The sequence below is a fragment of the Opacimonas viscosa genome (genome assembly GCF_024199005.1).
Taxonomy (GTDB): Bacteria; Pseudomonadota; Gammaproteobacteria; order Enterobacterales; family Alteromonadaceae; genus Opacimonas; species Opacimonas viscosa.
This window is the reverse complement of record NZ_JANATA010000014.1, coordinates 1-57,671: the sequence shown is the minus strand read 5'-3', so window position 1 is coordinate 57,671 and position 57,671 is coordinate 1. Positions and strand designations below refer to the sequence as shown.

Annotated in this window: 52 protein-coding genes and 1 pseudogene (1 of these 53 running past the window's edge); 30 read left to right on the top strand and 23 right to left on the bottom strand. The window is 42.6% G+C overall.

Annotation, left to right across the window (positions count from 1 at the left end; genetic code table 11):
- A protein-coding gene (locus tag NLF92_RS08815; RefSeq protein WP_254100943.1) for a chorismate--pyruvate lyase family protein crosses the window boundary here: on the top strand, positions 1-81 show its 3' portion. It extends 504 nt beyond the left edge of the window; 81 of the gene's 585 nt are visible here — the last part of the coding sequence; its start codon lies beyond the left edge, outside the window; it ends in the stop codon at positions 79-81.
- Positions 82-84: 3 nt separating this feature from the next.
- On the top strand, positions 85-933 hold the full coding sequence (ubiA, locus tag NLF92_RS08810; protein ID WP_254100940.1) for a 4-hydroxybenzoate octaprenyltransferase: 849 nt from the start codon (positions 85-87) through the stop codon (positions 931-933).
- On the opposite strand, the gene ubiK is transcribed toward ubiA, so the two are convergent.
- Positions 904-1,158, bottom strand: a complete 255-nt coding sequence (gene ubiK, locus NLF92_RS08805) for a ubiquinone biosynthesis accessory factor UbiK (protein WP_254100938.1) — start codon at positions 1,156-1,158, stop codon at positions 904-906. The genes ubiA and ubiK overlap by 30 nt on opposite strands.
- Before the next feature lie 95 nt (positions 1,159-1,253).
- Here ubiK and rep point away from each other — a divergent pair, with 95 nt between their 5' ends.
- Entirely contained in the window at positions 1,254-3,266 is a 2,013-nt protein-coding gene (rep, locus tag NLF92_RS08800; RefSeq protein ID WP_254100936.1) for a DNA helicase Rep, read from the top strand.
- A gap of 178 nt (positions 3,267-3,444) precedes the next feature.
- Positions 3,445-5,841, top strand: coding sequence for an ATP-binding protein (locus NLF92_RS08795; RefSeq protein ID WP_254100934.1), 2,397 nt, complete (start codon positions 3,445-3,447; stop codon positions 5,839-5,841).
- 25 nt (positions 5,842-5,866) lie between these two features.
- Here the strand turns inward: NLF92_RS08795 and NLF92_RS08790 are convergent, their stop codons facing one another.
- From NLF92_RS08790 to NLF92_RS08770, 5 genes are all read right to left on the bottom strand, one after another.
- Positions 5,867-6,640: a class I SAM-dependent methyltransferase gene (locus NLF92_RS08790; protein ID WP_432420219.1), complete on the bottom strand. Its 774-nt coding sequence runs from the start codon at positions 6,638-6,640 to the stop codon at positions 5,867-5,869.
- Positions 6,641-6,900: 260 nt separating this feature from the next.
- Positions 6,901-7,482 (bottom strand): YqaA family protein, encoded by a 582-nt coding sequence (locus NLF92_RS08785; RefSeq protein WP_254100932.1) that lies wholly within the window; start codon positions 7,480-7,482, stop codon positions 6,901-6,903.
- Between the two features lie 35 nt (positions 7,483-7,517).
- On the bottom strand, positions 7,518-8,813 hold the full coding sequence (locus NLF92_RS08780) for a metal-dependent hydrolase family protein (protein WP_254100931.1): 1,296 nt from the start codon (positions 8,811-8,813) through the stop codon (positions 7,518-7,520).
- A gap of 74 nt (positions 8,814-8,887) precedes the next feature.
- A complete protein-coding gene (locus NLF92_RS08775; RefSeq protein ID WP_254100929.1) occupies positions 8,888-9,427 on the bottom strand; it encodes a DUF1285 domain-containing protein in 540 nt (179 codons plus the stop codon).
- A complete protein-coding gene (locus NLF92_RS08770) occupies positions 9,417-10,313 on the bottom strand; it encodes a DUF3014 domain-containing protein (RefSeq protein WP_254100927.1) in 897 nt (298 codons plus the stop codon). Before NLF92_RS08770 ends, NLF92_RS08775 begins: the two co-directional genes overlap by 11 nt.
- A 153-nt stretch (positions 10,314-10,466) precedes the next feature.
- Here NLF92_RS08770 and NLF92_RS08765 point away from each other — a divergent pair, with 153 nt between their 5' ends.
- Entirely contained in the window at positions 10,467-10,772 is a 306-nt protein-coding gene (locus NLF92_RS08765; RefSeq protein WP_254100925.1) for a DUF6482 family protein, read from the top strand.
- A gap of 124 nt (positions 10,773-10,896) precedes the next feature.
- Here the strand turns inward: NLF92_RS08765 and NLF92_RS08760 are convergent, their stop codons facing one another.
- The gene (locus tag NLF92_RS08760; protein ID WP_254100923.1) at positions 10,897-11,442 is read right to left on the bottom strand and encodes a DUF6702 family protein; all 546 of its coding nucleotides are present in this window, start codon (positions 11,440-11,442) and stop codon (positions 10,897-10,899) included.
- Positions 11,443-13,893 (bottom strand): M1 family aminopeptidase, encoded by a 2,451-nt coding sequence (locus NLF92_RS08755; RefSeq protein WP_254100921.1) that lies wholly within the window; start codon positions 13,891-13,893, stop codon positions 11,443-11,445. It abuts the gene before it with no gap.
- Between the two features lie 166 nt (positions 13,894-14,059).
- On the opposite strand from NLF92_RS08755, the gene proB reads away from it, so the two are divergent.
- The 4 genes from proB to NLF92_RS08735 all read left to right on the top strand — a co-directional run bounded on the left by proB (position 14,060) and on the right by NLF92_RS08735 (position 18,702).
- Positions 14,060-15,163, top strand: a complete 1,104-nt coding sequence (gene proB, locus NLF92_RS08750; RefSeq protein WP_254100919.1) for a glutamate 5-kinase — start codon at positions 14,060-14,062, stop codon at positions 15,161-15,163.
- Positions 15,164-15,172: 9 nt separating this feature from the next.
- A complete protein-coding gene (locus tag NLF92_RS08745; protein ID WP_254100917.1) occupies positions 15,173-16,435 on the top strand; it encodes a glutamate-5-semialdehyde dehydrogenase in 1,263 nt (420 codons plus the stop codon).
- A gap of 133 nt (positions 16,436-16,568) precedes the next feature.
- A complete protein-coding gene (locus NLF92_RS08740; RefSeq protein WP_254100915.1) occupies positions 16,569-17,477 on the top strand; it encodes a DMT family transporter in 909 nt (302 codons plus the stop codon).
- 4 nt (positions 17,478-17,481) lie between these two features.
- A complete protein-coding gene (locus tag NLF92_RS08735) occupies positions 17,482-18,702 on the top strand; it encodes a multidrug effflux MFS transporter (RefSeq protein ID WP_254100913.1) in 1,221 nt (406 codons plus the stop codon).
- A gap of 174 nt (positions 18,703-18,876) precedes the next feature.
- On the opposite strand, the gene NLF92_RS08730 is transcribed toward NLF92_RS08735, so the two are convergent.
- Positions 18,877-19,215 carry a hypothetical protein gene (locus tag NLF92_RS08730; RefSeq protein ID WP_254100911.1) on the bottom strand — a complete coding sequence of 113 codons (339 nt, stop codon included), beginning with the start codon at positions 19,213-19,215 and terminating at the stop codon, positions 18,877-18,879.
- Positions 19,216-19,692: 477 nt separating this feature from the next.
- On the opposite strand from NLF92_RS08730, the pseudogene NLF92_RS08725 reads away from it, so the two are divergent.
- The 3 genes and pseudogenes from NLF92_RS08725 to NLF92_RS08715 all read left to right on the top strand — a co-directional run.
- Positions 19,693-20,031 (top strand): annotated as a pseudogene (locus NLF92_RS08725) (TonB-dependent siderophore receptor); the annotation flags it as partial.
- A 154-nt stretch (positions 20,032-20,185) separates the two neighbouring features.
- The gene (locus NLF92_RS08720) at positions 20,186-20,590 is read left to right on the top strand and encodes a PepSY-associated TM helix domain-containing protein (protein WP_254100909.1); all 405 of its coding nucleotides are present in this window, start codon (positions 20,186-20,188) and stop codon (positions 20,588-20,590) included.
- Positions 20,591-20,598: 8 nt separating this feature from the next.
- Positions 20,599-20,997 carry a DUF6746 family protein gene (locus NLF92_RS08715; RefSeq protein WP_254100907.1) on the top strand — a complete coding sequence of 133 codons (399 nt, stop codon included), beginning with the start codon at positions 20,599-20,601 and terminating at the stop codon, positions 20,995-20,997.
- 90 nt (positions 20,998-21,087) lie between these two features.
- Here the strand turns inward: NLF92_RS08715 and NLF92_RS08710 are convergent, their stop codons facing one another.
- Positions 21,088-21,459, bottom strand: coding sequence for a hypothetical protein (locus NLF92_RS08710; protein ID WP_254100905.1), 372 nt, complete (start codon positions 21,457-21,459; stop codon positions 21,088-21,090).
- A gap of 311 nt (positions 21,460-21,770) precedes the next feature.
- Entirely contained in the window at positions 21,771-23,246 is a 1,476-nt protein-coding gene (gene ilvC, locus NLF92_RS08705) for a ketol-acid reductoisomerase (protein ID WP_254100903.1), read from the bottom strand.
- A gap of 179 nt (positions 23,247-23,425) precedes the next feature.
- On the opposite strand from ilvC, the gene ilvY reads away from it, so the two are divergent.
- The gene (gene ilvY, locus NLF92_RS08700) at positions 23,426-24,289 is read left to right on the top strand and encodes an HTH-type transcriptional activator IlvY (RefSeq protein WP_254100901.1); all 864 of its coding nucleotides are present in this window, start codon (positions 23,426-23,428) and stop codon (positions 24,287-24,289) included.
- 12 nt (positions 24,290-24,301) lie between these two features.
- On the opposite strand, the gene NLF92_RS08695 is transcribed toward ilvY, so the two are convergent.
- Positions 24,302-25,825, bottom strand: a complete 1,524-nt coding sequence (locus tag NLF92_RS08695) for a YifB family Mg chelatase-like AAA ATPase (RefSeq protein WP_254100899.1) — start codon at positions 25,823-25,825, stop codon at positions 24,302-24,304.
- A gap of 487 nt (positions 25,826-26,312) precedes the next feature.
- Here NLF92_RS08695 and NLF92_RS08690 point away from each other — a divergent pair, with 487 nt between their 5' ends.
- From NLF92_RS08690 to ilvA, 3 genes are read left to right on the top strand one after another with little or no spacing between them, the layout of a single operon-like run.
- Complete coding sequence (locus NLF92_RS08690) at positions 26,313-27,245, top strand: branched-chain amino acid transaminase (protein WP_254100897.1); 933 nt, start codon at positions 26,313-26,315, stop codon at positions 27,243-27,245.
- 29 nt (positions 27,246-27,274) lie between these two features.
- The gene (ilvD, locus tag NLF92_RS08685) at positions 27,275-29,122 is read left to right on the top strand and encodes a dihydroxy-acid dehydratase (RefSeq protein ID WP_254100895.1); all 1,848 of its coding nucleotides are present in this window, start codon (positions 27,275-27,277) and stop codon (positions 29,120-29,122) included.
- A gap of 11 nt (positions 29,123-29,133) precedes the next feature.
- Entirely contained in the window at positions 29,134-30,684 is a 1,551-nt protein-coding gene (ilvA, locus tag NLF92_RS08680; RefSeq protein ID WP_254100893.1) for a threonine ammonia-lyase, biosynthetic, read from the top strand.
- Positions 30,685-30,753: 69 nt separating this feature from the next.
- Here ilvA and plsB read toward each other — a convergent pair whose 3' ends face one another.
- Entirely contained in the window at positions 30,754-33,195 is a 2,442-nt protein-coding gene (plsB, locus tag NLF92_RS08675; protein ID WP_254100891.1) for a glycerol-3-phosphate 1-O-acyltransferase PlsB, read from the bottom strand.
- A 152-nt stretch (positions 33,196-33,347) separates the two neighbouring features.
- Between plsB and lexA the strand changes: the two genes are divergently transcribed.
- The 5 genes from lexA (at position 33,348) to NLF92_RS08650 (ending at position 38,502) form a co-directional block, all read left to right on the top strand.
- Positions 33,348-33,971, top strand: coding sequence for a transcriptional repressor LexA (lexA, locus tag NLF92_RS08670; RefSeq protein ID WP_254100889.1), 624 nt, complete (start codon positions 33,348-33,350; stop codon positions 33,969-33,971).
- 336 nt (positions 33,972-34,307) lie between these two features.
- Positions 34,308-35,426, top strand: coding sequence for a cytochrome c oxidase subunit II (gene coxB, locus NLF92_RS08665; RefSeq protein WP_254100887.1), 1,119 nt, complete (start codon positions 34,308-34,310; stop codon positions 35,424-35,426).
- Positions 35,427-35,437: 11 nt separating this feature from the next.
- Positions 35,438-37,036, top strand: coding sequence for a cytochrome c oxidase subunit I (gene ctaD / locus NLF92_RS08660; RefSeq protein WP_254100885.1), 1,599 nt, complete (start codon positions 35,438-35,440; stop codon positions 37,034-37,036).
- Positions 37,037-37,045: 9 nt separating this feature from the next.
- Positions 37,046-37,612 (top strand): cytochrome c oxidase assembly protein, encoded by a 567-nt coding sequence (locus NLF92_RS08655; protein ID WP_254100883.1) that lies wholly within the window; start codon positions 37,046-37,048, stop codon positions 37,610-37,612.
- Positions 37,613-37,623: 11 nt separating this feature from the next.
- Positions 37,624-38,502 carry a cytochrome c oxidase subunit 3 gene (locus NLF92_RS08650; RefSeq protein ID WP_254100881.1) on the top strand — a complete coding sequence of 293 codons (879 nt, stop codon included), beginning with the start codon at positions 37,624-37,626 and terminating at the stop codon, positions 38,500-38,502.
- Positions 38,503-38,675: 173 nt separating this feature from the next.
- Here the strand turns inward: NLF92_RS08650 and NLF92_RS08645 are convergent, their stop codons facing one another.
- Positions 38,676-38,885 carry a DUF2909 domain-containing protein gene (locus NLF92_RS08645; protein WP_254100879.1) on the bottom strand — a complete coding sequence of 70 codons (210 nt, stop codon included), beginning with the start codon at positions 38,883-38,885 and terminating at the stop codon, positions 38,676-38,678.
- A 35-nt stretch (positions 38,886-38,920) separates the two neighbouring features.
- Between NLF92_RS08645 and NLF92_RS08640 the strand changes: the two genes are divergently transcribed.
- The 5 genes from NLF92_RS08640 to NLF92_RS08620 all read left to right on the top strand — a co-directional run bounded on the left by NLF92_RS08640 (position 38,921) and on the right by NLF92_RS08620 (position 43,079).
- On the top strand, positions 38,921-39,649 hold the full coding sequence (locus NLF92_RS08640) for an SURF1 family protein (protein ID WP_254100877.1): 729 nt from the start codon (positions 38,921-38,923) through the stop codon (positions 39,647-39,649).
- A gap of 134 nt (positions 39,650-39,783) precedes the next feature.
- Entirely contained in the window at positions 39,784-40,368 is a 585-nt protein-coding gene (locus NLF92_RS08635; protein WP_254100875.1) for a hypothetical protein, read from the top strand.
- A gap of 8 nt (positions 40,369-40,376) precedes the next feature.
- The gene (locus tag NLF92_RS08630) at positions 40,377-41,354 is read left to right on the top strand and encodes a COX15/CtaA family protein (protein WP_254100872.1); all 978 of its coding nucleotides are present in this window, start codon (positions 40,377-40,379) and stop codon (positions 41,352-41,354) included.
- A 55-nt stretch (positions 41,355-41,409) separates the two neighbouring features.
- Positions 41,410-42,303, top strand: a complete 894-nt coding sequence (gene cyoE, locus NLF92_RS08625) for a heme o synthase (protein WP_254100984.1) — start codon at positions 41,410-41,412, stop codon at positions 42,301-42,303.
- 74 nt (positions 42,304-42,377) lie between these two features.
- Positions 42,378-43,079 (top strand): SCO family protein, encoded by a 702-nt coding sequence (locus NLF92_RS08620; RefSeq protein ID WP_254100870.1) that lies wholly within the window; start codon positions 42,378-42,380, stop codon positions 43,077-43,079.
- A gap of 55 nt (positions 43,080-43,134) precedes the next feature.
- On the opposite strand, the gene NLF92_RS08615 is transcribed toward NLF92_RS08620, so the two are convergent.
- Positions 43,135-44,352 carry a polysaccharide deacetylase family protein gene (locus tag NLF92_RS08615; protein WP_254100868.1) on the bottom strand — a complete coding sequence of 406 codons (1,218 nt, stop codon included), beginning with the start codon at positions 44,350-44,352 and terminating at the stop codon, positions 43,135-43,137.
- 10 nt (positions 44,353-44,362) lie between these two features.
- On the opposite strand from NLF92_RS08615, the gene NLF92_RS08610 reads away from it, so the two are divergent.
- Positions 44,363-45,784, top strand: a complete 1,422-nt coding sequence (locus tag NLF92_RS08610; RefSeq protein ID WP_254100866.1) for an MATE family efflux transporter — start codon at positions 44,363-44,365, stop codon at positions 45,782-45,784.
- A 218-nt stretch (positions 45,785-46,002) separates the two neighbouring features.
- On the opposite strand, the gene nfuA is transcribed toward NLF92_RS08610, so the two are convergent.
- A complete protein-coding gene (gene nfuA, locus NLF92_RS08605) occupies positions 46,003-46,581 on the bottom strand; it encodes a Fe-S biogenesis protein NfuA (protein WP_254100864.1) in 579 nt (192 codons plus the stop codon).
- Between the two features lie 191 nt (positions 46,582-46,772).
- Here nfuA and NLF92_RS08600 point away from each other — a divergent pair, with 191 nt between their 5' ends.
- Complete coding sequence (locus tag NLF92_RS08600; RefSeq protein ID WP_254100862.1) at positions 46,773-49,373, top strand: M14 family metallopeptidase; 2,601 nt, start codon at positions 46,773-46,775, stop codon at positions 49,371-49,373.
- A 24-nt stretch (positions 49,374-49,397) separates the two neighbouring features.
- Here NLF92_RS08600 and NLF92_RS08595 read toward each other — a convergent pair whose 3' ends face one another.
- Positions 49,398-50,303: a ComF family protein gene (locus tag NLF92_RS08595; protein WP_254100860.1), complete on the bottom strand. Its 906-nt coding sequence runs from the start codon at positions 50,301-50,303 to the stop codon at positions 49,398-49,400.
- Between the two features lie 40 nt (positions 50,304-50,343).
- On the opposite strand from NLF92_RS08595, the gene bioH reads away from it, so the two are divergent.
- Positions 50,344-51,105 (top strand): pimeloyl-ACP methyl ester esterase BioH, encoded by a 762-nt coding sequence (bioH, locus tag NLF92_RS08590; protein WP_254100858.1) that lies wholly within the window; start codon positions 50,344-50,346, stop codon positions 51,103-51,105.
- Positions 51,106-51,245: 140 nt separating this feature from the next.
- Positions 51,246-51,959: a putative metalloprotease CJM1_0395 family protein gene (locus NLF92_RS14220; RefSeq protein ID WP_432420218.1), complete on the top strand. Its 714-nt coding sequence runs from the start codon at positions 51,246-51,248 to the stop codon at positions 51,957-51,959.
- A 15-nt stretch (positions 51,960-51,974) separates the two neighbouring features.
- Here the strand turns inward: NLF92_RS14220 and NLF92_RS08580 are convergent, their stop codons facing one another.
- From NLF92_RS08580 to NLF92_RS08555, 6 genes are all read right to left on the bottom strand, one after another.
- Positions 51,975-54,290, bottom strand: a complete 2,316-nt coding sequence (locus NLF92_RS08580) for a Tex family protein (RefSeq protein WP_254100856.1) — start codon at positions 54,288-54,290, stop codon at positions 51,975-51,977.
- Positions 54,291-54,368: 78 nt separating this feature from the next.
- The gene (greB, locus tag NLF92_RS08575) at positions 54,369-54,851 is read right to left on the bottom strand and encodes a transcription elongation factor GreB (RefSeq protein WP_254100854.1); all 483 of its coding nucleotides are present in this window, start codon (positions 54,849-54,851) and stop codon (positions 54,369-54,371) included.
- A gap of 10 nt (positions 54,852-54,861) precedes the next feature.
- Positions 54,862-55,305 (bottom strand): DoxX family protein, encoded by a 444-nt coding sequence (locus NLF92_RS08570; protein WP_254100852.1) that lies wholly within the window; start codon positions 55,303-55,305, stop codon positions 54,862-54,864.
- Between the two features lie 24 nt (positions 55,306-55,329).
- The gene (locus NLF92_RS08565) at positions 55,330-56,079 is read right to left on the bottom strand and encodes an HvfC/BufC family peptide modification chaperone (RefSeq protein WP_254100849.1); all 750 of its coding nucleotides are present in this window, start codon (positions 56,077-56,079) and stop codon (positions 55,330-55,332) included.
- A complete protein-coding gene (locus NLF92_RS08560; protein WP_254100847.1) occupies positions 56,070-57,020 on the bottom strand; it encodes an MbnB/TglH/ChrH family RiPP precursor modification enzyme in 951 nt (316 codons plus the stop codon). Before NLF92_RS08560 ends, NLF92_RS08565 begins: the two co-directional genes overlap by 10 nt.
- A 41-nt stretch (positions 57,021-57,061) precedes the next feature.
- Entirely contained in the window at positions 57,062-57,397 is a 336-nt protein-coding gene (locus tag NLF92_RS08555) for a BufA1 family periplasmic bufferin-type metallophore (RefSeq protein ID WP_254100845.1), read from the bottom strand.
- Between the last annotated feature and the right edge of the window lie 274 nt (positions 57,398-57,671).

Below are 57,671 nucleotides of genomic sequence, written 5' to 3'. Positions count from 1 at the left end.
TCAGCGTTTCATTTTTTAACGCATGTTTTATGGGTCACTGAAATTTTCTTACCGGGCTGTCCGGCATATCACAAGGTATAAAAAATGCGTTTATTAAAAGGGTTTTGGTACCTCTCAAGAATGGATAAACCCATTGGCATATATCTCTTGTTATGGCCTACTTTATGGGCGTTAGTTTTGGCCTCATTGGGCCTCCCAGAATTAGATGTTGCATTGATCTTCGTTGCGGGGGTTATCGTGATGCGTGCTGCCGGCTGTATCATTAATGATATTGCCGATCGTAAAGTCGATGGCCATGTCAATCGCACCCAAAATCGTCCATTGGTAACGGGCTTGGTTTCTACCAAAGAAGCGGTGGGTATGTTTGTTGGATTATTGGTCATTGCGTTAGTACTGGTTTTACAGTTAAACACGGCGACGCTGTATTTGTCTTTTGTGGCGCTAGGTTTAGCGACGTTGTACCCTTTTATGAAACGTTTCACCCAATTCCCCCAAGTTGTCCTTGGGGCGGCATTTAGTATGGCTATTCCAATGGCATTTATGGCGATAAATCAGCATTTACCGACCTGGATATGGGCGTTATATGCTGCGAACTTGGCATGGACAGTGGCATACGACACCCAATACGCCATGGTAGATAGAGCGGATGATATCAAAGTCGGGATAAAATCTACAGCTGTCGTGTTAGGGCGTTACGATGTATTCGGTGTTGCCGTCTTGCAGATAGCTACAATAGGTTTACTTGCTTGGGTGGGGATGACGTTATATTTAAATATTTGGTTTTATGTCGCATTAGTAGGCGCTAGCCTACAGTTCTGTTGGCACTTATCCTTGATTAAGGAACGCGATGAAGCAAAGTGTTTCAAAGCGTTCAAAGTCAATCATTGGGTCGGGGTAACAGTTTTACTCGGCTTCTTTTTCGGGATTTTCTAAAGCATCGAGTCGTGTTTCCAATGCAATGAGTTTTTCTCGGGTACGCAGTAATACTTGGCTTTGCACATCAAACTCTTCCCTAGTCACAATGTCCATACGCGCAAGTTGCGCTTGAATGACTTGTTTGACTTTGTCTTCGGTTTCTTGCGCCATAGTGCGGATGCCCTCTGGCATTGCGTCGGTAATTTGTTTTGCAAATTGTTCAATTTTTTGTGGGTCTAACATCTTCATCATCCTTATTCGGTACTCTATCTATATAATGTCACTTATGGTTGATATTTGCAAAGACAAGCCTAGCGGACTTAGGTAAAATACTTTTCATGAAAATGAATCCTGCTCAACAAGAGGCTGTCGATTTTATATCCGGCCCTTGTCTCGTCCTTGCTGGTGCCGGAAGTGGCAAAACACGTGTTATTACAACCAAAATAGCGTATTTAGTGCGAGAATGTGGAGTACCTGCACGGAATATTGCAGCCGTTACATTTACCAACAAAGCCGCTCGGGAAATGAAAGAGCGGGTTACACAGAGTCTGGATAAAGTCGAAGCGCGGGGCTTAAAAGTTTCTACTTTTCATACACTTGGGTTGAATATCATTAAAAGTAATGTGAAAGCATTAGGTTTGAAACCGGGCTTTTCTTTATTTGATGATAAAGACACAATGTCTTTGTTGAAGGATTTAACTGAGGTTGAGTTTGATGGTGACAAGGACCAATTAAAGCTGTTGCAATCTTGCATCTCGAATTGGAAGAACGATTTGGTTTTGCCTGAAATGCTGCAAAAAAAAGCGTCAAACCCAGGCGAAAAAGCTTACGCAGAATATTATCAACGCTACCAAGACCATCTAAAAGCTTATAACGCACTCGATTTTGATGATTTGATTTTACTCCCTACATTGTTACTCAAAAGTAACCAAACAGTGCGGGAAAAAATTCAACGTCAGATTAAATACTTATTGGTCGATGAGTATCAGGATACCAACACGTCACAATATGATTTGGTGAAGTTGTTAGTCGGTGAGCGCAGTCGTTTCACTGTGGTAGGCGATGACGATCAATCTATTTATTCTTGGCGTGGCGCTCAGCCCAAAAACTTGCAATTGCTACAGGAAGACTTTCCGCAGTTACGCGTCATCAAGCTGGAGCAAAACTACCGTTCTTCACGACGGATCCTCCACAGTGCTAATATCTTGATTCAAAACAATCCGCATATTTTTGATAAAACACTTTTCTCTGAACTAGCGTATGGCGAACCATTGCGAGTGATCGTGGCTAAAAATGAAGATCACGAGGCAGAACGTGTGGTCGCAGAACTCATTGCCCATAAGTTCATGAATAATACCCAATTCAAAGACTATGCGATTTTATATCGTGGGAATCACCAATCTCGAGTGTTCGAAAAATTGCTTATGTCGAACCGGATCCCCTATAAAATTACGGGCGGAATGTCCTTTTTTGGGCGAACCGAAATAAAAGACATCATGGCGTACTTGCGTCTGCTCGTAAATCAAGATGATGACAACGCACTATTGCGGATCATTAACACGCCATCACGTGGTATTGGGCGTGCAACACTGGAAAAAATCGGAAATTTTGCCAACGAAAAACGCTTCAACATGTTTGCTGCAACCGTCGATGACGATTTGCGCGGAGTGTTAGGTGGTCAAGCCTATCATGCGGTTGCAAACTTTGGCCGGTGGATCGTAGAGTTGTCGGACAATGCCGTGCGTGGTGATACTGTTGCTGTAGTCAGAGACATGATTAAATCTATTGGCTATGAAGAATGGCTTTATGAACAAAGCGCGACCCCCAAAGCGGCAGAAATGGCGATGGCCAATATATCAACGTTGTTTAAGTGGATCACCGACATGCTAAAAGGTACGGATACTGATGCACCGATGACGCTGGTGGAAGTCGTTAACCGCCTTATCTTGCGTGATATGATGGAACGTGGTGAAGATGACAGTGATGGTAATCAGGTGCAACTGATGACGTTGCACGCATCAAAAGGCTTGGAGTTCCCGTATGTCTATATGGTAGGTGTGGAGGAAGGTATTTTACCGCATCAAACCAGTATTGATGAGGACAACGTTGACGAGGAACGACGTTTGGCGTACGTTGGGATCACTCGGGCGCAACGAGAACTCACGTTTAGCGTAGCGCGAGAACGTCGCCAATACGGTGAAGTGATCCAGCCCGAGCCTAGCCGTTTTTTATATGAGTTACCCACTGATGATGTCGTTTGGGAGTTCCAAAAGCCCAAGAAAACCGCCGAAGAGAAAAAAGCGGTAGGTGCCAAAGGCATAGCGAATTTAAGAGATTTATTAAATAAATAAGCACCTAATACTTTAAGCTTGAATCGACACATTTTTAGCCAAATGTAAAAAAGGATCTATAATTAAATAGATTTGTCATTATTAGGTTTGCTTTATCCAAAATTATTCAGATATCCATCTTTTTATAAAAGGGAAATATCACTTTTTTGTCGCGTTATATGCACTATTTTTATGTGTAGTGCTGAGTGCACCCGCAGCAGCACAAACAGTACCGTCTCCTATTATTCAGTCTGAGCACAACCGTCTCTTTAATTTGCATGCTTTACAAAATAGCGATAAGCGAATTGTTTCGGTATTACTGTTCTTCCATTTTGATAAGCAAACTGATTGGCATCGAGATTATTATAGAGCGATCGAAGACACGATTGCCCAATACGGTTTTATTCCCAACGTTTTGATCGAAAACTCAAATGCAGCGGGGATGATGACACCTGGTTTTTCTGACGCCTATGCTAAAGCATTGAGCATCAAATATAAGAATGTTGATTTAGATTTCGTTATTGCCGAAAACTTTATGTCGATTAATTTATTAGAAAATCACCCTGAGGTGTTTCCGGAAGCTAAAAAGTACTTAGTCAAATTTACGGATAATCCGAAGTTAGAAAACACCTTTGTGCAAGGCCCATTTTATAATAAATCCTATCAGTACCACGACATGGGAATGTCGGTCCCTATGTTCATAGATACGACTGATCCAACAAAAATATGGATAATTTCGTCTTCTGAAAAGGTACCAGGCTTAAATAGAAATGCAAAATTAAGAGAAGCATTATCCGCGTTTGATATTCCTACAGAATGGTTGCTCGATAGAACCTACATGGAGTTATTACAAATACTGAAAAACGCACACCCAGATGATATTGTGATTTATAATGGAGCACTAAACAATGGCATGGGGCGTCCCATTCAACCTTTTGAGATGGTCTTTGCGATAGCGCCAGAGCTGCATATTCCCACCTTTAGCATGTGGCGTTTCGTTTCTGATTATACCGCGCCCGTGAGTTATGCATTTGATACGTATAAATTTGGCTCTAATATTACCAAACAAATGTTGTGGGATGCCGAACTCACAAAATCAGCCCCGCTTTTCGAAACGCATTTTACCTATGTACTGAATGAAGCATCGCCATTTTTAGCTGATTTAGATTTAACTCATTTCCCTGCATCAGCCCTCGTAGTGAATCCCCAACCTAGTTTTTGGGATGCGCATATAGAAATTATGATGCTGTTTGTTATTTTACTCGTAGCCGCCATCATGATTATCTTGCTACAGCTATATTACGGCCGTGTACTGCGGAGTAAAAGTGCTGCGGTAGAGGCAGCGAACATCGCTAAGTCCCAATTTTTAGCCAATATGAGTCATGAAATACGCACTCCAATGAATGGGATCATAGGTGTTTTGGATATTATGAAACAAAAGGATCTTGGCGATTCAGAAAAAGAATACCTCACCTTAATTGAGCGTTCTTCGGTGTCACTATTAAATTTATTAAATGACATCTTGGACTTATCATTAGTTGAAAAAGGGGTTTTGCATATTGACCCTAAACATTTTGATGTAGGTGTTTTATTACATGAAATTATTGATGGCTTCGCTATCAATATCAAAGAAAAACAAATCATCTTGAAAGCGGATCAGATTCAATCTGATATATGGATTTATTCAGATCCGTTTCGCACCAAACAGATTTTCATGAATATCATTAGTAATGCGGTGAAATATACTCAGCAAGGAATTGTAGAAATTACGTTATCACAAGAGGAGCAGCGTATTGTTTTCACCGTAGAAGATACTGGAATAGGTATCTCAAAAGCACAAATGGATAAATTATTTATGCCGTTTGAGCGTGACGATATAGTCAATAAGGCCAAGATCCAAGGTGCAGGACTCGGCCTGAGTATCGCCTTCGAAATATCTAAATTATTGGAAGGTGAAATCACCGCAGAAAGTATGCAAGGGGTTGGGTCTACGTTCACCGTCTACTTACCCAAAGTGATTGGAAATATACCGAATACTAATAAGACTAAGGATGCCTCTGAGACTATCAATGCCGCTACAGCAAGTGATATGGTCATAACGCATGACTCTCGTAAACCGATGAATTATTCCTCTGGTGAGCAGGGTGGAGTAGAAGGTGTGCTCAGTACAGTTGAGCACATGACAGTTAGCACTGCTTCTGACACTGATTCGGCTGAGCGTAAACTCAGTATTTTAGTTGCAGAAGACAATGAAATTAATCAAATAGTTATCCAAGAGCAATTAAGTTTAGGTGAGCATAAAATGTTGGTGGTGAATGATGGTTTTGAAGCTCTTGAGGCTTATCAAAACTTTACGTTTGATGCGATTATTATGGATGTAATGATGCCGAATATGGACGGCTTGTCGGCTACTAGGAAGATCCGAGAGTTAGAAAAAATCAAAAACATACATGTGCCTATTATTGGATTAACAGCAAATGCGATAAAAGGAGACAAAGAGGAATGTTTAAAAGCAGGGATGGATTGTTACTTGGCTAAACCAACAAACTCACAGACATTATTGGACAAGCTACAGCAAATAACTCGTCCAATATAATGATGCCTAATTCAGTTTTTCGGCTTTATGGTTTTCTAAACTTCAAAGTAAACCGATCAGTGTTTCCACTCACACTACGCGCACCTACTTCATATTCTAACTCATCGTCTTCGCGATAATGCAGGTCAGAATAATCAACAAATTCAAAGCCAGCAGCTTGGATTTCTTTAATCGCTTTGACAGGATCAAAACGACGGCGATTGCTATTTGTGTAAGGTTCCATATGGCGTGCAGTATGATCAACAACCGCATAGATGCCACCTGATTTCAGAGCGGTAAACGCCGCTTCGTTCATCTTGGTACGACCTGCATCATCAAAGTTGTGATAGTTGCGGAACGTCAACACCATATCAGCATCAGTAACACCTAAGTTATCCATTTCCAGTGCATAAAATTTGGCACCGTCAGGACGTGATAGGCGTGCATCCTTAGCGGTGATTTGGATATTTTCAAAACCTGGTTGGCCGACCAAATTTCTTTCGATGCGTGAAGTACCAATAGCTCCGTAGTATTCTCCTTTCTCAGCTAATACGGGGGCTAGGATCCGCGTATACCAACCACCACCTGGGATCAGCTCTACGACTTTCATGTCAGGTTGTAAACCAAAAAACTCAAGGGTCTGTACAGGTTTGCGATTACGATCACGTTTTACGTCGGCATCCGGTCTGCCTTCAGCTTGCATCGCGGCTTTTATGGAGTCCGCTAGGCTATGTGTACCGTGCTCGTGCGCGAACGTTGGCATACTGAATACACTGCAAGATAAAGCAGCGGCTATTATAAGTGAAGATTTTAATTTCATGTCGTTTCCTTCCATTTATATAAATTATGTTATGTATACGGTGGTTAATTCAATTCAGAACACTTACGCTAAGAACCATGCATCTTAGAGCAATCAATTGTCGAGCCATGAATCTCAGTTCCGTGAATCCAAGTCTCATGAATTTAAGAACTGTGAAGTTCAAAACAGCGAATAGCTAACCTCCAATGCAGCCTCCTAACAAGTAGATAAATTTATAAGCACTCGAGATTGTAATATCCATTTTTTTAAAAAAACTAAGGCTAGTTTAAAAAAACCTGTAATCCCCAAATCAGACAAATGACTAAAGAAACCAAGAGAATAGCTTTCCATTTGTATTTGCGTAAAACGTTTTCGGCTTGGTTACCAAAAAGTAAAACTAACCATGCGATACCGAAGTAACGCAAGATCCTTGATAGGGCAATAGCCAAGATAAACCAACCAATGGGGTAAGCACTTACACCTGCTGCAACCATAGCTAATTGGAGTGGTATAGGGAGTATGCCGGCTAATACAATAAACCAAAAACCTTCTTGTGCCATGCGTTGTTGGATGTCAGTAAAAATTTCCGGATCACCAAAGGCATTGATAATGTCATCCTCAAATATATCAAACACCCAAAAGCCGATCATATAAGCGAGCAGAGCACCAAGAATACAACCTAGCGTCGCTACTGTGGCAATTTGCCAGACTTTATCTCTGCGTAATTGTGATAAAGGGATCAGTAACGTTTCGATAGGAATAGGGACGATGGTCGATTCGAGAAAAGAAGCGAAGGTCACACCGGGTAACAAATATTTAGAATGTACCCAGTGTTGTAGTTTATCGCCTAGAATTTTAAACAAGTGTGTTCCTTACACGGTCAAGGTGACGGCCTATCTTAATTTTTATGTTTGTAGACAACACCATCTTTCATCACAAAAGTTACATCTTGCATGACTTTTATATCATTGAGTGGATCACCGGCAACAGCAATAATATCAGCGTGTTTACCCGGTGTGATAGAACCTAAAATATCACTAATATTGAGCAGGTTAGCGGTATGTTTGGTAGCACTTAAAATCGTTTCAATGGCAGGCATTCCGGCTTCGACCATATGCTTAAATTCTGCCCCGTTGTCACCGTGTGCTGATACGCCAGAGTCGGTCCCAAAAGCAATCTTGACACCGGCTTGATAAGCTTTGCTAAATGTATTTTTAATCAAAGGACCAATAGCCGCTGCCTTTGGCCGAACAATCGCTGGGAAATAGCCATCGATCTTCGCTTTTTCGGCAACAAAATTACCGGCAATGATCGTGGGGACATAGTATGTACCATACTCTTTCATCAGGTCCATGACTTCTTGGTCCATGTAGGTACCATGTTCAATAGAATCCACACCCGCTTTGATCGCACGGATCATACCTTCTTTGCCATGAGCGTGAACAGCAACGGTCATACCATAGTCATTCGCTGTTTGTACAATGGCTTCCAATTCATCGCTCATAAATTGTGGGTTCTGTCCGGATTTAGCCACTGACAGTACACCTCCAGTCGCTGTGATTTTGATCAGATCTGCGCCGTCTTTATAGCGCTGGCGGACTGCTTTGCGAGCTTCAGCAACACCATTCACAACACCTTGTTGTGCACTTGGATCCCCCATTAGACGTTTGCTCATACCGTTCGTTGGATCGGCATGTCCACCCGTCGTAGCAATTGATTTTGCGGTGGTATAAATACGTGGACCAACATGTTTACCAAGATTAATCGCATTTCTCAAAGCAACCGTTTCATTGTAGGCGTCACCAAGATTACGTACTGTTGTAAAACCTGCCATCAGTGTTTTTTCAGCATAATTTGCTGCTGTAAGGGCATAGTCAGCTTCATTCCATGTAAATCTTTGCATATACGTCGATGGACCACCATGTTGGAACGAAAGGTGTGTATGCATATCCATAAGACCAGGCATAACAGTATGGTCAGATAAATCGATGTGTGTATCGTTAGCATCCCCTTTAATAAACCCTGCTTTGATAGCGATGATCTTATTATCTTCAATAATAATGGTTTGCTGTGTGAGAACTGAAGTGTCTTCGGCAGTAATCAGTTTACCTGCATGGATGTAGGTATCAGCAAAAACAGTATGACTGCACAGTACAGAGGTAGCTAGGGTACTCAATAAAATACGGGTTTTCATGTTAATCACTTATTAGAATTGTGGATTTGATTAATGAGCTTTACTTTAAGTGAAATATGGAGCAAAGGCAAAAATTAAATCTGACCTAAACTAACCGCGTAGTCTCCAGAATATAAGATGACGTTGCCAGCAGATTCTTGGGCCTCATCAATCCATTGATAAAAGACATTTTGATGCAGTTTCGCCCATAAGTTACGGCGTATATTGATATAAGGTAAGTATTGGTTTTGTTTTGGATCAAGACGCAACTCACAGGTATGTTGCGCATCTAAATAAAAAGTATCCGCGGTTGCTGTGGTACAGATAATTTGTCGTGTATGTGGGTCACGGTCCCATTGGGTAATAATAAAAGGGACGTCTGCTACCGCTATTTTGACTTTTTCGACGGGTGTAACGAGATAATAGTCATCTTGTTCTTTCTTTAGCACGCTGGCAAACAGATTCACTAATTGGGGACGAGTAAATGGCGAACCTGCATAAAACCATTCCCCTTTATCATTAATACTCAGTGGGATTTCACCACAATACTCAGGGTTCCACTCTTCAACTGGAGGGTAGGTTTTATCCAGCCCTGGTAACTGATCTTGCAGTTGCTTTTGTAAATTACTGAGCACGATCGGCTAAAGCTTCTCTGAGTTCCCGTAATTTGCGTTTAACGATGCGCACATTATAAGGTCCCATTCTCAACAATTGTTTTTGTGGTGGACTCAGTGCTTCTAATTGCGGGTTAGTGAATTCATACATAGCTCTGTTTGTGGAGACTTCAACAGGCAGTTTTATGATAGGTGTATCCAAGAGTACATTGATCGCTGCTAGAACCGCATCGTGAAACGTCATCCCCGGCGGTGCGATTTCCGTAAACTTATTCACTAACTCTGGTTCGTATTGGTCTAGGAGTGCAATAAGATTGTCGGTCTCCACCTCCGCAAAGGTTTGGGCATAGACGTTATAACGCGTAAAAGCAGACGGTTCGATATATAAACGACCGGCCTGTTTAAATACTGAAAAAGCTTCAGATGGAGCCGTAGCGAGTGAAGTATTCGCAGATATTTTATTCTCAGCGGTATTTAAAACCGTTGCGACAACTTTATCTAAGATCCCTTCGTTGATCAGAATAGTACTCAAGACAGGCATTTGGGTGATAGCTAAAATACTTTGTTTAACTGCTAAATCAGACACATCTAAAGGTTCTGGACTCGGTTCTTCTACCTGTACCGGCTCGATAAATTCAGGGGTTTCCAGTTCACTGTTAGTCACTTCGACAGCCGGCGGTAGCTCGGCGACTGTAAAGGTGTCTTCCGTAAATAATTCTTCCTCTACAACAGGTTCGGCAGGTTCTAGGACCGGCTCAGCAACTACATCCGTTGGCAACACGCTAGCTACAGGCTGGACGTCTGTCTCTGATTTTGGCCACAAAAAAACGACAGCTAAAATCGCTGCTAATACAACTACTACAATAAGAATGGGGGCTTTACTGGAACCGTTACTTTGGTCTGTCATGCTATTCCTTTATAGATAAGAGGCAAGATATAGGCAATTATTTAGACTGTGAGTTCAATCTATTTTTGCGTATTGCTCACCTTTTCATTCATTTCAGTGCGATCTAAAGCTCACATTGTACGGTATAACTATATATAAAATAAGGACTCTAGAATGAAATATCCATACCATTTGTTACAAAAAGATTCAGACGTTATCTCTTACCTAGAGGTACAGTCTTTTGAAGTAAATGTATATTTAGTCAAGATAACGATAAATAATGAATCGGGTTTTGTTTATGACAAGAAAGATAGTATTATGCGTTTTCACAGCTCTCAGCACATTCGCGACATGTTCACTGAGTTTACGGTCGAAAAATCAGTGATGGTGCATGATTCACCCTATGATGAAATGATTGGTAATCCACCCAAACAGTCTGATGCAATGGCGATGCCTTTTTCCATGGAGCAGCCTTATTAGCATGGTGAGCTGGTACAGCACTCAAGCGCCATGCTATGACTCGTCATTCAACGACTCGCTATTCAAGAACTCATGTATGCGCGCAAAATAGATCGCCACAGTCGCCTATTTGTTGTGGTGCGGATTAGAAATGGACTTCTAACAACGAGATATTATCTGAAAAATTCAATGACTTGATTTTGCCTTTCCCTTCGAAATTGATCAGGTTGTTTTGGCTCGGCCACAAGTCTCGCAAGACATCATGACGCACTTTAATCGTGCCTATCTCAGCTGGTTTCTCTGTCTCTTGATAGATCCAAAAAAACCGACCTTCCACTTCATGTCCTACTTTTTTTAGCTGAAATGGGTGGTCCAGTTCATTGTATAAACCGAAATTTTTCGCAACGTATTCTGCAAATAGTCGTTGCGTGTCAGGATCTTTTAGAATATCGGCCTTTTTGGAGAAGAGCTCTTTTACAGCATGTTCCGCATCGTGCATGTAGATACGATGCATAATTTCAATATTGCCTGTTCTGGGATTAAACAGAACGGTCGTTAAACCTTCTTTTTGCTGGTGGGCAAGCGCAGGCAAAGAAAATAGTAGTGACAGTAGCACTGCGATAAACGCACTACCTAAAATAGTTGAACGGTGAGTATCCCCACCGTTTTTAACTAGCTGATTAAAAAGCATTTATTGCTCAGCCTCTTCATTATCAGTTTTCAGTTCAGTTTTAATGTCTTGCATGATGTCACGGTAGACTTTACCCGAACGTTTCTTAGACTTGTAAGACTCGATACGCGAAGGAATAATCCGACGTGGATAATGGTTGTTTTCTACATCTACATCAGCCGTTTCCCAACGTGGATCAACAGTAACAGAGGCTAGTTCTTTATCCTTATCAGTGACGATTAGTTTGGAAACTGCTTTTGGCGTACGACGCCAAATCTCAGCAGGAATTCGCATCATCTCACTGGTACCGTCGGTGTAGGTCATTTCGATAATAATCGGCATGACCAATCCACCTAGGTTTGAGAAATCCATGACGTAGTAATTCTTGTCTTCGGCCACTGCGCGCTCTAACGCTTTACGTTCCCAAGGTTTTAAACCATCTAAGAATTTTTTATATGCGTTGCGCTCTTTGTTAGTAACGGTAAAGCGGTCATTTTCGTCATAAAAATCAGTAATATCTGGGAACCGGTCTACCCATAAGGTTGTTCCTTCAGCCTGATTGCGCTCATCGGTTAAAGAAAGTGGTTTATCTGCTTCTACTTGGCGCTCTCGAGCAAAATCGATGTCAGGATCTTCAGTATCCAAACGCAATTTATAAACGCGATCTATACTGATATCAACATGGTCTGTAGAGTAGAACCAACCACGCCAGAACCAATCCAAATCAACCCCAGATGCTTCTTCCATGGTGCGGAAAAAATCTGAAGGTGTCGGACGTTTGAATTTCCAACGATTAGCAAATTCTTTGAACGCAAAATCAAATAATTCACGACCCAAAATAGTTTCGCGTAAAATATTCAGCGCTGCAGCTGGTTTGGTATAGGCATTTGGACCCAAGCGTAACACGCTATCGGATTGTGTCATGATGGGAACTTGCACATCAGATTTCATATAATCGGTGATATCACGAGGTTCAACACCCCATGGAATAGTCGGATCCCACTCACGACCAGCGACACCATCCAAGAAACTATTTAAGCCTTCATCCATCCAAGTCCATTGACGCTCGTCAGAGTTCACGATCATCGGGAAGTAGATATGCCCAATTTCATGGATAACCACACCGATTAAAAAACGTTTTTCAGCTTGTGAATAGGTACGAGAACCATCGTCTTGTAATTCAGTACGCGGACCGTTGAAGGTAATCATCGGGTATTCCATGCCACCGACTGGACCGTTCACTGATTGGGCCACAGGGTAAGGATAATCAAAAGAGAAACGTGAATAAACATCCATGGTGTGGATGATCGATTCAGTTGAATACTTCTGCCACAGCTCTCCACCTTCTTTAGGATAGAATGACATCGCCATAACGAGTGGCATTTCGTCGCCGCCTTGTTGGTAGCCACGCGCATCCCACATGAACTTACGTGAACTTGCCCATGCAAAATCACGTACATTTTGTGCTTTGAAGCGCCAAGTTTTACTCTCGCTGGTCCCTTCTTTTTCGTTTTCTAATGCTTCTTCTTCTGTCACCACAAAAACGATACGATCAGCATTTTTCGCTTTATCCAAGCGACGTTGCTGTTCTTCGGTTAGCACATCTTCTGGGTTTTGTAATACACCTGTTGAAGATACAATATGGTCAGCTGGTACTGTCAGTGAGACATCATAGTCACCAAACTCTAGCGTAAACTCTCCACGACCTATGAACTCTTTGTTAGTCCATGCTTCGTAATCGGTATAAGCAGCTAAACGAGGAAACCACTGAGCCAACAAGAAAATATCGTTACCGCCTTCTCGCGCATCATCTGGGAAGTGTTCATAACCCGCACGAGCTGAAACGGCGTCTTCTTCCACAATGTTGAATGCAAAATCAATGGTAAAGCGAACCCGATCTCCTGATTTCAGCGGTTGTGTGAGGTCAACACGCATTAGAGTCCCGACAATGACATAGTCAAGTTTATTACCTAGACCATCGACGACACGACTGATGTCATAACCTAGTTTGGTATCTTCAACAAAATGTTGTCGACGCAGAGCGCCAAGTGAAATTTGTGCTGGTTGGGTATCTGTTGCACCTGCTGAACCTGGTCCACGATTACCAATACCGCCAAATGTTGTAGTCAGCGCCGACAGCGAATCGTCTTTGAATTTGTTTTGATCGAGTTGGACCCATAAATACTTCAGAGTATCTGGGGAGTTGTTGTAATACGTAATATCTTGAGTCGCTTCGATGCGGCGTTGTTCTTCTAACAAACGCGCAGCAATGGTGTAATCGACACGTTGTTGCCAATATTGGTGGCCTGGTTCGCCAGCTGCGTTACGATAGACATTAGGAGTTGGTAAAACTTCGTCGAGTTGACGGAATTTATCTTCGAAATCGCCTTTTGTTTGACGGATTGCATCGGCACTGGCTGCAGTCGCGAAAAGTAAGCACGATGCACAAAGTAAGGCGTAGATATTACGCATAGAAGTATCCTTGAGTTAGGTATTATAATTATTGGTGCGTATTATACTCTAATTCACATTAAATGAAAAAAAGGGCTAACTTATGCGAATTAAGCCTGTGGTCTAGGTTGTTTCTTGGCCGAATTGTCGTATCCTAGACGTATTCTGATTTGTTGTATTTTCTCCCATGCATGACTTTTCTTGGCAACGTGCCGTTATCAAAGTAGGCAGTTCACTCATCGCCCCTGGTGGCTCCCAACAAGGGTGCTCGGCGCAATACTTGTTACCCATTGCAAAATTTATTACGACTGCACTCGCGCAAGGCAAAGAAATTATTCTAGTTTCTTCAGGTAGCGTGGCTGCAGGGCGTGCGTCAATACCGATTAAACATGCTCCTTCCATTGCTGAAAAACAAGCTATGGCAGCCATTGGGCAGACTCAGATGATGCAAAATTGGGCGCGTTTTTTTGATCAACCTTGTGCCCAAGTTTTGCTAACAATGGATGATTTACATGACCGTCAGCGTTATGTAAATATCCAAAATACTTTGCGCGAATTGTTAGCGCATAACGCGATTCCCATTGTGAACGAGAATGACACTGTAGCAATCAACGAATTAAAAGTGGGCGACAATGATAATTTAGCGGCTTACACCGCGATGGTCGCCCAAGCGGATACGTGTATTATTTGTTCAGACATTGAGGGATTATTTACCGCGAATCCTCGGACAGATAAACATGCCGAATTGTTAACTTGTGTCACTGCGATTACGCCAGAGATTAAAGCAATGGCCGGTGGTGCTGGGAGTGCAGTCGGCACAGGTGGTATGCTAACCAAAATCGAAGCCGCTGAAAAATGTACGCAAACAGGGATCCAGATGTTGGTTGTGAACGGCCAAAGTGCAGCTACGTTTGATGCTTTAGCTGAGGGTAAATGCCCTGGGACGTTATTCACACCTAAATCAGGATCCGTCAAAGCACGCATGGAATGGTTACAATATACCCTACAGAGTAAAGGTGCATTGCATATTGATACCGGTGCACATGCTGCCCTTATCCATAAGGGTGCTTCATTATTACCCATTGGTGTTGTGTCAGTGAGTGGTGAGTTCAAAGCGGGCGATGCAGTCAATATTGTGTTTAATGACAATGTCGTGGCGAAAGGTTTATGCCAATATGATTACAACGAAGCAGCGACGATTGCGGGATGTAAAAGCGATGCTATTAGTACTAGACTGGGGTATACACTGTCAGATGTTCTCGTGCATCGTGATAATTTAGTTATTTTGTAAGGTAAATTCATGGAATTTTGTATCCGATCTGCTGCCAAAGCAGCCCGCCAAGCAGCCATCTCAGTTGCCCAACTAGATGCGCAACAAAAAACAGATGTGCTCAACGATGTTGCTGAAGAATTATTGGCTCAAACACAAGTCATCATTGCGGCTAACCAACTTGACTTAGCCCAAGCCCAAGCAAACAACATGGATATGGCAATGCAAGACCGTTTGGCGCTAGATGCCCAGCGCATCGCCCAAATCGCCCAAGCTGTGATGGATATCGCGGCACAACCAGAAGTCGTGGGGCATTTAAGTGAGCCTGAAATGATGCCTTCAGGGATCCAAGTGCAAAAGATGCAGATACCATTGGGTGTCATTGGTATGATTTATGAATCTCGTCCAAATGTCACCATTGATGCTGCTGCTCTGTGTTTCAAAGCCGGTAATGCGGTCATTTTACGCGGCGGTAAAGAAGCAATACATTCAAATCTTGCTCTGGCGCAGTGTTTACATTCTGTCTTTGCCAAACACGGTATAGCAGAAGCTGCGGTGACGGTTATTCCTGACCCTGATCGTGAAATTCTAAATACCTTACTAACCCTAGCTGATGATGTCGACCTTATTATTCCTCGCGGTGGTGAAGGATTGATACGCTTTGTGACAGCGCATAGCCAGATCCCTGTTATTCAACATTTTAAAGGTGTATGTCACTGCTATATAGATGAATTTGCCGACACCGAAAAAGCGTTAAACATCCTCGAAAATGGCAAAACACAGCGCACAAGTGTATGTAATTCCTTGGAAACGGTCTTAATACATTCCGCCCAAGCGACTCACTTACTGCCGTTGATAGCCGCCATGTTCGCGCAGCACAAAGTCAAAGTCCATGCTTGTCCAGTCAGTTTACCGTATTTTGTCGAAGCGGGCTTAGATGCTACTTTAGCTACGGAAGCAGATTGGGCAGCAGAGTATTTGGCGATGGAAATTGCGGTACGTGTGGTTGCTGATTTTGCCGAAGGCGTAGCACATATTCAGCGCTATAACTCAGGTCATACAGAAGTCATTGTGAGTGAAGAACCGTTGCGACAGCAGGCCTTTTTACGACAAATACACTCTGCGGTAGTCATGGTTAATGCATCATCTAGATTCTCGGATGGTGGGGAGCTAGGGTTGGGTGCAGAAATTGGGATTTCCACATCAAAACTGCATGCCTATGGTCCAATGGGAGCCGCTTCTTTGACCACTCAAAAGTTTGTTGTCTCAGGTGATGGGCATATCCGAGTTTAACTCACTGCCATGAAGACGACATTGATTTTGGCATAACTATATGACAGGTAGGGATTTTCGGCTAGAATGCCCCTTTGGTACAGCATAAGCTTCAGCTGTTATCCTTTCTCTATTTGTCGAGTACTCTTTATTTATGCCAAATGCCTTTTACTTTATCTTATGTACTCTGATCTGGGGTTCTACTTGGTTGGCGATTAATTTCCAAATCGGGCATACGCTGGAGCCGACTTATGCTGTTGGGATCCGCTTTTTACTCGCCGCTATTATCTTAGGCATATTCTGTCTGCTCACGCGAAAAAATATGCGCTTTTCACGCAAACAACACAGTCAGTTTTTACTAGTTGGCCTGTTTTTCTATGCTTTAGATTATGGGTTTTTGTACGCTGCTCAGCAACATATCGTAAGTGCACTACTCGCTTTGTTGAGTTCTAGTGTGATTTATTTCAATGTCGTGTTGCGCCGAATCTTTCTAGGTAAACCTGTCCGTTTCGAAGTGCTTCTTGGTGCGACCTTAGGTTTCTTAGGCATTGCTGCTATTTTTGCGCCTGAATTGAGTAAAGTGAGTTTGGAGGCTGGCTTGGGTTTGGGTTTGTTATTTGCGTTTTGTTCTTTTTCTTCAGCAGCCATCGGGAATGTGATATCCGAGAATACCTTGGATAATGTCCCTGTGGTACAGATGAACTTTTACACCATGTTATATGGTTCAGTGACTGTTTTAGTTGTTCTACAACTCACCCAAATCCCTTTTGAATTGCCCACAGTATCGTCATTTTATTACACGTTGGTGTATCTCAGTTTGTTCGGTTCGGTATTCGCTTTTGGATGTTACATGAAGTTAATTCAAAATATTGGCTCGGATAAAGCGGCTTATGTCGTCTTGTTGTACCCACTTGTGGCATTGGTTTTATCGACCTTTTTTGAAGGCTACCAATGGAGCATTTACGCGCTTTTTGGTGTGGTCTTAGTCTTACTGGGTAATGCTTGTGCTATGGGTAAAGTGAAATACCTGCAACGTTTTAGTTCTTCTTTAGGTAGAGTATAGCCCTATGTCACAAATCAACGATGACACAACGACACATGCAAAAGCGACGTTATCCCAACTAGAGTTTGTCGCTCTGATGGCATTGTTAACTTCGCTTGTTGCACTCAGTATTGATGCTATGTTGCCAGCACTCACCGCCATGGGCAACGATCTCGCTAGTACTGGAGCACAGCAAAATCATTTAGTGGTGAGTTTATTCTTTATCGGTATGGCATTTGGGCAAATGTTCTTTGGTCCATTTGCGGATGCTAGAGGTCGTCGAGCAACTATCCTAGTGGGCATGCTTATTTTTGTATTCGGGACTTTCATTTGTATGGCCGCTGAGGATATGACCACTATGTTAGTGGGTCGATTCGTCCAGGCTTTTGGTGTCTCAGGGCCAAGAATTGCGGCGATGGCTATGATTCGAGATATTTATGTCGGTGCTTCTATGGCCAAAATCATGAGTTTTATCATGATTATTTTTATCCTAGTCCCAATGGCGGCACCTGTGATTGGTCAGTGGATTATGCTAATGAGCTCCTGGTGGTATATCTTTGTCTTCTTTTTGCTGATTACGGTACTGACCGCAATCTGGTTTTTCGCTAGGCAGCCAGAAACGTTACATCGTAGTGTGCGCAGACCGTTTGCCTTGAGTGAGTTTGTTGACGCAGCTCGGTTTATCCTTACTCATCGCCAAGTATTGCCCTATATTATTGCTATGGGATGTATTTTTGGCGCATTTTTAGCATACCTCAGTGCATCACAAACGATTTTTCAAAACTTATATTCGACGGGCGAATGGTTCCCTTATATTTTTGCATTACTCGCTTTTGCGATTGGTTGTGCTTCTATGTTGAATGCGCGTCTGGTCGAGCAAATGGGGATGTTGCGTTTGTGTTATTTGGCCTTGTTTGGACATATTCTCACTAGCCTAGTGTTGTGTATTGTGGTGTGGTTTTTTGGTGGTTTACCGACCTTAACTATATGGATTGGGTTGTTATTTGTTGATTTCTTTTTTGTTGGCATTTTATTTGGCAATATGAACGCTTTGGCGATGCAACCACTCGGGCAAATTGCAGGGGTTGGAGCAGCCTTTATCGGATCTTTAAGCTCGGTTGTTGCTGTACCTTTAGCGCTTTTCATCGATACGTTTTTAGCTGATTCATTACAACCCATTACGCTTGGGTTTCTGATTTTGGGCTTGTGTAGCTATGGCTTGTTTAGGGTCGCTGAAATTCGATAAGGCAATTTTTTTAGGCAGAAAAAAGCCACAACATCTGTTGTGGCGACAGTCTAGTAAGCGCTATTTTTACCGTGATTTCTTGTTCTAGGGTTTGGGAAAACCAAACTCGTTATTCCACTCATATTGCTTACAGGGGCGTAGACTCCAAAAAATAATGTACTTAAAATATTTTTATTATGAAACTTTTCCTAACTGTACAACCGGTTTATCTTCAGTATTTTGAAAAATTTCAATTCGACGTGGCATTCGTTCGTTATCTTTAATTTTGTCGTAAGTCGCAAAATTCACATTCATCTGTTGGCAAAACTTATAAAAACACAAGAAATCTTTGCGGTTAAAATCATCACCGTCTCTGGTCATTTGTGAGTCAATGTATAAATCTGAGCCGTTTATAGTGAGATTAGCGCAGGCTGTATAAGGTTCACCATATTCTTTTACTTTTAAAGCCCTTACCATTTTGACTTCAAAAATCCATTCTCCGATGCGAGTATATCGTGTTATTTCGTTTGCCATTATTTACTCAATTCATGTTTGGTTTAAATGTTAATTTAAAAAAGAGTCACCCAAACCCCACAGCGTTCCTTCAATGTGAAGTTTAGGTTTTGTTTGATAAATTTAATTATCTAGACTCTTACTCAACTCACTTACAGTGTTGCACGAGTTGTACCAGTTTTATTAATTTGTTTAATATCAATAGCTTGAGTTATTTTGGTTGAACTGGAAAGGGATTAAGTGTTGCAACTTAGCAACACAGCTCATGCTTATGAGGGTGAGCGCGAGAAAAGTGTGAGGTAATTTCGCTATTATGCTATTCAGATGGCTTTTATAAGCGACTAACTATCACTTTTATAGACAAAAGCACTGTCTGTTTTATGCAACACTATTGAAATACACAGTTTATGTAAATAATAACAATTCTCATTTGCGTTATTGTTTGTGTGATCGTATGATGCGCAAAAATCATCATCAATCACATTTTATGGACATGCCATGCACCAACGTCATCCTTTAACAACACCTTGTAAATACTCTCTCATTTCACTTTGTTTAGCTTCCACGCTTGTTCCAGCTTTGGCTAACGATACTGTTGACCCAATAGAAACGATTGAGGTTTCTAGTGCCTATTTACAAGGCTACAACGCACATGCTGCAAGCGGAGCTACGCGCATGGAGTTAGCAATCAAAGATATCCCTCAATCAGTATCGGTCATTACTAATGCCCAGCTAGAAGACTTTTTGTTGACGAATACCAATCTTGCCTTAGATAGTGCTACAGGTGTCAACGTTGAGCGAATCGAGAAAGACAGAACGTATTACACGGCACGTGGTTAAGACCCCACCATATGCTAGTGATTGAGCCGCAAATACCAGAACTGCAAGGTAAGGTTCTTGGGGTTGTTATTGCGCTGATCATGTGCTTTTTAGGTGTCAGTGGGATCATGTTATATCGCAGATTTTGGGCGAAAATTTTGACACTTTGCGATTGGCTAGTCAGCAAGAAATACCCAGTTTTATACCGAATTATTTGGCTATTCCCAATGAGGATGATATGGATATTATGTTCTTTGGTAGCGTTGTGACCAATAATCCTTTACTCAGTCAATATGGCAGCATGGTAGTATATGACCACCATACTGGGGAGCTGAAAACCAAATACGATATTCGCCATGCTGGAGTATTACAAAAGTTTGATGATAGCACGCGTAAACTACACTTTGGCTATTTTGCCGGTATCTGGTCCAAAATCATTTGGAGTATTGTTGGCTTAGCACCCGTTATATTGATGGTGACGGGGACGTTGATGTTTATTATCCGACGTCAGCCAAAAACAAGATTAAACAGACGTAAAAAGACGTTACCTGCTCATTCTCTGAAACATTATAATTAAGGAATAAAATGAAACGTATGAAAACAACTTTACTCACAGCTTACGTGGGATTATTGACATTGTCTGGTTTTGCACAAGCTGACCATGATATGGCGCACTTTCCAGCATTGCAGGCTGATACCATTACAACCGCATTGTGTAATATGCAAAGCTACCAAAAGAATCTTGCTGAAATTACGGCAAAGGAGGAGCTGACGACGTTGGATATGGTAAAAGTACACGAGCTGACTTATACCTTGGAAAATGCATTGCAGCGTTTACAACAAGACTTAGTTACTGTGGCAGAGGATTTGGAAGAAGTACATCAAGCTTCTGAAAAACTAGAACCGAACAAAATTAAAGCTTTTGGTAAAAAGTATTTGGCACAAGGTGAATTATTTACCAAAGGAGTGACTTGCTCTAACTAATTTGTTGAGCAAGTGTTTATATGTATTTAAATGGCCCCCTGTGATCAGAGCGTAGCGATGTCGTGGGGGAGTCTAAAGTAAAAATAGTGACTATTCGTGTCTTCGGCGTAGTTCAGTCACACGACGTTGAAGCCGCTCTTTGATATCATTATCGCTTGAGTTCTTACTCGCAAAACCAGAATCTGCAGCGACCTGCATGGGATCAAGTTCAGCCTCAAGTGCTTTGAGTGAGGCTTTAAGGCGAGAGAACAACGTAGTTGTGATTGTATTTGTGCGCGGTGGTTTTCGTACTTTTGTTAAATGAGTTCTGGTTGAGCTATCAGAAGATGGTTTCTTAGGGGATAACTGAGCTGGACGAATCAATGCTTGACGTTGCAATGTCGGATGCTTGCCATCAACTGTGTATGGACTGTAGGGATCACAATCCAGGGGCTTACCAAATAACGCACGTAAAATACTCATTATCAACACTACCCATAAATGACATTATGCATCATCCGTCCAGGCATCAATGCAAAAAAACGCGATTATCAAACCGCCAATATATAAGCCTACCACTGCCTAACGATGGGGTGTGACATCCCTGTGTTTGGCTGCAAAGTATGCTTGAGCCACACTGCTAATTGTTAATATACTAAAAATACGGATAAAACCAAAGTGACTAAATCACAATGGCCCGACTAGGCCTGCATATGCCAGAAATAAAAAACCCGGCCAAAAAGGCCGGGCAAAAGGGCTTTATAAAAAGCACCTAACGACAGAACTGTTACATTCTAGATGATAGCTTGCATGTCACTCATGTAACCACGCAATTCTTCACCAATCCATTCCACGCCATGTTCGCGAATGGCTTTGTTAACTTCTACTAAACGCATGTTATCTACTGCATTTGAAGTTGAGGTCAAACCGCCACCTAAAAGTTCAGGTGTAATGTTTGGCATGACTTTCTCTGCTAATAACGGGATGGCAGCATTAGCAAATAAGTAGTTACCGTATTCTGCAGTATCAGAAATAACTACATTCATTTCATATAAACGCTTACGCGCAATGGTGTTAGAAATAAGTGGCGTTTCGTGTAATGACTCATAATACGCAGACTCAGGTAAGATACCCGCTTCAACCATCACATCAAAAGCAAGCTCTACACCAGCTTTGATACATGCTACGACAAAGATACCTTTATCGAAGAACTCTTGGTCATCAATTTTGCCTTCGTAAACTGGCGCATTTTCAAATGCTGTCTGACCAGTTTCTTCACGCCATTTTAATAAGTTTGCATCACCGTTGGCCCAATCTTCCATCATTGTGCGAGAAAACTCACCTGAGATAATGTCATCTTGGTGTTTTTCGAATAAAGGACGTAATAGTTGAGTCAGTTCAACTGACAAATCGTGTGCTTTGATTTTAGCTGGATTCGATAAACGATCCATCATGTTAGTTACACCACCGATCTTCAATGCTTCGGTGATAGCTTCTAGGCCATACTGTAACAAGGCAGCTGCGTAACCTGGCTCAACACCGTCGGCAACCATTTTTTCATAACCTAGTACAGCTACGGCTTGTTGCATACCACATAAGATAGTTTGCTCACCCATCAAATCAGACTTAACTTCAGCGATAAATGATGATTCAAGCACACCTGCACGGTCACCACCAGTTGCTGATGCTAGTGCTTTAGCAATTGGCCAACCTTTGTTTTCTGGATCATTTTCTGGGTGCACAGCGATGAGTGTTGGTACGCCAAAACCACGCTTGTATTCTTCACGAACTTCAGTTCCTGGACATTTTGGTGCACACATGACAACAGTAATGTCAGAACGAATTTGTTGGCCTTCTTCAACGATATTAAAACCATGAGAGTAACCTAATGTTGCGCCTTCTTTCATTAAAGGCATAACCGCTTCAACTACCGACGCGTGTTGTTTATCAGGCGTCAAGTTATAAACTAAATCTGCGGTTGGAATAAGGTCTTGGTAAGTGCCTACTGTAAAACCGTTTTCACTTGCACGGACGAAAGAGTCACGTTTCTCGTCGATTGCTGCTTGACGTAAGGCATAAGAAACATCAAGACCTGAGTCACGCATGTTTAAGCCTTGGTTCAGGCCTTGTGCGCCACAACCTACGATGACAATTTTTTTGCCTTTCAGGAAGTCACATCCATCAGCAAATTCAGAACGATCCATAAAACGACATTGACCTAATTGGTCAAGCTGGACGCGTAAAGGAAGAGTGTTAAAATAATTAGCCATGTAGGGTTCCAATATATTTAAGTTAAAAAAGCCGTCTATAATCAAACAGCGTTGTTACATTCCAAACATAATCAGTGACGATTGCGTTGAAATATAGTGGATGCTGTTTGTTTTGGAAAATGATATATTCGCAATGCTTTGTTGCAATTTTTGCAATACTAGAATTTTGGAGGCCTCTTATGGACTTTCGCAGCTTGGAATTATTTAGTCATTTGGCATCTACATTGCACTTCGGTAAAACGGCTGAGGCGATGTATGTTACGCCTTCGACGTTGAGTCGAGCGATTCAACGTTTAGAAGATGATACGCAAATTAAGCTGTTTGAACGGAATAACCGAGCCGTCAATCTCACTCATGCAGGTCATGTATTTTTGAAATTTGCTCATCAGACTTTAGCTGCATGGCAACAAACCCAAGTCATGTTACAACAACAAAAAGAAGAGTTAAGTGGGGCTCTTAGTATGTATTGTTCAGTAACGGCATCACAATCCCACTTGCCTGAACTATTGAACGCTTACAAACGCCTGCATCCTAATGTCGATATGCAATTAGTGACCGGTGATCCAGCCTTGGCAGAACAAAGGTTATTACAAAAACACAGTGATATTGCCATATCTATTCATACACCAGAATTTCCTAAAGAGCTTGCTTTTGTGCCATTGGGGCAGGTGCCATTGGTACTAATCGTACCCAAAACACTCAAGATCAGAGATGTGAAAAAAATCCAATGGCCTAAACAGCATTTGATTTTGCCGGATTCCGGCCCTTCTAAACGGATCGTGCATCATTGGTTGGCAGAGCACAACATCCGCCCTCAAATATATGCTCATGTAGGGGGGAATGAGGCGATTGCCAGTATGGTCGCCTTGGGGTTAGGTATAGGTTTTGTACCACAAATCGTGTTGGACCATTCGACGTTGAGTCATCAACTAAGACAGATCCAAGTAGATGATATCGAACCTTATTCTTTGGGGTTAGCATGTCTTGCAACTCGTCAGGAAGAACCTAAAATACAAGCCATGTTGGAGATGGCACTAAATTAGAGCATGTCGTTTTTATCCCTCTTGAGCGTACTGCACTAAAAATCGGTCAAATGCACGGTATTGTAGTGCTTCAGCAAGGTGACTTTGGGTAATAGTATGGTCCTGTTCGAGATCAGCAATCGTACGGGCAATTTTTATAATGCGATGGCTAACGCGTAGTGATAAACCTAAGCGGTCAATAGCCATGCGCATGAAGTTTTCTTCTGTTTGACCTAATGGGCAGTGCGTTTTGATATGGCGTTGTGTCATTTTTTGATTAAGCGCCCCTTGTCTTTTTATCTGCAAGGTTTGTGCTTTTTGGACTCTTTGTGCCAGCTCAGCTGACGTGTTAGCTACTTGAGTGGGAGGTGGTGTGCGAAACATATCATTGACACTGACTTTTTTGACGTCAACTTGGATGTCAATCCGATCGAGAAATGGGCCAGATATCTTTTGTAGGTAACGCATGGTTTGATCATAGGTACTGCGATTATTCTCTATATCACCAGTAGGGCTCGGATTCATGGCTGCGATTAATTGAAAGTCAGCAGGAAACGTTACATTGTAATTTGCTCTGGAAAGATGCACTTGACCACTTTCTAATGGTTCTCTGAGATTGTCAATTGCTGCACGTTGAAATTCCGGTAATTCATCCATAAACAGTGTTCCCCGGTGGGCCAGCGATATTTCTCCTGGTTGAGGTATTAAACCGCCTCCTATCATAGCCGTCGGTGTCGTTGAATGATGTGGTTGGCGCAGTGGCCTAGCTCCCCATTGCGAATGACAATCCTTGCCTGCTACAGATAAAATCATAGCGTTGTCGACCGCCTCTGCTTGGCTTAGAGGAGGCAATAGAGAATTAAACCGTTGGGCTAGCATGGTCTTACCGGAGCCTGGCGGACCAAATAACAAGACGTTGTGACCGCCAGCAGCGGCAATCAAAAGTGCCCTAACGGCTTTGTCCTGTCCAATGACATCAGCGATATCTAAGTCGTTACCACTGGGCTGATTTATATTTTCATCAGCCGTAATTTTAGGTAGCAAATCCGTTTGTTTAATATGCCCAACAATATCGCTTAGATGAGTACCGGTGAATGCTTGAATAGGGGCTAATAAAGACAATTCAGTTGTGTTATGAATACTCGTTAATAACGTTTTATTTGCTTTGGTACAGGCTAAAGCGGCTGACATGATCCCATCGACTCTTCTGAGTTGACTGGATAGGGCTAGCTCTCCGACACATTCGTAAGGGTCTAGTTGGTGCTGCTCGAGTTGACCGCTCGCAACGAGCAAACCCAAGGCGATTGCCAAATCAAAACGTGCCCCTGATTTTGGTACATCTGCAGGAGAAAGGTTAACGGTGATACGTTTACTGGGAAACTCAAACCCAGCGTTGATCATTGCGGATCGCACTCTTTCCTTGGCTTCCGAAACACTCCGTTGGGGTAACCCGACCAGCTGAAAACAAGGGAGTCCGACACTAATATGCACTTCGATGGTAATTAATGGTGCTGTCATACCAATACAAGCTCGAGAGTAAATGATTGCCAAGGACATTGCGCTATCCACAGAAAGAAAAAAAGAGAGTGATATAAATATAATTGGCAGTCTAACTTGGTTAGGACAGTTTTATGTAAAACTCAACCAAAGCACAGGTCGAAGAATTGAATTTATCTTTGCAAGAGTTTGAGTGTTGTATCGCTTATTATTTTGAGCTAGTATTACTGAGGATCGTACTTATGTATGCTTCATCAGTGACCATTCTATTTTAGAGATAAAGGTTAATATAAACGACTTTTATACTGCTAAACCTTCATTCCAAACATGTATGTTACCGTTTGTGTATACGTGTGTCTGCTATTTTGCTTTGTTTCGATTTTGAATACCCGGAATAGACATGAGTTGGCATTATTACAATTAACTGTGTATCAGCGTCTCTTGAGCTTGCTACCTAAAAGATTAATTGTCGTGTATTATTTAGACGTATTTAAGATTCCTCAAATAGGCATACCTGTTTGACCCCTACATGATTTAAGGAAGTAAAATGGCTAAGACCCCTGCTGAAAAAATTTGGTTTAATGGTGACATCATGCCTTGGCAAGATGCAACCGTGCATGTCATGACTCACGCTATTCACTATGGCTCTTCAGTATTCGAAGGTATTCGTGCTTATAACACACCAGATCAAGGCACCTGTGTTTTCCGTTTGAATGACCACAACCGTCGCTTGTTTGATTCGGCAAAGATTTATCGTATGACCATCCCTTACACGCTGGATCAAGTCAACACGGCTACTATGGATATTATTCGCGCAAATGACTTGAAATCTGCGTATATTCGTCCAATTGCGTTTTATGGCGATTTAGGTATGGGTATCCAAGTCCCGTTCGGCCAGGAAACGGAATTAAGTATCGCTGCTTTTGAGTGGGGCGCTTACTTAGGGGAAGAAGCCTTACAAAACGGTGTTGATGCAGGTATCTCATCGTGGAGTCGTCTAGCCGCCAATACCTTACCTACAGGTGCAAAAGCCGGTGGTAACTACTTGTCATCTCAGCTTATTTCAATGGAAGCCCGTCGCCATGGTTACGGCGAGGGGATTGCGCTCGACGTTAATGGCTATGTATCAGAAGGTGCAGGCGAAAACATTTTTGTTATACGTGACAAAGTGGTGATGACGACTCCGAAAACGGCAGCTATTTTACCTGGTATCACACGTGATACATGTATGGTCATGTTAAAAGAACTTGGCTATGAGATCCGTGAAGAAAACATTCCGCGCGAATCAATGTATCTAGCTGATGAAATATTTATGTGTGGAACGGCAGCTGAAGTAACACCTGTGCGTTCAGTCGATGGTATTGCAGTGGGTAATGGTGGTCGTGGGCCAATTACCAAAGAAGTTCAAGATATGTTCTTTGGTTTATTTAACGGTTCTACACCTGATAAATGGGGTTGGTTAACTCCTGTTTATAAGTAAAAAATTTAGATTTTAAAAGAGAGATTATTGTGCCAAAACTTCGCTCAGCAACAACAACACAAGGCCGTAATATGGCTGGCGCACGTGCTTTATGGCGTGCGACAGGAATGAAAGATTCTGACTTTGGTAAGCCAATTATTGCGGTTGCTAATTCATTTACTCAGTTTGTGCCAGGCCATGTCCACCTCAAAGATATGGGGCAACTGGTGGCTCGTAGTATCGAAGCGGCTGGTGGCGTCGCTAAAGAATTTAATACTATTGCGGTTGATGATGGTATTGCGATGGGGCATGCCGGTATGCTGTATAGCTTGCCGTCACGTGAAATCATTGCTGATTCTGTGGAGTATATGGTCAACGCACATTGTGCGGATGCTATCGTCTGTATTTCTAACTGTGACAAAATTACTCCAGGAATGTTAATGGCATCTATGCGCCTGAATATCCCAGTGATTTTTGTTTCCGGTGGTCCGATGGAAGCAGGTAAAACAAAACTTTCTGATAAATTAATTAAACTCGATTTAGTTGATGCCATGGTTGCGGCTGCAGATGACAAAGTATCTGATGCAGATAGTGAAGAAATCGAACGCTCAGCGTGTCCGACTTGTGGTTCTTGTTCTGGTATGTTTACTGCGAATTCGATGAACTGCTTAACTGAAGCACTAGGCTTATCATTGCCTGGTAACGGTTCTTTGTTAGCGACACATGCTGACCGTGAACAACTCTTCATTCGTGCCGGTCAGGAAATCGTAAAGCTATGTCAACGCTACTATGGTGATGATGATGAGTCAGCACTACCTAGAAATATTGCAAACTTCAACGCTTTTGAAAATGCGATGAGTTTGGATATTGCGATGGGTGGCTCAACAAATACTATTTTGCATTTGCTTGCTGCTGCGATTGAAGGCGAAGTGCCATTTACAATGGATGATATTGATCGCTTATCTCGCAAAGTACCGCATTTGTGTAAAGTCGCCCCTGCGACGCCAGAATACCACATGGAAGATGTCCATAGAGCGGGTGGTGTCATGGGTATTTTGAATGAATTAAATAAAGCCGGTTTATTCCATGCAGATGCGAATCATGTGCTAGGTGGTACTATCGGAGATGTTATTGCAAAGATGGATATTACCCGTGAAAATCCAGAGGCAGATACGTTTTATCGAGCAGGCCCAGCTGGCATTCGCACGACTCAAGCTTTTAGCCAAGACTGTCGCTGGGATACAGTGGATAACGATCGTGAGAACGGCTGTATCCGCAGTATTGATAATGCATTCAGCTTAGAGGGTGGCCTAGCTGTTCTCTTTGGTAATTTAGCTGAAGATGGTTGTATTGTGAAAACTGCAGGTGTCGATGAATCCATTCATAAATTTGATGGTGTAGCACGTGTGTTTGAATCACAAGATGATGCGGTATCTGCGATATTACAAGATACGATTAACCCGGGCGATGTTTTGGTCATTCGTTATGAAGGGCCTAGAGGCGGACCGGGTATGCAAGAAATGCTATATCCAACGTCATACCTAAAATCCAAAGGATTAGGTAAAGCATGTGCATTGATCACTGATGGTCGATTCTCTGGAGGAACGTCAGGTTTATCAATCGGTCATTGTTCACCTGAAGCTGCTAGTGGTGGTGGTATCGCGTTGGTTGAAGATGGCGATAAGATAGCCATTGATATTCCTAATCGGAGTATCAACCTAGTGTTATCTGATGCAGAAATCAGTGCACGTCGAACGGCTATGGAACAACGTGAGCGTCCATACAAACCGGTATCTCGTGAGCGGAAAGTATCTTTAGCGCTGCGCAATTTTGCTATGTTAGCAACGAGTGCCGACAAAGGTGCTGTCCGTGATCCAGCAAAGCTAGAAGATATCTAAAGGATAAATTAGTGACTCAATCAACACCACTTAGCGCGAACGAATATTTGAAAAAAATTTTGTTGGCACCTGTTTACGAAGCTGCCGTCAATTCAGACTGTGTGGTGATGAATCGCTTGTCCATGGAGTTAGGCAATACGGTTGTTTTAAAACGTGAAGATCAGCAACCGGTCAAGTCATTTAAGTTGCGTGGCGCATATAATCGCATTAGTCAATTATCAGCAGAACAGTTAGCAGCAGGCGTGATTGCTGCTTCTGCTGGTAATCATGCTCAAGGCATGGCTTATGCTGCCCAAAAGAAACAAATTCATGCCACGATCGTAATGCCAGAAACCACACCTGATATAAAAGTCGATGCGGTGCGTCGATTCGGTGGAGAGTGGGTGACGATTGTGCAACATGGTACTAGTTTTGATCAGGCATTAGCGAAAGCGAATGCATTAAGTGCAGAGCACAACTTAACGGTCATTCCCCCCTTTGATGATCCAGATGTGATTGCGGGACAAGGTACGATTGCCCGTGAAATGTTAGAGCAACATCCTGAGTTGGACACGTTGTTTGTGGCGGTCGGTGGTGGTGGTTTAGCTGCTGGGATTGCCGTTTATGTCAAACAGCTGCGCCCAGAAGTCAAAATCATTGCGGTTGAATCGGCTGAATCAGCATGCCTAAAAGCAGCTATGGAGGCTGGTGAACCTGTTGCATTACCTTCTGTGGGTATTTTTGCTGATGGTGTTGCTGTTAAAATTATGGGCCAGGAAACATTTCGTCTTTGCCAAACGTACGTAGATGAAGTGATGACAGTGACCAACGATGAAATATGTGCAGCCATCAAAGACATTTTCGACGATACACGGGTCATTGCTGAGCCTGCAGGCGCTTTATCTGTAGCGGCAATTCGCAAATACACACGAGAAAACAATGTGTCTGGCCGGCACTTAGGTGGTATTTTGTGTGGTGCCAATATTAATTTTCACACCCTGCGTTATGTTTCTGAACGCTGTGAATTAGGTGAAGGTAAAGAAGCCGTCTTTTCGGTGAAAATTCCAGAGCAAACGGGTTCATTTAAAACATTCTGCGAATTACTCGGCGGTATTAATATCACTGAGTTTAACTATCGCTTTGCAAGTAAAAGCGAAGCACATGTCTTTGTTGGTGTGAAGTTGAAACGCGGTTTGGCAGAATATGCAGAATTAACTAGTAGGCTCGCTAGCGCCGGTTATGAATGGTGTGATCTTTCGAATAATGAATTGGCGAAGTTACATGTGAGGCATATGGTTGGCGGTAAACCACCAGTACCCATCAATGAGCGTGTATTTGGTTTTGAGTTCCCGGAATACCCAGGGGCTTTAATGCACTTCTTAAACACGCTAGGAGCACGTTGGGATATTACTTTATTCCACTATCGCAACCACGGTGCGGCAGAAGGTTTAGTGTTAGTTGGCTTTGATTTACCAGATAATTGTGAACATGCTTTCCAAAAGCATTTGGAGCAACTGGGCTTTACTTATGCCGAACATACCGATAACCCTGCTTATCAATTCTTTCTAGGCAATCATTCATAAGCGTTTATGGATAAAAACAAGCTATCACATTGCCAAGTTTCACATTGGCAATGTGAGGTGTTCGTTTGTTTAGTCTAGGTTTTGTAAATGTTGGACAATCTCAGGGTATACCAAAGTATTGACCAACTGGCTCAATTCTTCTGAGTTGGCGTTCAACTCTAAAGCTCCAGATTCATTCGAGGTCAGTAAACCATTCTCACGTAAGCCATTAACGAGCGTAGCAAAGACGTTTTTGTCAGAAAATTCAGGTGAACTCACACCAAATAATTTAGATAAACGCTCAGCGATTTTCCTCGAACCGCGTTCTAGGTCACCACGGCTAGTCGACTCATTTTGGCGCAATTGATGTAAAACTACTGCATAGCGCTGGAAGGTCTCTTGTAATACTTTAGATAATAACCATGCCGACGTGAATGCCTTGTCTTCTGCCGGTGGTGCTTGCAGTTTTCTACCTGTTTGAACCAGTAAACCTTGGGATTTCAGTTGGTCTATATAACGATCAATTAAATCGTTTAATTCAGCGGGTTTAAAGTAAATGAAAAGCTCTTTTTGTAACAGCGGATAAATTGTCGCACAAGTCGCTTTGATATATTTCTTTTCACATCCTTTTTGGGCAAAAACGAGTGCTAAAATCAAACTAGGCAGAGCAAATTGATGCATGATGTTGTTGCGGTAATACGTTAATACAACCGCTTTATTTGGCAGTGGCGCAATTAATTCACCGTACTCATCTTTGGTCACTTGCAGACGTTTCAAAGCAAGGGTCTGCTCAACCATTTTGGCAGCACTTATATCTGGAACAGATGCCGTATCTGAAAATGGCAGCGCCTTAAACAAGGTGAGATAATCAGCCAAAGTATGAATAAGATCTGCTTTACTGAGCGTGTGCATTTTGGCTGAAAGTAAACATAACGCAATCAGTGACATACCATTTAGCGCACCAGATTTATTTATTTCTAACATGACATCATCTGCTAAACGATTGACGGCAGGGGTCAACCACGCGGGTTTTTTATCTGCTTCTGTAGGTCTATCGGTATTCCAGTCTGGTGTATACTCATCCAAGAATTTATTCAGCTGGATTGGCTCACCAAAATTCAAGAAACCATGGCCGTAGTTACGCAGTTTTTTCAGTGCACCAAGCACTTGTAAAGGCGATTCTTTTTTCTTGGATTTCCCTTTGAGTTCTTTTACATAAGAACTGACTTCCATCACATTTTCATAACCAATATACACAGGTACGATACTGACGGGGCGGTTAATGCCTTTGCTCATTGCTTGGAGAGTCATGGCGAGCATGCCCGTTTTCGGAGGTAATAAACGACCGGTACGCGAGCGACCACCTTCAGGATAGTATTTAACAGAATATCCTTTGTTAAATAACAGTTCTAAATACTCCCGAAAAACAGCCGTATATAATTTATTTCCGGCAAAGCTGCGACGCAGGAAAAAAGCACCTGCGCGACGGAACAATGGACCTGCTGGCCAAAAGTTAAGATTAATTCCGGCTGCTATGTGCGGAGTCACTAACCCTTCTTTGTAGATGACATAGGTCAGTAATAAATAATCCATATGGGAACGATGACACGGCACATATACAATTTCATGACCATTACGGGCTAGTTCACGAACTTTTGCAGCATTACCTACAGAAATCCCATTGTAAATTTTATTCCAAAGGGGAGTGAGGATGCGATCCGCAAAACGTACCAGCCCTTCCCGATAATCACCTGCAATTTCTGTGAGATAGTCATGCGCTTCTTGTTTAGCTGCGGCTTTGGTTTTGCCTTTATTGGCTACCAGATCAGCTATCGCGGCTTTTACGGATTCAGATCCCACCACCGCAGAATGTAATGTTTGTCGCTCCAAGAGTGTTGGGCCAGTTAACCCTTGGCGTTTACGTTGAAAATGGGTACCTGTCACACGAATTAATTTTTTGGCTATGTGAGCATCAGTCCCGTGTTGTTGGGCCATATACTGACTCGAGACAGAGCGTGAGAATGATACGAAACTGTCGCGCCCCAAAAATAAAACAATAAATACTTTACGCAACCAACTCGGTGAAGCGACATCGACTAAGATATCACTGAACCCCGGTTTGGACTTATCTGGCGCCCGGCCCCAAGTGATATAAACGGGGACAATTTGTAAATTTAAGTTGGGTTGTTGGCGATGGATATGGAATAAGTTGGTAACCTGTTGCTCCATTTTTTTCTTGGTAGATTTCTTGCCGAACAAGGGTTTAGGGCTGTGTAAATACAAACAAGTGTTGATCGATTTTTCTGTTGTCAACGTGATGGATTTAAAAGGACTGATTAACCCCAGTTTTTTTGCTGAGATAGATAATGCGACTTGATCAGAGATAGAGTCAGTATGCAGCACGTACAAAGTGGGTTGGTCTGGGTCTATATTCAGTTCTTCTGACAGTGCGCTAGGGATCGTGTGCGGTCGCACTAAAAGGCGCAATGGCCAATATAGAAGGAAAATCAAAACAGTACGAAGCGCAGACATATAAAGTATCCTAAATTAATAACATCGTTATTATAACGTGAAATCTTGGGTAAGCGTTAGTCGGAATAAAGCGAGTCTGGATAAATAAACACTTGTAATTTATACAGCACTGGATATACTCACAATACTGTTTGCATTCACAGGATTAAATCATGCGTCCCTTAACACCTCGTCAACAAGAAGTATTAGACCTTGTTAAAGCTGCTATGCTCGATACTGGTATGCCACCAACGCGAGCTGAAATTGCTCGCCAACTTGGTTTTAAATCGGCGAATGCAGCTGAAGAACACCTAAAAGCACTCGCTAAAAAAGGTGTGATAGAAATGCTACCGGGCACGTCACGCGGGATTAAATTAAATGTGCCTTTGGATGATGTGGTTGAAGAAGAAGGCTTACCACTTATTGGCCGTGTGGCTGCTGGTGAACCTATCCTAGCCCAAGAACATGTCGAATCTCATTACAAAGTGGATCCTGCATTATTTCATCCGGCAGCTGACTTTTTACTTCGTGTCAATGGCATGAGTATGAAAGACATTGGTATTCTTGACGGCGATTTACTCGCGGTACACCGGACTACGGATGTGCACAATGGGCAGGTTGTCGTTGCGCGTGTTGATGAAGATGTTACGGTGAAGCGCCTAGAGAAAAATGGTTCTCAGGTGGTTTTACACGCTGAAAATGAAGATTTCTCCCCTATCAAAGTCGATTTAGCTACTCAGCCATTTAACATTGAAGGGATCGCAGTGGGTGTGATCAGAAACGCAGATTGGATGTAAGCTAGAAAACGTAAATTTACCTGAACAATACACTTAAATTCGTAAAACCAGCGTATGAAAATATGCTGGTTTTTTTATGCGTCAAAAGAATCTAAGCCCCTGAAACCTAAACTAAAGTTGATATTTTTGAATATCAGCACGCAAATTGACATTTAAAGCACATAAAACGGTTGTACAAATTACACACATTGTTTAACATGATATTAACAGTATTTGTATATCGGCTTAACATTTCGTCATTTTTCTAAACAAAATAATAATTACGAAATGTTTGCTGTGGATTAAAAACCGCGGAGGTGTTGAGTGGGTTTACTCAAGGGGACAATCGGAACGCTGATGAGTATGTTTGTATCATCTGCTGTGTTTGCACAAAGTGCAGAGAGCGCAAGAAGTGATTTAAATTTACGTCAAGGTGTGACCGAGATTAGCTCTCAAGTGTATGACTTACATATGCTGATGTTTTATATATGTATAGGCATTGGTGTATTAGTTTTTGGGATCATGTTTATTTCGATGTTTTTGCATCGTAAATCAAGAGGCGTAAAGCCAGCTAATTTTCATGAAAGCGTAAAGGTTGAAATAGCATGGACAGTCGCGCCATTTGTTATTTTAGTACTGATGGCTATTCCTGCAGCTAACACATTGATAGCGATGGAAGACACTTCTGAAGCTGATTTGACTGTATTAGTCACCGGCTCACAATGGAAGTGGCACTACAAATACATGGACAGTGACATAGAGTATTTCTCTAATCTAGCTACTCAGCGAGAACAGATTAATAACAAATTCAGTAAAGGTGAAAACTACTTATTAGAAGTAGATCGCCCTTTAGTTATCCCAACAGGGCAAAAGGTACGTTTTCTGATTACTTCAGATGATGTGATTCATTCTTGGTGGGTGCCTGACTTTGCAGTGAAAAAAGATGCCAATCCAGGCTTCATTAACGAAGCCTGGACCAATGTTGTTGAGCCTGGTGTATATCGTGGTCAGTGTGCTGAGTTATGTGGCAAGGACCATGGTTTTATGCCGATAGTCGTCATCGCGAAAGATCCTGCTGATTACAATGCATGGAAATCTGAAAAGATAGCGGCGATCGAGGAAGCCAAAGCTGAAGAGGAACGTTTGCTCGCTATGAACATGAGCATGGATGACTTAATGGCGAATGGTAAAAAACAATATTTAGCCAAATGTGCAGCATGCCACCAACCTAATGGTGAAGGTTTACCTGGTGTTTTCCCTTCGATTAAAGGGAGCTCTTTGGTCTTAAACGACAAAGTGGGACACATCGACATCATTTTGAATGGTCGTGCTGGAACGGCGATGCAGTCATTTTCGAAGCAATTAACCTTATCGGAAATTGCGGCAGTTGTAACATATACGCGTAATGCATGGGGCAATGACACGGGTGACATTATCCAAGCCAAAGATGTATTTATGCAAGCAAATGGTAAATAGGAGCGAAGATCATGAGTTCTGCAACAGAGACACTTAAACATGATGCTCACGATGATCATCATCATGGCCCCGCAAAAGGGATCAAACGTTGGCTTTTAACCACTAACCACAAAGATATTGGTACGCTATATCTATGGTTCTCTTTTATTATGTTTTTGACCGGTGGCGCGATGGCAATGGTGATCCGCGCCGAGCTATTCCAACCCGGTTTACAAATTGTTGATCCGCAGTTCTTTAACCAAATGACCACCGTACATGGTTTGATTATGGTTTTTGGTGCTGTTATGCCAGCATTTACAGGTTTGGCAAACTGGTTAATTCCAATGATGATTGGTGCGCCGGATATGGCACTACCAAGAATGAATAACTGGAGTTTTTGGATCTTACCTTTTGCTTTCTTGATTCTATTGTCTTCATTGTTTGTTGAGGGGGGTGGTCCAGCATTCGGATGGACATTCTATGCTCCACTATCCACCACGTACTCAGGTGACAGTACTGCCCTGTTTGTATTTTCTGTTCATATTATGGGTATTTCATCCATTATGGGCGCCATCAACGTCATTGTGACTATTTGGAATATGCGAGCACCAGGCATGACTTGGATGAAAATGCCAATGTTCGTCTGGACTTGGTTAATTACAGCATTCTTACTGATTGCGGTTATGCCGGTTTTAGCGGGTGTAGTCACAATGGTGTTGACGGATAAGTACTTTGGTACGAGTTTCTTCAACGCCGCAGGTGGTGGCGATCCCGTCATGTTCCAGCACATTTTCTGGTTCTTCGGACACCCTGAAGTGTACATTATGATTTTACCAGCATTTGGGATCATCTCTCACATTATTCCGACATTTGCTCGTAAACCACTGTTCGGGTATGCCTCAATGGTTTATGCAACAGCCTCTATTGCCTTGTTGTCGTTTATTGTTTGGGCACATCACATGTTTACTACAGGGATGCCAGTCGCAGCAGAGATGTTCTTCATGTTTGCCACCATGTTGATTTCTGTCCCCACCGGGGTCAAAGTCTTTAACTGGGTAGCTACCATGTGGCGTGGAGCAATGACGTTTGAAATACCCATGTTATTTGCTATTGCGTTTGTCATCCTATTTACGATAGGTGGCTTATCTGGATTGATGCTGGCGATTACACCGGTAGACTTCCAGTATCATGATACTTATTTTGTAGTTGCGCATTTTCATTATGTCTTGGTAACTGGCGCCGTATTCTCGATTATGGCAGCGGCATACTATTGGCTGCCAAAATGGACTGGTGTGATGTTTGATATTACGTTAGCCAAGTGGCATTTCTGGGCCTCCCTCATTTCTGTTAATGTGTTGTTCTTCCCTATGCACTTTGTAGGCTTAGCAGGGATGCCGCGTCGTATCCCAGATTACGCACTGCAGTTTGCCGACTTTAATAAGTGGATAAGTATTGGCGGCTTTGCCTTTGGTTTATCACAATTGATATTCCTTGCATTGTTGATTAAGGCTTGTCGCAAACAAGGTGAGCCAGTCAGCGACCAAGTGTGGGATGGGGCAGAAGGTTTAGAGTGGGAAATCCCATCGCCAGCACCTTATCACACCTTTGATACTCCACCTGTAGTGAAATAAGGACGTCTTATGCAACCAAAGCAATCACAAAACCCAAATAGTCGACTTGTTGTGAAATTAGTTGGTGTGGTATTTGGCATGTTTGCTTTTGGTTTTGCATTAGTCCCTTTGTATGATGTTTTTTGTGATATTACAGGGATTAATGGTAAGACTAATGAAACCGCTGTGACGTACTCTGCTCCAGAAGTAGATACGTCACGGATGATTACCGTGCAATTTATAACAAAAACAACCGCCGGTATGCCTTGGAAGTTTGAAGCTCGAACAGAAACGGTCAAAGTTCACCCTGGTGAATTAAATACTGTTGAATTTTATGTACGTAATCCTGCTATCAGAGATATTGTTGGACAAGCTATCCCTTCAGTTTCGCCTGGTACCGCAGCTTTATACTTAAATAAAACAGAATGTTTTTGCTTCAATAACCAACCCCTCCCTTCTGGACAAGAGGCTGTAATGCCGATGCAGTTCTATGTTGATCCACAACTACCAGAAGATATTAATTTTTTTACTGTTCAATATACTTTGTATGACATTACAGGCACGTCGGCGGACGTGACTACCGAATCTGCAGAGTAAAGGAGAGCTTAATGGCACAGCAAGAATACCAAAAGTACTACGTTCCAGAATCCAGTCCATGGCCGATTGTCGGAGCTGTGGCACTATTTTTAATTGCAGTTGGCGCTGCGAACTTTACTGTTGAGATGACCAAAGGCAAAGAAGGTTTTGGTGGCTGGATCCTATTTGCCGGGATCGCAATGTTGATCTTTATGGTCACCGGTTGGTTTAGAAACCAAATCCATGAATCTATGTCGGGTTTATATTCAGACCAATTGGGACGCTCTTACCGTCAGGGTATGGCTTGGTTTATATTTTCTGAGATTATGTTTTTTGCGGCATTTTTTGGAGCGTTGTTTTACGCCCGTACCATCGCGATCCCTTGGTTAGGCGGTGCATCCAACAATGCCATGACCAATGAAGTGTTATGGCCAGGGTTTGAAGCGGTATGGCCTTTGTTACAAACGCCAGGTGGGATTGAATCGACTCAGATGGGGTGGTTTGGATTACCGTTAATCAACACCTTGTTGTTACTGACTTCATCGGTTACATGCCACTATGCACATGTCGGTTTAGAGCAGAATAAACGCAAGCAGTTGTCTGTGATGCTCGCACTGACTATCTTCTTGGGCTGTATATTCTTGGGGCTACAAGCTTATGAGTATATCCACGCTTATGATATTGGTTTGACTTTAGATTCTGGTGTATATGGTAATACTTTTTACTTGCTAACAGGATTCCACGGATTGCATGTGACATTAGGTACCGTGATTTTAATTGTCTTGTATTTCCGAGTACAAAAAGGTCACTTTACTCCAGATAATCACTTCGCTTTCCAAGCAGGTAGCTGGTATTGGCACTTTGTCGATGTCGTATGGGTAATGTTATTCTTCTTGGTGTACATTTTATAGCTCAGGGGTATTATAGTTAACAGGAGTGCATGTACTTTGTCTGCCAGAGTAGCTGCCGACAGTTTTCTTAACCCAATACATGTTTTTTAGTCACAAAAAAGGGTAACCATACAGGTTACCCTTTTTCATACTTGTCTTTACATTCGGTTGCGTGAACATAAAAGTGAGTGATGTTAGTAAGGTCTAGGATTGGGTTGGATCCAACCCAATGCCACAGCGATTAGAATTAAAAAGACAATTGCCGCGGAGGCCAAGACTCTTCGTCCAATAAATTTAGACATGTTTTCTTTGGGTTGCTCGGCTTGCAACATGATTTTCATGGCTCTGAATAAGTTAAAAACCATAAAAATGAGTAAACCACCGATTAAAATTTTGATAAGCATGGTGTATTTCCAAAAAAATTAGGTATATTAGACCTATGAAGAATAATAACAAAAGCTTAACATTTATTTCACATGGCGTCGTGCTAATTGTTTTTATCTGTTTATGCATCTTGGGGACTTGGCAGTCACAGCGTTACTTTGCCAAACAAGAACGTCTGGAGACTATCGCTCAAAAAACGCAGTACAGGGCATTTACATTCCAAGACGTTCTTGATTATCCAAACCAAATCAATGACTTGCATGTTACCGATACGGTTCAAGAGCTTTCGGATAAATGGTTTTGGCTAGATAATCGTCAAATTGACGGCCAAGTGGGTTATGAGTTGATTATTCCTGGTTTAACCGATATTGGTTGGGTATTGATTAATTTTGGCTGGGTAAAAGGCGATAAATCACGTTTGTTGTTACCTGATATCAGCTATCTTGGGACAACACCGCTGTCTGTCACGGGGGCGATTGTTGTCCCAGGGAACAACCGTTTTGTGACAGAAACCGCTGCCAATGATGGTAAATTTCCTAAGTTGATCCAGCAAGTCGAATTTAGCGTGTTATCGACGTTTTCTGATATCGAATTACAACCATTTATGTTGAAAATGACCGAGCCTAGTGAACAATTCATTAGACGATGGCAGCCTGTGGTGATGGCGCCAGAAAAACATATTGGTTACGCCATCCAGTGGTTTGGTCTGGCCATTGCTTTGTGTGTGATTTACTGGCGGTTGTTGGTGAAACAGCAACGTCCTGCTGGCAGAGATACGACTTGATATAAAATCGGCCTAATGTAGCCATAGCTACTGTCAGGCATACATACCGACGTACTTTTGGTCTAGGTACGAATGACTCATGAACAATTGATTTTTTGCTATGAAATTTTAATGTCTGTTTACTAAGGAAAACAATGAACAATAAAAAAGCCCTGTTACTCCTCTTATTCGTCTTCATACTCCCCGTAATACTCGCTAAAGTTGCTTTGGAGAGTGATTTCTTTAACAAGGCCGCAACCAACTCTGGGGAGTTGCTTGATCCAGTGATTGACTTTAGTCCGGCATTGAGTGACCAAGAACCATTATGGCGATTGGTGTATGTGGTCCCCGATATCTGTGATGCCCAGTGTGAAAATGCGATTTTTGCGATTCAGCAAGTACATACAGCAATGGGTAAGCATAGTAGCCGTGTCCAACCTTTGGTGATTACGACGGAAACAAGTGCAACAGATATCTTGTCAGAGGCAAATTTAGCCCGTATTTATACGGAACAAAACGCGGTGGAAACTCAACATACCATTGCAACTGTTTCCTTGAGTAAAAAAAATGTAAATGAAATGTTTAAAAGTGTTGATGTAAATGCTATTTTTATTGTAGATACATTGAACAATGGGATGTTAAAGCACCCAACGTTTAGTGATAAAGAAGAGGCAGTACAAGCCAGTCGTTTAATTTTAAGTGACGTGAGAAAACTGCTCAAGTTATCTAGAATAGGATAGAGTTATTCATGAAGAAGTTAGCATTAGCGAGTATTTTACTTGCACTTGTCGTTATTGTCTTAGGTGCATATACCCGTTTAACTGATGCTGGCTTAGGTTGTCCTGATTGGCCTGGCTGCTATGGTTTAGTGGGTGTACCTATGACCACAGAGACGATTGAAGCCGCTAATCAAGCTTTTCCTGAAAGACCTGTAGAAGTTGAAAAAGCATGGAATGAGATGATCCATCGGTATTTTGCTTCAACCCTGGGTTTGTTTATTTTGATTATTGCGGGTCTTAGTATTTTTAAACGCAAAGCCACAGAACCTCTCAAACTTCCTTTATTTTTACTTATCTTGGTATGTTTCCAAGGTGCACTTGGCATGTGGACAGTCACGCTTAACTTATTGCCAGCGGTGGTAATGATGCACTTGTTAGGTGGATTTACGGTTATCTCGTGTTTGTTTTTATTGTATTTGCGTTTAACCCCTTATCAACTTCCGATGGGGAACGGAAATATGCGAAAGTATGCGAAATATGCATCGCTGGGTATTGTTTTGTTAGTCATCCAAATCGCACTTGGTGGTTGGGTATCAGCAAATTATGCGTCCTTAGCTTGTACTGAACTCCCGATTTGTCAGGGGAACTGGACCGATAATTTAGCCTTTGAAGGTGCCTTTAGTATCCCTCAGGCAGAAAATTATGAGTTCGGTGCACACCCGTATTATGAACGAATGACAATGCACATTGTACATCGCTTTGGTGCAATAGTAGTGAGTGCATACTTGATTTGGCTTGCGTTTGTTTTGTACACCAAAGCAAACTCGAACTTACTTAAAAAACTAGGTGGTACGATTGTTGTCGTCTTGTTTGTGCAAATTGCACTGGGTGTCAGCAATGTTGTTTATTCTTTACCGTTAACCGTTGCGACGTTACACAATGCTGTCGCCGCTTGTCTCTTGTTAGTCATGGTTATGACTACGTATACCCTGTACCGAAAAGTCTAGGAGATTTCCCATGGCAAATTCAGCCGCTGTTCCCAAAACAGCCTCTACCGAAAAAATGAATACGACTAAAATAATACAAAAAGCGTCTTGGCGTGATTATTATGAAATGACAAAGCCAAACGTTGTACTGCTTTTGTTGTTAACAGCATTGGTTGGTATGTGTCTCGCTTCTGAGACTTGGATTGATGCACAAGTTTTACTTGCTGGCTTGTTTGGGATTGGTGCGTTATCTTCTGCAGCCGCAGTGGTCAATCATGTGGTTGATCAAGAAATTGATACCAAAATGGCCCGGACGTTTAACCGCCCCGTAGCTAAAGGCCGAGTGACAACGACGCAAGCGCTCGTCTTTGCTGTGATATTAGGTGTCACTGGATTTATCGCTCTTGAGTTATGGGTAAATCGGTTAACCGCGATCCTTACCTTTGCCGGTTTGGTCGGTTATGCAGGGATTTATACGATGTTTTTAAAGCGCGCCACACCGCAGAATATTGTGATTGGTGGGTTAGCAGGTGCCATTCCACCATTATTAGGTTGGACGGCTGTGACTGGCGAAATTCATGCTTTTCCTTTGTTGTTAGTGTTGATTGTTTTCACCTGGACGCCACCGCACTTTTGGGCGCTGGCCATCCACCGCGAGAAAGATTACGCTAAGGCAAAGATCCCAATGCTCCCCGTAACGCATGGTGTTGAGTACACCAAAACATTTGTTTTATTGTATACCGTATTGTTGTGTTTGGTGTGCTTGCTGCCGTATTTAGTAGGAATGGCGGATATGATTTATTTGGTTGGGTCGAGCGCGCTCAATGCCGGTTTTATGTATTACGCATACAAACTTAAATATCATGCCGAACCAGAAACGGCTATGGCTACTTTCAAGTATTCGATTATTCATTTGATGGTCTTATTTGTTGTGTTATTGCTAGATCACTATATTCCAATTAGTTTATGATGATTAAATAAAAGGTAATCGGTATCGGTAATCGATTTTAGTTAGTCGCTAAACATTTTAGGAAGATAGTATTGATGCACCAACATTCTGGTCAATCCCAAAATCTGTTCTTGGTTATCGCAGCCTTGGTTGCATTAGTGGTAGGTATAACTTTTTACAAGCACTTCACCGCGCGTTCTGATTCCCCAACTATACAAGCATCCACAGTGCCCGATTTTGCAGAACAATACGGCACTGAGCATATCCAATGGTATCCACAACCTCGACAACTCACTGATTTTGAACTTATTACTAGTAACCAACAAACAATGACTAATCAAGCATTGCAGAATCAATGGACATTAGCTTTTGTTGGTTATACGTTCTGTCCGGACATTTGCCCTACCACTCTAGCTGCGTTGAATCGTGCTTATGCTGATATTTCTGCCATAGCGTCTGAGTTTCCTGTCAGAGTCTGGTTTTTATCGGTTGACCCAAAGCGAGACACACCACAACGACTAGCAGATTATGTACAGTTTTTTAATGCTGAATTTATGGCATCTACTGGAGAGCATTCTCAGCTGTACCCTTTGGTCCGAAGCATGGGTATGATGTATGCTATGGCAGGGGATACCAGTCAGCCGAATTATCTAGTTGACCATTCTGGTTCAATTGTATTGATTAATCCCCAAGGGCAAGTGGTTGGACGCTTCAAGCCGCAAAGTATACCAGGGCAAATAGCGGTTAGTGATACCGAACAAATTTTGGCAGATTTACCTAGAATTGTGGGTTCCTAAAAAAACAGAAATCAAAAACCAATCAAATACCAACGTCCTTCTTTAAATGGCATGGCTAATCCACAAATGTCCCATCTTTACGTGCTTTGAAAAATGGTTGTGAATACCAATAAAAACGTCCTTTTTGGGTTTTGCTCGGTGCTGTGCAATTAACTCTGGATCGACCTAGAGGCCATTCCTCCGGAAGATACACTCCCACTTTGGCTTTACCTTCTACTGTTTCGGTAACTACTTGCAGTCGTTCACCCTGAAAGAAACATCCTATTTGAGAGGTGTAAAAATCGCTATTATCGACACCCAACAGCATGGTTTCAGGCATTGTAGGAGTGACAACTGGGTCAGTAATGGTGTTTGTCACCACTGGGAACGCCAAACTATGCATTTTGGTTTTCAGGGTGTTAAGTGATGCATAGCGACCTCCGGCTGGAAACCTGGGTAATGCGCCAAAATCACTGAAACTAGCGATCCCGCCAGAATGTTGAGCAAAACCAGTATAACCAAGGTCGACTAATTGGTCTTTTAAAACGGTGGAGAATTCTCCAAAAGGATAAGCGAGATATTTGTGGGAATATCCGACTTTTGCGGTAAGTTGGGCTTCCGCTGTCGTTATATTCTGTAGCACTCGAGCTAGCCATTTGGTTTCATCTTCATTTGGTAAACGTGCTAACAAATGTAAATGATCCAAGGTGTGATTCGCAAACGTGACCCCTTCGTTTGTCATTACTGCAATGTGTTCCCAGGTCAGCTGTTTAGGACTTTGACCTATAGCAGGGGGATTCACAAAAACAGTGTATGGGAAGCCGTAAGATTTGAGTAAAGGGTGGGCATTGCTGTATATATTTTCATAGCCATCATCAAATGTTATCACTATGGTATTGGCAGGAACCGGTTTACCTTGGCGCAATGCATTCACGACATCAAAAAGCGGTAGAACATTAAAATTCTTAGCAATGTAAGCCAAGTGCTCAGCAAAAATATTAGGGCGAGTAGAGGTAATTGCAGGGGTGTCATCCGCCACATGGTGATACTGCAAAATAACCGCATTGTTAGCTAGGGGACCTTCCCAGGAAGAAAATACTGTAGCAGGGGGGATTTCAGTAGTGACAGTAGTGTCCTGGGCTACGTTATTTGAAGCTGATGCGACGGTTGGGGGCAAAGAGTGAGGTTTTGCAGCAACGGTGCTACCTGCGAGGGTAAAATAAAGCATACATATCAAGAACGGTTTAATACAAACCTGGCAAGGCATGCTAACATTGAAAAATTGATGACCCATTACGACTCCTATGCCTGTGTTAGCCCAACGACTCGGACGACATTATACGTTACTTGCTCTAGCTTTTCCCATGATCCTAGCCAATATCTCTCAACCCCTGTTGGGTTTGGTGGATACGGCTGTTTTAGGTCACTTGGGTGCACCAGAATACCTAGCTGGGACTGCGGTTGGTGCCTTTTTAATCTCTCAGTTATACTGGCTATGTGGTTTCTTTCGCCAATCCATGACGGGCTTATCGGCCCAGAGTAAAGGCTTTTACCAACAATCTCAGCAGTTTACTGGTTTTTGGGACGACTTAATTAGAGCGCTATTATTCGCGATAACAGTTGGTTTACTGCTAGTGGCACTCCAATATCCTATTTTGTCATTACTCCAAGGTTTTACAGATTTACCCCCGCTTGCAGCATCAAGTTTAGCAACATATTTTGATATTAGGATCATGAATGCACCAGTCGCATTGCTGAATCTTGTCACTATTGGGTATTTGGTCGGTCAGCATCGCACCAAAGCAGTGTTGTTGTTACAAGTCGGGATAAATTGCCTGAATATTTTACTGAATGTGATATTTGTTTATGGTTTTGATTTAGGTGTCGCAGGTGTCGCTTATGCCACGATTATCGCCGAATGGAGCATGTTGTTATGGAGTCTTTATTGGATCTTGAAACACACTCAGCAACTCACGCTAGGACAATGGACAAAGGCCCCAAGAAGTCTATTTCGTTGGTGCTTTTATGTTTTGCGTTGGACAGATTTGCTATCACCGACAGCACTGAGAATAGGCGCTTTCAGACGCATTGTGTCTTTGAACCGTGATTTATTCATTCGTTCTTTGCTGTTGCAATGCTGTTTAGCGTTTTTGACTTACCAAGGTGCGCGTTTTGGTGTTGAGGCAGCTGCAGTAAATGCTATTTTAATGCAGTTCTTTATTTTGGTAGCGTTGGGGCTAGATGGCATTGCTTATGCGATTGAAGCCATGATCGGCGAGTCACAGGGCGCCACCAAGGACTCAACAAAAATATCTGCCACCTTGTGGCGAGATATTAAAATTAGTTTACTGTGGTCAAGTATCATAGGTGGCATGACTATGTTAATAATGGCGCTTGGCTATCCGTTTTTTGTCACTATGCTGACCAACCAAGACAGCATTCTAGTAGCCGCAGCACCTTATTATTGGGTTATGGTAGTGTTACCGTTTGTTGCACACTGGTGTTATTGTTTAGACGGAATTTACATTGGGTTTACGCGTGGTGATGTCATGCGTAATAGTATGTTTGTCAGTGCGATATTTGGATTTTTTGGCAGTTATCTCTTATTTGGTTATATTTTTGCTTTTACCAATATGACGTTGTGGATAGCATTATTAGGATTACAGGCTACAAGGGGCTTCACCTTAGGTTGGCATTTGTATTGTATGCCTAAAGCAAGCGGTTAAAGCGACTCGCAAAAATACCTAAATAACCATACATGGCCAAGATAAATCCGCAAAATAGAGGGAAAAGTCCCGCACTAGATAACCAAGCTAGTTGGTGGTCGTAAAGCGTAAAAAACAACCCCAATAAGAAAATACCTAGACCCATTAAAAAATGACGCCAACTCTGTTTAGGGTTCGCGCCAAACTTATTAATGAATTTCTTGAAACCAGGTCTCATATTAGTAGTAAGAGTGATCGCCAGCTAAATGTTCAGTTGCGTCTTTCACACCGGTTAACTCACCCGCAAACTTTTCCAGCATTTGCTTTTCAATACCGTCTTTTAGGGTGACATCAACCATAGAACAACCATTACAACCGCCACCGAACTGTAAAATCGCAACACCCTCAGGCGTAATTTCTGTCAGGGTTACTTGGCCATTGTGGTTGGCTAATTGAGGGTTGATTTCAGTGGTGATCAAGTACTCGACTCGTTCTGCCAGAGGCGCATCATCTGCAATCTTACGCGCTTTTGCATTTGGCGCTTTTAAAGTTAATTGTGAACCCATTTGGTCCGTCACAAAATCGATTTCTGCTTCTTCAAGATAAGGCGCTGATTCGGGATCAACAACCGCATCGAACCCGTTGAAGGGCAAGCGTACGTCGTTTGGCTCAACTGCATCTGGAGTGCAATAAGAGACGCCACACTCTGCTGTTGGAGTGCCTGGGTTGACCACGAATACGCGAATATTAGTGTTGTCTTCTTGGTTTTGTAAAAGTTTTACAAAATGTGCTTGGGCTGATTCTGAAATATTAATCATAGGTTGAAATCCTAAAGCTAACCTAACATATGTTTGTCTGTGGGTAATGATAACAAAATTACTTGAGTAAAACAGTCAGGTATTGCGATCTTTTTTGGAAACTGACACGTTTACATTGCAATCTGAGGGCTTTTTATAAGACAATCAAGGCTCTAACGACAAAAATAAGCCAATAATAAAAGGGAAAATCTATGCGCCTGTTGAGCTACGTAACGTACTTGTTTTGTGCAATGATGTTATTAAATAGCACCTTCACCTTAGCAAAGGACCAAAATGCTTGGATCGCGCAGAGCGATTTGGACTATTTACCGGATAATGTATCCTACGATCCTACCATCAGTAAGCCCGAAGATATTTTGGGTTACCCTGTCGGCAAATGGCACGTAAGACATGACCAAATCGTCACTTATATGAAAACATTGGCTGCCCAGTCTGACCGTATTACGATCACAACTACAGGGCGGACTCATGAAGACCGTGAACTACTCTTGTTGACGATTACCGCCCCTAAGCACCAAGCTAATATTGCCCAAATTCAACAAACGCATATGCGTCATATAGCACAAGGCTCAGCACCGGCTGAGGATGCTCCGTTGGTGTTTTATATGGGGTATTCTGTGCATGGCAATGAACCATCGGGTAGTAATGCATCACTGTTAATTGCCTATTATTTAGCTGCTGCGCAGGGCCCACAAGTCGATGCTTTATTAGAAAATAGCATTATTTTGTTAGACCCATCCTTAAATCCGGATGGTTTGTCTCGTTTCGCTCAATGGGCCAATATGCATAAAGGCAAAAACCCATCACCTATGGCGATGCATCGAGAACATGCTGAGCGTTTTCCCTCGGGCAGAACAAATCACTATTGGTTTGATTTAAACCGCGATTGGCTTTTACTGACGCATCCAGAATCACAAGCTCGAATTGAGAGTTTTCACGCTTGGCGTCCACATATTTTGACCGATTTCCATGAAATGGGGACTCACTCCACCTACTTCTTTCAACCAGGAGTACCTTCTCGGAAAAACCCTTTAACTGGGGATGAGAATGTTCAATTAACCAATACTTTGGGTGATTTTCACGCTAAAGCGCTTGATAACAATCAGCAACTCTATTTCACACAAGAACGGTTTGATGATTTTTATTATGGTAAAGGCTCAACGTACCCTGATGCACATGGCGCGGTAGGGATTTTATTTGAGCAAGCCAGTTCACGGGGGCATTTGCAGCATTCGGTCAATGGCTTATTGAGTTTTCCTGCATCTATACGCAACCAAGTGACGACTTCTTTTTCTACCTTTGATGGGGCAATGGCGAATAAGTCAGCCTTTTTGAACCATCACGCAAATTTCACTGCTGAGACAAAAGCGTTAATTAAAGCAGATGAATTAGGTGGTTTTGTCGTTGCTCTCAGTAAAGACAATACGCGGAATAGCAAATTAGTCGACACGCTGAACCGCCACCGGATTGAGGTCGGGTTGATCACTGAAGATATCAAAGTCGATGGCGTGCGTTATAAGGCGAATAAAGCACTGTTGATCCGAGCGAATCAACCGCAGTATCGCCTCATTAAATCGTTGTTTTCGACTCGTCAAGATTTCCCCAATAATACCTTTTATGATGTTTCAAATTGGAATATTGCCCTAGCTTATAATTTACAATATGCATCTGTGAGTAAGAGTGTTGCGCGTCGCACCGCAAGTACCGTGTTAACAGAATGGCTTGCTGATGTTACCGTCGACACGCAGCTTGGTGTAGTGGCTTATGCGTTTCATTGGGATGATAGTCAAGCACCCAGTTTACTGTATGCATTAAGTGCCGCTGGCGTACAAACCCGTATTGCGGGTCAGGCCTTTAGTGCCGTCGATATGACGCAAAACACTGTCTCATTTGCCCCGGGAAGTGTGGTGATCCCAAAAGGTTTGAATAGTCATTTGGATGTTGTCTCTGTGGTGGCGCGTTTAGCGACTAAGTATCAAATTCAAATTGTGAATATCAAAACAGGTTTGACACCCACTGGCATAGATTTGGGTAGTCCTGATATGCAGGCTGTACGGCTGCCTTCAGTTATGATTTTAGGGGGGCTGGGTGTATCGCAATACGAGGCCGGTGAGGTTTGGCATTATTTGGATACGCGTTTAGATATGCCAGTTGCGATAGTGGATAAAGACCGTCTCAATCGCGTCGACTTGGCTGATTATACCCATATGATCATCGTATCTGGTGCTTATAGTAGCCTCACCGACAGTGATACAGATAAAATCGAGCGGTGGGTGAAAGCCGGTGGTGTGTTAATTGGACAGCGCACAGGTTTACGTACTTTAGTGAATAACCAGTGGTTAAATGCGAGTATCGGATCCTCTTCGGCGATTGATAATGCTGTCGCAGATACTGAAATGCGCTACATAGATCGCAGTAAAGTCAATGCTAAAAAACAAGTTGCAGGCGCAGTGTATGCTGCGCAAGTCGACGCTAGTCATCCATTGATGTGGGGCTTAGACGTAAAAGACAACGTTCTACCAGTATTCAAAACTAATAATTTGGTGCTCAGAGCCGCAGATAAACCGTACTTTGAAGTCGCCAAATATACTTCTGAGCCGCTACTAGCTGGCTATACCGATGCAAATGTTGAATCGATTATTGCCGATACTACTGCCATTGTTGCGCACCGTGTTGGGCAAGGACGTGTTATTGGTTTTACTGATAACATGAATCATCGTGGATATTGGCGAGGCACGGAAAAGCTTATGGCGAATGCAATATTTATGGCACCATTCATTAATTACCGGTAACCCTTGCAAAGCACGCTTGGATGATCACTGCAGATGATCCAAGTGCTTTTCACAAAACTCTTCTACGACGGTATCATCCACTGCAATGGTCATACACCAAACGGAAATACGCAGGCGGGGGTACTGTTTGTATAGAGCGTTACACACGGTGTTTAGCGTCGAGCCTGTGGTAAGTACGTCATCCACCAAGGCAATATGTGAGTAATGTCCTAACTTTGTCAAAGAAACACTAAAGGCGTCTGCTAAGTTTGCTAAACGGTGCTCACGGTCTAATTCAGTTTGTGCTTTGGTGTATTGAGAACGCTGTACTGCGTCTGTTACGACCGGGATACCGGTCAACTCACTGATGGTCTCCGCAATGAGAAGCGCTTGGTTGTAGCCGCGTTGTCGTTCCCGTTTTGGGTGCAACGGTATGGGTACCATTGCTTCTGGTAAGTGCTGACTGGTCAGATAGAGGGCACTTTGCGTCTGTGTATCCTCGCATCTCACTCGAGGCGCTAAATTATCTTGGGTGTGTGTAACAATCTTATTCTTTTTATTATTCAGTGTAGCAACGTCATAAAAACGATACATACGGTACAACACAAACCACGTGCCTAACACTTTGCCAATTTGTGCTTGTTTATGAAATTTTAGCAAGGGCACCAGGGTAGTCCATGGGTATTGATACCAGTCCAACACCAATAGGCAATCAAAATCTGCGCTTAATAATTGTGGATAGTGTCCTGTACTCACGAGATTCTGGTCTAAAAATGACCGATTACGGAGCGCACAAAGCGCCTCACAACTTTGACAAATGTAGCGATCGGATAATTCATCACACAGGTAACAGGCGTTTATATAACTGGCATCGACGCAACCAAATAACTTAGGACATGTATCTAAGCGAGATGATGGTCGGTGAGTGGTCGTGCAATTGTTGTGGCTCATGGTAAAATCTCACCATATTGATAGTTATACAGAGAATAGAATGCCACAACAATTACGTCTACGGGTCGAAGGCACCGGTTTACCCATTGTTCTACTGCACGGTTGGGGGTTAAATTCAGGCGTATTCGAACAATTAGTAGCTCGACTCAGTCAAAATTTTTCATGTTATTTGATTGATTTGCCGGGTTTTGGTGAGAATGCTGACATCCCCCTAACGACGTTAGACAAAGCTGCACAGCATATTGCAGATGTGATCCCAGATGCTGCGATTGTATTAGGCTGGTCGATGGGAGGCCTTGTTGCTACTGAGTTAGCACTTACTTATCCAGATAAGATCAAGAAGTTAGTTACAGTCGCTAGCTCACCGATGTTTATGGCTCAAGATAACTGGCCAGGGATAGCGCCCAAAGTTTTGCACCTCTTTGAAAGTCAGTTGGCACATGACTACAGCGCTACATTACAACGGTTTTTGGCTATTCAAGCAATGGGATCGCCTTCAGCAAAATCCGATATTTTAGCGTTGAAAAAGTCCATACAAGCATACCCTGATCCGTGTGAGGCCTCTTTATTGGTTGGTTTAAAATGGTTATCCGAGATAGATTTACGCCCTCGTCTTGGTGATATTCAACAGCCTACATTGCGCCTGTATGGTCGTTTGGATGCGTTGGTCCCGCATGCTGTGATTGCAGACATTAATGCTTTACAGCCCGCGGCTCAATCGTATGTGTTTGAACATGTGTCGCATGCCCCTTTTATGACTCAACTTGATGAGTTTGTGAAACAGCTCGAAAATTTTTTATAAAAAAAACCTAAAGGTCCTTGAGCTTGTGTCGATATATACGTTAAGCCTAAATTCTATACTTAATGTGAGCGAGCAGGCATTACACTGAACATTAAATCATGTTATAGAAATTAGATATCTAAGAATGATAGGTGTATGAAATGATCAATACGGTTGCCAACAACTCCCCTCTGTATACAGTAAATGTACCGAACATCAACAATGCACCCATGGCGCAACAAAATGCTGCAAAGGGCGCTCCTTTTGAACCGGTTATTCAACCACAAGCTACGGCAACCAAACAATACACTGAAACCAAACAAGCCACACCAGGTGAGCGCACCTTGAATGCTAAGCAAGAAAAACAGGTTGTAGAGTTAAAGCAACGGGAAAGAGAAGTGATTACTCACGAACAAGCGCACGCTCCAGTAGGTGGGCAATACGCGGGACAACCCCAGTATGAGTATACCGAAGGGCCAGACGGGAAACGTTATATTACCGGTGGTGAGGTCAGTATCGATATTAGTAAAGCGGAGACACCTGAAGAAACGATAGAAAAAATGCAAGTTGTTAAAGCTGCCGCAATGGCACCTGCCGAACCTTCTATCCAAGACAAGCAAGTCGCTGCCGAGGCGCAACAACTCAGTAACGAAGCTCGGCAAGAGATTGCTAAAAATCGGATTAATGTGGCATCTGACAGTAGCGAAAAAACAAGGCCTAACGGTTTTGCACCAGGTGCAGCAACAGTCCACTATGGTACTCACAATGGAGGCTCCAATCGTGAAGTAAATAGTAATGCACAGCAAGTTAGTCAATACTATGAAAAAAACAGCGGGATGCAAAACAAACACGCTTCCTCTATCTTGGCCGTATAAACCTAGACTAAACGTCTATTTCTTCTTGGCTAAAGCGGCAGCAAAGGCATCTGCCATACCACCACTTGCTGGCTGTTTAGGTTTATTTTTATGACCAGTAGATGACTTAGGTTTTTTCGCTTGATGTTGAGTTGGTTGGTTCTTTGCTTTTGGCTTACTCGGCGTGACGTCATCATTCATGCGCATGGTAAATGCAATGCGTTTGCGATCAACATCCACTTCGACGACTTTCACTTTTACGACTTCACCGGTTTTGACAACATCACGAGGATCCGAAATGAATCCGTCAGTCATGGCTGAAATGTGGACTAAACCATCTTGGTGCACACCTACATCGACAAATGCACCAAAGTTCGCCACATTACTCACGACCCCTTCTAAAATCATACCAGGTTTCAGATCAGCGATGGTTTCGACACCTTCTTTGTAACTGGCTGTTTTAAACTCTGGACGTGGATCACGACCAGGTTTATCCAGTTCACTTAAGATGTCAGTCACTGTGGGTGCACCGAAGGTTGTGTCGGTAAAATCATCTGGTGCTAGCGATTTGAGTAACTGGGTATTCCCAATCAGATCGTTGACTGCAACTTTGGTATGTTGCAAGATTTTATCAACCACAGGATATGTTTCTGGGTGCACTGCAGAGGCATCTAACGGGTTATTGCCGTTGGCTATACGCAGAAACCCTGCTGCTTGTTCATAGGCTTTTGGACCTAAACGAGGTACGGCTAATAAATCTTTACGTGCAGCAAAAGCCCCATTGGCGTTGCGGTACGCCACAATATTGTTCGCGAGGGTTTTATTCAATCCTGAAACATTGGCTAATAAAGCCGGAGAAGCGGTATTTAAATCGACACCGACGGCATTTACACAATCTTCAATCACGTTAGTCAATGATAGGCCTAATTTGCTTTGGGACACATCATGTTGATATTGGCCTACACCAATCGCTTTAGGCTCTATTTTGACGAGTTCAGCAAGTGGGTCTTGGAGTCTACGCGCAATCGATACAGCACCGCGAATAGACACATCTAAATCGGGAAGTTCATTAGAAGCCAGCTCTGAAGCGGAATATACCGACGCCCCAGCTTCAGAAATCACGATCTTTTGAATGTTAAGGTCACTGTGTTTTTTGAGCATTTCAGCGACTAATTTATCTGTTTCACGCGAGCCAGTACCATTGCCGATACTGATCAGGTCAACTTTGTGCTGCAGACAAAGGTTTGCTAGTGTCCGCAGTGCTTTATCCCATTGATTTTGTGGTGCATGTGGGAAAATTGTGGTGTGTCCTAGGACTTTGCCCGTGGCATCTACAATAGCCACTTTGACACCGGTGCGAATACCAGGATCCAGCCCCATGGTAATCTTTGGACCCGCAGGGGCGGCCATTAATAAATCGTTGAGATTTTTTGCAAAAACATTGATGGCTTCGCTTTCTGCTGATTCTCGCAAGGTATTGAATAATTCAGTTTCAAGATGAACTGAGATTTTTTGTTTCCATGTCGTTTGGACGACCGATTGCAACCAAGTATCGGCTGGACGTTGACGCTGAGTAATCGAAAAATGCTGGGCAATGATATCTGCACATTCGTGAGATGCGTTCTTATCTGCATTTGGATTTAACACGATTTTCAGCGATAAAAAACCTTCGTTACGCCCTCTAAACATAGCTAAAGCACGATGAGACGGGGTTTTGTTGTAACGTTCTTGATGGGCAAAATAGTCTTTGAATTTAGCGGCTTCTTTTTCTTTTTTACCGATAAGTTTACTCACAATGAAGCTTTGGCGGGTCAGTAATTGTCTAAGTTTTTGTAACAAGACCGCATCTTCGGCAAATTTTTCAACTAAGATGAATTTCGCACCTTCTAATACCGCATCGGTGTCGGCAAACCCGTGTTCGGTATTGATATACTGTTTAGCTGTGTCAGCAGGGGATAAGGTGGGATCTTTTAATAATGCCTCTGCGAGGGGACCAATACCGGCTTCTATGGCGATTTGGCCTTTGGTGCGACGTTTGGGTTTATACGGTAAGTACAAATCTTCTAGCAGAGTTTTGCTGTCCGCATCGTTAATCGACTGCTCTAGCGCCGCCGTAAGTTTGTCTTGTTCACCAATAGATTTCAAAATTGCTTTTTTACGATCCCCTAACTCTCGTAAATACGTCAGTCGGGTTTCTAAATTTCTTAATTGGGTATCATCTAATCCTTGGGTTGCTTCCTTACGATATCGAGCAATAAATGGAACGGTAGCACCATCGTCAAGGAGTTTTACAGCAGCTTCGATTTGTTGCGGGGCAACGGCAAGTTCTTGCGCAAGCGTATGGATAATCATGGGGAAATCTATGTAGAAAAGACAAAGACCTATTATACGTCACCTCAAATCCTCCATACAAGGACTGATTGTGACGATTTATAGGGTTTCTTTATCATAGCGGATACTAGTGACGTACCAAGTGTTTTGGACACCTTCAACGGTGACGACCACTTCATCGTCGACCTCTTTTTTGATACAAGCGCGAGCCATTGGTGAGTCAATAGAAATTGCGTCTTTGCGCTGGAAAATTTCATCATAGCCGACGATTTGAAACTCGAGTGTTTTGCCTGCGTCGTTTTCTAATGAAACAAATGCACCAAAGAAGATTTTGCCTTCTTGTTCTGGGGCATAATCGACAACTTTTAGGCGTTCTAATGCTTTGGTAATGTAGCGAATGCGCCGGTCGATTTGCCTAAGTTTTTGCTTATTGTACTGATAATCGGCGTTTTCTGAGCGGTCACCCAGACTAGCGGCCCAAGTGACTTTTTTGGTTGTTTCAGCACGTTCTACTTTCCAAAGATGCTCTTTTTCTGCTTGGAGAGTGCGGTAGCCTTTTCGAGTGATCAGCGGTGTAGCCAACACATTTTCCTTATGTAATTTTTAACGCATGGTCGGTACTTAACTTACCGCCACCCCAAAAAAGATTGATGACTAGCGCTAAGCCCCAAATGATATGCAAATTATACGCAGCTTGAGGCATATCAGGCAAGCTGATTACCGCAACGATATTCACGATAGACAAGCCAATTGCTGAAAACCGAGTTAACAACCCAACAGCTAGCAAAACGGGTAACACCAACTCCCCAGCTGTTCCTAAATAGGCAGCGAGTTCAAACGAAATAAATGGTACTGCATATTCGTATTCAAATAATAATAACGTGGTTTCCCAATCGTTAATTTTTGTCAGCCCAGCCTTAAAAAATACCCACGCCACATAAATTCGTGCAGTGAGCAATACCAATGGTTGCAGATAATCAATGACAGCTGCGATATGGTTGTGGCCGTTTTTTAAGGATGTAGTAAAAGAAGACATCGTTGGGTATTCCTGTATAAAAAGTTAAGATCTGCTGTGTTTAGCACAAGAGTAACAGCGAAAGAGTTGTTTGTGTTGCATCAGGTGATGCAACCAAGGCATAAGGTCAAGCTGATGTTGTTCACTAAACTGAGCTATTTCTTGTAGGTTGGGGGCAGCTGCATTGAGTACGAATTGCCATAATCCCAAATATTCATCATTGAGTTGTTCTATTTGAGTCGCTAGTTCAGGGCGCCAAATCAAATAAGTGGCATCGACTTGTAAAGCGGGTTGCTGAAAAAAGTCCTCTGTGAGCGCCTCAGGTTCGGCATGAGCTCGGACAATAAAAGGGGCGTCAAAGACTAACGGTAACAGCTGTAAACCTGGTGCAAAATCGAAATATATTTCATGCCATGGGTGGGTCTGCAACAGGCCTACTGAGGCCTGATTAAAGGTCTTGTTGGGCAATCTGTTCACCTGGTGAACGACTAGCTCATACTGAGCAACTTCAGCAATATAAGGGTAGTCAGATAATGCGTTTTGTTGGTCTAAAAATGTTGGGAAATGCGCACCATACTCCCCCCAGTCAAAACTTTCTTTGCCAAAGCGTAGGAAATATTGATGAGCGGCACTAGCAAACGTGTCTTCTCCTAGCATAGCTAGTACTGTGGGAAACGTCGTAGCAAGACTCGCTCTTTGAGTTAGTACGAAGTTATTGTGATAAACAGAGTGCCCGTCAGACTCAGAAGTTTGCACGGCGTGTACGAAGTGCGTTTGCCAATTTGTTAAAGACATGGTTTGCTCGACAGCGATTGGTCGGACACTGGTGCGGATGATTTATGAGCCATTTGTAACCCTTCTCTTGCTACTTTTTTTGCTAACGTGGCTTGCTTTATTAATACTTCCCATTCAGGGAGGTCATTGTCCCATTCGATTAAAGTAGGCACTGGGCCTGTTAGAGCAATAACGTGTCGATATAGGGCCCAACACTCGTCTGAAACAGGTTGGCCATGGTCATCTATGTAAAATCCATGGACTTTGTTGGGACTAAACCCTGCCAGATGAATTTCTTGTACGGCGTGCAGTGGCAGTGTTTTGATCCAAGCTATAGCTTGGTCGATAAGGCTTTGGTTCGAGGAGGGGCGCGCCTGTTGATTGTGTAAGTTTACTAAAATGTTATTCAAATCTAATAATAAGCCACATTCGGTACGCTGGACTAGTTGGTGCAAAAACTCACTTTCAGAAAGTGTGTGTTCTATATTTGGCAAATAGGCACTTAGGTTTTCTAAGAGTATAGGGCGACCAATTTTGCTTTGCACTTGCACAATAGCGTGACACATAGTGTCTAACGACTCATTATTATAAGGGATGGGATACAAATCCCCCGAGTGCAGTAATTTGCCATGTATGCGAGCTCGGTTAAAACAAATATGCTCGGAAACCAAAAGTGGCTGGGTGCGTTCAATAACGCCTGCAAATTTAGCCAACTCAACATCAGGTAACTTTTCAGTCGAGCCTAAACCCAGTGAAGTCCCGTGGATACTCACAGGAAATGTGGCTAGTACGTCAGCCAAAAAGGCTTGGTGTAAACCGCCTTCAGGGTATAAATTTTCGGCATGAAATTCTACGAAATCGACACCTGTTGGTGCTTTTAAGGCCGCATCATAATGTGGATGACGCAAACCGAGACCCACCAAGGGCAGTGTGATAGGTTCAGTAGGTAAATCACTTAACATAACGCTACTCCCTAGTTAGTGGGTCAACTTGTTGTTTTTAGTTACTTCATTGACGACATGGATTTCATTTTGTCTTTGGCTGCACCGGCTTCCGCTTTTAAGGATTTATACATAGCTTTAGCTTCTTTGCGTGAGTAACCATTTAAGTCTTTACAAGTGCCTTTAGGTACTAATTTCCATTCACCGATATCGTTATCAACTTTCGATTGGCCTGCACAACTATGGGTACCAGCCAGGTTGCCACAGTCATTTTGTCCGGCTAAAGCAACACCATAGCATTTTTCTTTGCCTTTTTTACTCATGGCTTGGGCATCTGCAGCGACACCTAATGTCAGTAAAGAAGCAACGGCCAGTGATAAAGTAGTAGATTGTTTCATAATTCTTCCTTAGTAAAAGTGACGTTTTCACGTTTTCATTCAATGTAAGTAGCTTATTTCTAAGCTAATGAAGCATCAAGACTGCATACCTTCGCGCTTCTTTTATGTATCGGCACGTCATATAAGATGCTGTGCCAGAATAAACAATGTGTTCGCAATATAAGACCTTGCTTAACCGACAAAACTTTCAAACAAACATAAAAAAAGCCGAAATAAATTTTGAAGTGACCCCCGAAAGTTAGACAAAACCTTCGGGGGTTTTTTATGTACAAAT

What these genes read in the sequence shown, in the direction of transcription:
- ubiA (WP_254100940.1), top strand. Translation starts at nt 85, where the DNA reads ATGCGTTTATTAAAAGGGTTTTGGTACCTCTCAAGAATGGATAAACCC.
- ubiK (WP_254100938.1), bottom strand. Translation starts at nt 1,158, where the DNA reads ATGTTAGACCCACAAAAAATTGAACAATTTGCAAAACAAATTACCGAC.
- rep (WP_254100936.1), top strand. Translation starts at nt 1,254, where the DNA reads ATGAAAATGAATCCTGCTCAACAAGAGGCTGTCGATTTTATATCCGGC.
- NLF92_RS08790 (WP_432420219.1), bottom strand. Translation starts at nt 6,640, where the DNA reads ATGAAATTAAAATCTTCACTTATAATAGCCGCTGCTTTATCTTGCAGT.
- NLF92_RS08780 (WP_254100931.1), bottom strand. Translation starts at nt 8,813, where the DNA reads ATGAAAACCCGTATTTTATTGAGTACCCTAGCTACCTCTGTACTGTGC.
- NLF92_RS08770 (WP_254100927.1), bottom strand. Translation starts at nt 10,313, where the DNA reads ATGACAGACCAAAGTAACGGTTCCAGTAAAGCCCCCATTCTTATTGTA.
- NLF92_RS08765 (WP_254100925.1), top strand. Translation starts at nt 10,467, where the DNA reads ATGAAATATCCATACCATTTGTTACAAAAAGATTCAGACGTTATCTCT.
- NLF92_RS08760 (WP_254100923.1), bottom strand. Translation starts at nt 11,442, where the DNA reads ATGCTTTTTAATCAGCTAGTTAAAAACGGTGGGGATACTCACCGTTCA.
- NLF92_RS08755 (WP_254100921.1), bottom strand. Translation starts at nt 13,893, where the DNA reads ATGCGTAATATCTACGCCTTACTTTGTGCATCGTGCTTACTTTTCGCG.
- proB (WP_254100919.1), top strand. Translation starts at nt 14,060, where the DNA reads ATGCATGACTTTTCTTGGCAACGTGCCGTTATCAAAGTAGGCAGTTCA.
- NLF92_RS08745 (WP_254100917.1), top strand. Translation starts at nt 15,173, where the DNA reads ATGGAATTTTGTATCCGATCTGCTGCCAAAGCAGCCCGCCAAGCAGCC.
- NLF92_RS08740 (WP_254100915.1), top strand. Translation starts at nt 16,569, where the DNA reads ATGCCAAATGCCTTTTACTTTATCTTATGTACTCTGATCTGGGGTTCT.
- NLF92_RS08735 (WP_254100913.1), top strand. Translation starts at nt 17,482, where the DNA reads ATGTCACAAATCAACGATGACACAACGACACATGCAAAAGCGACGTTA.
- NLF92_RS08730 (WP_254100911.1), bottom strand. Translation starts at nt 19,215, where the DNA reads ATGGCAAACGAAATAACACGATATACTCGCATCGGAGAATGGATTTTT.
- NLF92_RS08715 (WP_254100907.1), top strand. Translation starts at nt 20,599, where the DNA reads ATGAAACGTATGAAAACAACTTTACTCACAGCTTACGTGGGATTATTG.
- NLF92_RS08710 (WP_254100905.1), bottom strand. Translation starts at nt 21,459, where the DNA reads ATGAGTATTTTACGTGCGTTATTTGGTAAGCCCCTGGATTGTGATCCC.
- ilvC (WP_254100903.1), bottom strand. Translation starts at nt 23,246, where the DNA reads ATGGCTAATTATTTTAACACTCTTCCTTTACGCGTCCAGCTTGACCAA.
- ilvY (WP_254100901.1), top strand. Translation starts at nt 23,426, where the DNA reads ATGGACTTTCGCAGCTTGGAATTATTTAGTCATTTGGCATCTACATTG.
- NLF92_RS08695 (WP_254100899.1), bottom strand. Translation starts at nt 25,825, where the DNA reads ATGTCCTTGGCAATCATTTACTCTCGAGCTTGTATTGGTATGACAGCA.
- NLF92_RS08690 (WP_254100897.1), top strand. Translation starts at nt 26,313, where the DNA reads ATGGCTAAGACCCCTGCTGAAAAAATTTGGTTTAATGGTGACATCATG.
- plsB (WP_254100891.1), bottom strand. Translation starts at nt 33,195, where the DNA reads ATGTCTGCGCTTCGTACTGTTTTGATTTTCCTTCTATATTGGCCATTG.
- lexA (WP_254100889.1), top strand. Translation starts at nt 33,348, where the DNA reads ATGCGTCCCTTAACACCTCGTCAACAAGAAGTATTAGACCTTGTTAAA.
- coxB (WP_254100887.1), top strand. Translation starts at nt 34,308, where the DNA reads ATGAGTATGTTTGTATCATCTGCTGTGTTTGCACAAAGTGCAGAGAGC.
- ctaD (WP_254100885.1), top strand. Translation starts at nt 35,438, where the DNA reads ATGAGTTCTGCAACAGAGACACTTAAACATGATGCTCACGATGATCAT.
- NLF92_RS08655 (WP_254100883.1), top strand. Translation starts at nt 37,046, where the DNA reads ATGCAACCAAAGCAATCACAAAACCCAAATAGTCGACTTGTTGTGAAA.
- NLF92_RS08650 (WP_254100881.1), top strand. Translation starts at nt 37,624, where the DNA reads ATGGCACAGCAAGAATACCAAAAGTACTACGTTCCAGAATCCAGTCCA.
- NLF92_RS08645 (WP_254100879.1), bottom strand. Translation starts at nt 38,885, where the DNA reads ATGCTTATCAAAATTTTAATCGGTGGTTTACTCATTTTTATGGTTTTT.
- NLF92_RS08640 (WP_254100877.1), top strand. Translation starts at nt 38,921, where the DNA reads ATGAAGAATAATAACAAAAGCTTAACATTTATTTCACATGGCGTCGTG.
- NLF92_RS08635 (WP_254100875.1), top strand. Translation starts at nt 39,784, where the DNA reads ATGAACAATAAAAAAGCCCTGTTACTCCTCTTATTCGTCTTCATACTC.
- NLF92_RS08630 (WP_254100872.1), top strand. Translation starts at nt 40,377, where the DNA reads ATGAAGAAGTTAGCATTAGCGAGTATTTTACTTGCACTTGTCGTTATT.
- cyoE (WP_254100984.1), top strand. Translation starts at nt 41,410, where the DNA reads ATGAATACGACTAAAATAATACAAAAAGCGTCTTGGCGTGATTATTAT.
- NLF92_RS08620 (WP_254100870.1), top strand. Translation starts at nt 42,378, where the DNA reads ATGCACCAACATTCTGGTCAATCCCAAAATCTGTTCTTGGTTATCGCA.
- NLF92_RS08615 (WP_254100868.1), bottom strand. Translation starts at nt 44,352, where the DNA reads ATGGGTCATCAATTTTTCAATGTTAGCATGCCTTGCCAGGTTTGTATT.
- NLF92_RS08610 (WP_254100866.1), top strand. Translation starts at nt 44,363, where the DNA reads ATGCCTGTGTTAGCCCAACGACTCGGACGACATTATACGTTACTTGCT.
- nfuA (WP_254100864.1), bottom strand. Translation starts at nt 46,581, where the DNA reads ATGATTAATATTTCAGAATCAGCCCAAGCACATTTTGTAAAACTTTTA.
- NLF92_RS08600 (WP_254100862.1), top strand. Translation starts at nt 46,773, where the DNA reads ATGCGCCTGTTGAGCTACGTAACGTACTTGTTTTGTGCAATGATGTTA.
- NLF92_RS08595 (WP_254100860.1), bottom strand. Translation starts at nt 50,303, where the DNA reads ATGAGCCACAACAATTGCACGACCACTCACCGACCATCATCTCGCTTA.
- bioH (WP_254100858.1), top strand. Translation starts at nt 50,344, where the DNA reads ATGCCACAACAATTACGTCTACGGGTCGAAGGCACCGGTTTACCCATT.
- NLF92_RS14220 (WP_432420218.1), top strand. Translation starts at nt 51,246, where the DNA reads ATGATCAATACGGTTGCCAACAACTCCCCTCTGTATACAGTAAATGTA.
- NLF92_RS08580 (WP_254100856.1), bottom strand. Translation starts at nt 54,290, where the DNA reads ATGATTATCCATACGCTTGCGCAAGAACTTGCCGTTGCCCCGCAACAA.
- NLF92_RS08570 (WP_254100852.1), bottom strand. Translation starts at nt 55,305, where the DNA reads ATGTCTTCTTTTACTACATCCTTAAAAAACGGCCACAACCATATCGCA.
- NLF92_RS08565 (WP_254100849.1), bottom strand. Translation starts at nt 56,079, where the DNA reads ATGTCTTTAACAAATTGGCAAACGCACTTCGTACACGCCGTGCAAACT.
- NLF92_RS08560 (WP_254100847.1), bottom strand. Translation starts at nt 57,020, where the DNA reads ATGTTAAGTGATTTACCTACTGAACCTATCACACTGCCCTTGGTGGGT.
- NLF92_RS08555 (WP_254100845.1), bottom strand. Translation starts at nt 57,397, where the DNA reads ATGAAACAATCTACTACTTTATCACTGGCCGTTGCTTCTTTACTGACA.